The organism is Micromonospora sp. NPDC005686, from assembly GCF_042871665.1.
GTDB lineage: Bacteria > Actinomycetota > Actinomycetes > Mycobacteriales > Micromonosporaceae > Micromonospora.
Genome location: NZ_JBIAIY010000001.1, coordinates 664,390 through 720,217, shown reverse-complemented (window position 1 = coordinate 720,217; position 55,828 = coordinate 664,390). Strand labels below are relative to the sequence as shown.

The window sequence follows — 55,828 nt, the reverse complement described above, 5'->3', positions numbered from 1 at the left end:
CCGCGCTCACCACGTTCGCGCTGGTGCCACGCCGGGAGCGGGTGATCGTCGCCAAACTCGCCGCGGTGGTGCTCGCCGCACTCGCCTCGGTTCTCGTCAGCCTGGCCGTCGCCGCCGTCGGCACGCTCGCCGCCCGCGCCACCGGCGGAGCGGGGGCCTGGACGTTCGACTGGCAGCTGCTGCCCCACGCGGCCGTGTTCCAGGTGGTGAACGTGCTGATGGGCGCCGGTTTCGGCCTGCTGCTGCTGAACACGCCGCTGGCGATCGTCACCTACCTGCTGCTGCCCACCGTGTGGAGCCTGCTGTCCGCGATGATCTCCAGGCTGCGTGAGCCGGCCCGCTGGCTGGACACCTCGCGCACGATGGAGCCGCTGCTCGGCGCCGAGATGACCGGCGGGCAGTGGGGCCGGCTCGGCGTCTCGCTCGCCGTCTGGGTGCTCCTGCCGCTGGCCGTCGGCCTGGCCCGCACGCTACGCCGGGAGGTGTCGTGACAATGGCGGCCCGGGGAATCGGCGAGGACGTCGTGGTCGACGGCGGACGCGGCGAGCTGGTGTTCATGTGGGTGGGATTCCCACTGCTCGGGGCCGGGCTCGGTGCCGGCCTGACGGCGCTGTCCGGCTGGATCGCCGGGCTGCCCTGGTTCCCGTTCCAGGGCTTGTTCGAGCTGTTCGCCGGCTGGCCGGACGAGCGGGCGTACCCGGTCGGGGCCGGGGTGGGCCTGCTCGGCGGCCTGTTCGTGGCGCTGGTGGCGGTCCGCGAGCGGCTGACCGTCACGGTCGGGCACCGGACGGTACGGCTGCACCGCGACGGGCACGGCCGGGACGTGGCCCGCGCCGACGTGGCGGGGGTGTTCGTCGACGGTGAGGCGCTGGTGCTGCTCGACACCGCCGGTGGCGAGCTGGCCCGGGAGAAGTCCGACCTGGACGCCGAGCGGTTGCGCGCGGCGTTCACCCGGCAGGGCTGGCCGTGGACCGGGCAGGACCCGCACCGGGACGCGTACCGGAGGTGGGTCGAGGGGCTGCCCGACCTGCCGCCGGGCGCGGACGCCCTGCTGCGCGCCCGGCAGCGGGCGCTCGACGGCGGCCACGACGCCGAGACCCGGGAGCTGCACGGGGAGCTGGCCCGGCTCGGCGTGGTGGTCCGCGACGAGGGCAAACGGCAGTACTGGCGGCTGGTCCCCGGACCGCCGGCGCGGTGACGGCCTCCCGCCGCGCTGCGATCTTCGAACCGAGGATTTTGCGTTCGGCCATGGCGGGTGCGGCTCGTCGGACGGCGGCGGCCTCAGGCGGCGATCACCACCACGGCAAGCGCGGCGAAGGCGGCGGACAGCGCCGCGCCGGTCCAGCGTTGCCACGGCGGCGCCCCGGCCACCAGCGGCAACCCGCGCCACCGCTGGACGGCGGGCACCACCGCGGCTCCGGCAAGCGCGGCGCCGAGCGGCCAGATCCAGCCCGGCACCACCGACCAGTCGCCGAGCCGGTGGCCGAGGCCCAGGGAGACCACCGCCCAGGTCGCGTCGGAGAGCACCGTCACCCGGTCCTGTCCGCCCCGCGCGGTGCTCCACAGCGACAGCCCGCCGAGGAACGTGAACGCCAGCGCGAGCGCGGCGCCGATCCATCCGTCCAGGCCGGTCGACTCGTCCGCCGCGTCGCCCCGGACGTCGAGCAGCCGCAGGCCGATCGGATCCACGTCGCGCGTGGTGTTGCCGAGCACCACCACGCCCCGGCCGGCGGCCCGGTCGAAGCCCAGATACGCCCGGAAGCCGCCGGTTCCCCCGTTGTGCCAGACGATCTCCCGGTCGCCGTGGCGGCTGGTGAACCAGCCGTACCCGATCCGGCGGTCGTCCCCGGCGTCGAAGCGGGGCGTGGCGGCGTCGGCGCCGGGGGCCGTGCCGGCGAGCATCGCGGCGGTGAGCCGGGCCAGGTCCTCGGCCGTGGACCAGATCCCGACGCCGGCCGGGGCGTAGCCCGCGCCCAGCCACGGGTCGGCGGACCGGCCGGCGGCGGTGGCGCCCTCGGCCCGCCGGGGCGGCAGGTGCCCGGCGTCGGTGGCGGCCAGGGTGCCGGTCATGCCCAGTGGACTCAGCACGTCCCGCCGGACCAGTTCCGGGTAGCCGACGCCGGCCCGGGCCGCCAGCGCCTGGCCGAGCAGCGCCGCGCCGAAGTTCGAGTAGGAGACGGTGCCCCGGTCGCCGCCCGGCTCGGTGCTCCCGGCGGCGGCGACGACCCGGTCCACGTCGTAGCCGGCGTACGCGTTCCCGGCCGTGGACGCCGCCCACCACGTGCGGACCATCGCGCCGGCGGAGCCGAGTGCCAGCCGGGGCAGCCCGGCCCGATGACTGGCCAGTTCGGCGAGGGTTACCTCACCGGCCGGACCGGTCACGCCGGGCAGGACGGCGGCCAACCGGTCGTCGGGACCGACCGCGCCGGCCGCCACCTGCCGGGCCAGAAGCATGCCGGTGAGCGGCTTGGCGATCGAGCCGATCTCGAACGGGGTGCCCGGTTCGACGACCGGCCCGCCGCGAGCCCGCTCGCCGAGGCCCGCCACGCGGATCCGGTCGCCCTCGATCACGGCCACCGCCAGACCGCGCAGCCCTTCGGGATCGTCGACGGCGGCACGGACGGTAGCGGCCAGGTCCGCGTCGCCGGTCTGCTGCGGGCCCAGTTGCGGGGGCTCCGGCTTCAGGACCGCCGCCACGGCCGCCGCGGCGAGGCCGGCGGCGACGGTGAGAACGATCGGGGTACGCATGGTGCTGCCTTCCGTCGGGGTGGGTGGCCGGGTCAGCGGCGGGCGGCGGTGAGGATGGCCAGCAGCGGCACCACCCGCTCGGGCGGTATGTCGTAGCGCCCGCGTGCGCCGCTGCGCAGCCAGCCGGCGGCGGCGAGGTGCCGCAGGTGGTGGTGGAGCTGGCCGGTGGTGCCGATCCCGTCCAGGTCGGCCAGTTCGGCGGTGCCGTGCCGCCCGCCGAGGATCTCCCGCAGCAGGCGCAGCCGCACCGGATGCGCCAGCGCCGTGAGCGTGCCGGCCAGTGTCGTCCAGTCGTCGTCGAGCAGGTCGTCGACGGTGGCGCCGTACTGCCAGTCGTAGTTGCGGTCCCCGGTGCGGACGGTGCCGGTGTAGAGGACCGCGCCCGCGCCGTCGGCGGGAACCCGCTGCTTCAGGCCGCCCAGCGCCCAGAAGACGTCCGCCGGCACGACCTCGCTGTTCGCTTCGCCGGCTTCGGCATCCCGCTCGCCGGCCAGCCGGGCCACCTGGGCCTCCAGGGCCGCCAGCCGTTCCTCCACGCTTGCCACGACCGCTATGGTACGGAAGTACGTACTTACGTGCAAGCAAACAAACGAGCGGAGCCGCTGATGGCGCGACTACTCATGGCGCGTTTCCGGTATCAGAACGAACCGTTCGGGCATGTTCTCCGTACACAGGTGTGGTACGTGACGTCTACCTCGGAGGCATGGTGTCCGCACTTCGAACTGATCCATTCGCGGGGGCGATTCTCCAGGTCGGCGTACTCGCGGCCCTGGCCGGCACGGTCGGCCTGAGCGCGTACGGCTGGCTGGCCGGTCTGCTCTTCGGGGTGGTGATGGTCGCGGCACTCGGCTACGGGCTGCGCCGCTCGGGTGCGGACCGGCTCGGGCCGGCCGACTGGGTGACGCTCACCAGGGCGACGCTCACCGGTGGCGTCGCCGCGTTGGCAGTCGACTCGTTCCGCGGCCCGATCGCGGTCCCGCTCCTGGTCGCGCTGGCAGCCGTGGCACTCTCCCTCGACTGGGTCGACGGGCAGGTGGCCCGGCGTACCGGCACGACCAGCGCGCTGGGCGCCCGGTTCGACATGGAGGTCGACTCCTTCCTCGTCCTCGTCCTCTGCGGGTACGTCGCCGGCCAGGTGGGCGCCGGGGTGCTGGTGATCGGCGCGATGCGGTACGCCTTCGTCGCCGCCGGCTGGGTGCTGCCGTGGATGCGCGGCTCGCTGCCGCCGCGCTACTGGCGCAAGGTGGTCGCCGCCGCGCAGGGCATCGCGCTGGCGGTGGTCGCGGCGGGCGTACTGCCCCGGCCACTGGCGGTGGCGGTGCTTCTCGGCGCGCTCGCGATGCTCGTCGAGTCGTTCGGCCGCGACGTCGCCTGGTTGTGGCGGCACCGCGTACCGTCGCGGCGGCGCCCGGCGGCGCTCCCGGCCGCGCCGGTCTCCCCCGCACCGGCGGGCCACCGGCCCGAGTGGGCGCCGGGCGTGCGGATCGCGCGGCAGCCCGCCGAGGCCGGCGGGCGACGCCGGTGAGCGACCTGTCCTCCCGGGCGGACGACGACGACACCCGGCACGGCACCGCAACCGACCGCATCACGACCGACGACACCGCGGCCCCCGGCCGGCAGCGTGCCGGGCGGCTGGTCGCCGCGACGGTCACCGCGCTGGCCGCCGCGCTCGTCCTGGTGGCGCTCGTCGCGCCGAGCGACGTCAACCGGTTCAGTCCCGGCGCGTTCCTGCGCATCCCGGTGGAAGGGCTGGTCGCCGTCGCCCTGTTGCTGGTTCTGCCGGCACGTCCGCGCCGGGTGGCGGCCACGATTCTCGGTGTGCTGCTCGGCCTGGTCCTCGTCCTCAAGGTCACCGACCTCGGGTTCTCGCTGGTGCTGGACCGCTCCTTCGACCTGATCGCCGACTGGACGTTCCTCGGCGCGGGTGCGGAGTTCCTCTCCGAGTCGTACGGTCGCGCCGCCGAGGTGGGCGCGGTGGCGCTCGCGGTGGTCGCGGTGCTCGCCGTACCGCTGCTGGTGACACTGTCGGTGCGGCGGCTGACCCGGGTCGTGGCCGCGAACCGGATGGTGACCGCGCGCGCGGCCACCGCGTTCGCCGCGGCCTGGGTGGTCTGCGCCGTGCTCGGCGCCCAGATCGTGCCCGGCGTCCCGGTCGCCGCCGACACGGTGGCGGCCGGCCTCTACGACCGGGCCCGGCAGGTACGGGCAGGCCTCAACGACCAGGAGAGGCTCAACACGCAGCTCGCCGGCGACCCGTTCCAGAACGTGCCGGGCGAGCAGTTGCTGACCGCGTTGCGCGGCAAGGACGTGCTGTTCACGTTCGTGGAGAGCTACGGCCGGGTCGCGCTGGAGGACCCGGACCTCGCGCCGGAGGTGGACGCCGTCCTGGACGAGGGGACCCGGCAGTTGCGCGCGGCCGGCTACGGCAGCCGCAGCGCGTTCCTCACCTCGTCCACCACGGGCGGCGGGAGCTGGCTCGCGCACGCCACGCTGATGAGCGGCATCCGGGCGGACAACCAGTTGCGCTACACCAACCTGGTCCGCAGCGACCACCTGACCCTCAACGGCGCGTTCAAGCGCGCCGGCTGGCGCACCACGCTGGTCATGCCGGCGCTCACCCGGGCCTGGCCGGAGGCCGAGTTCTTCTGCCCCGACCAGGTGTACGGCGTGAAGGAGCTCGGCTACCGGGGACCGCTGTTCAGCTTCTCCTCCCCGCCGGACCAGTACACGCTGTCGACGTTCCAGCGCCGGGAACGCGGACCGGGGCACGCACCGGTGATGGCCGAGATCCCGCTGCTGTCCAGCCACATCCCGTGGACGCCGGTACCGCCGCTGGTCGACTGGGACGACGTCGGCGACGGCTCGGTCTACAAGGGGTCGGCGCGCGCCGACCGCTCCGCGGAGGGCACCCGGGAGGCGTACCGGCAGGCGGTGGTCTACACGCTGCGCACGCTCATCTCCTACGTGCAGCGGTACGGCGACGAGAACCTGGTGCTGGTGTTCCTCGGCGACCACCAGCCGGCCCGGGCGGTGACCGGCGAGGGCGCCGGCAAGGACGTGCCGATCACGATCGTGGCGAAGGACCCGGCCGTGCTCGACCGCATCGCCGGGTGGGACTGGCAGGACGGCCTCAACCCCGACCCGCGGGCGCCGGTCTGGCCGATGGAGTCGTTCCGCGACCGGTTCCTGCACGCGTTCGGACCGAAGTCCACCAACCACAGTTAGGGATGTCGTGACGATGCTCGCGCGGGCCTGGGGGATCACCCGTTCCCTGGCCGTCTACCACGGTCAGCCGGCCAAGCACCGGCGTGCCCGGCAGCTCTACGGGCAGTTCCTCTCCCCCGGCGACCTCGCCTTCGACATCGGCGCCCACGTCGGCGGCCGGGTGCGCACCTGGCGGCGGCTGGGCGCGCGCGTGGTGGCGGTCGAGCCGCAGCCGGACTGCGTGCGGGTGCTGCGCCTGGGCTTCGGCCGGGACGCCGACGTGGTCATCGAGCCGACGGCCGTCGGCGCCCGGTCCGGGAGCGCGCGGCTGGAGCTGTCGAGCGCGACGCCGACGGTGTCCACCATGTCGTCGTCCTGGATCGAGTCGGTCACCGCCGATCCGAGCTTCGCCGGGGTCCGCTGGGACCGGTCGATCGAGGTGCCGGTGGTGACGCTGGACGACCTGATCGAACGGCACGGCGTACCGGCCTTCTGCAAGGTCGACGTCGAGGGCTTCGAGGTCGATGTGCTGGCCGGGCTCAGCCGTCCGGTGCGCGGGCTGTCGTTCGAGTACCTGCCGCCCGCGCACGACGCCGCGCTGGCCGCGCTGGAGCTGGTGGAACGGCTGGGCGCGACGGCGGGCGGCTACCGCTACAACTACTCGCCGGTGGAGACCATGCGGTTCGCGAGCGACCGGTGGCTGGACGCGGCCGGGCTGGTGCGCCTGCTGGAGACGTACCGCCCGGCCGGTCGCTCCGGCGACGTCTACGCCCGGCTGGCGGCCTCCTGAGCGACGCCGTCAGAATCGGTACGCGGTGTGGTACTCGGGCACCAGCACGCGGCTGCGCGGCGAGACCCGGCGCACCTCGGCGACGAGGGCGTCGAGGCGTTCCCGGTCGCTGTCTGCGACCGCCGGCGGGTTGGTGAGCGGCGTCTCGAAGTTGTCCCAGTGCACCGGCACCACGACCTTCGGACGGCCCAGCGCGGCCATCAGCCGGGGCACGTAGTCGGCGGTCGCCGTGCTGGCGGCGGAGGCGACCATCGCGACGTCCGGGGCGAGCCCGCTCAGCTTGCGCTCGTCGAAGTCGCTGGCACCCATGAAGAACACCGACGGCCCGCCGTCGATCCGGATCTGGTACGCCAGGGTGTCGCCCTCGGGCAGGTCGGCGATCGTCTCCGGACGGGGCGGCCGGCTGACCCGTACCCCCGGGAAGGCCATCGACCAGGTGGGATTCCGGCTGTGCAGCGAGCCGACCACCTCCACCGTGTACCCGTCGAAGTCGAGCACCTCTCCGCCCTTGACCGGGGCCAGTTGCCCGGCCGGCAGCCCGTACGCCAGCCCGAGGTGGTAGGCGGTGAGCGTGCCGAAGACGCGGGCGCCGGTCCGGGCGGCGATGTGCGGCACGTCGTTGAAGTGGTCCCAGTGGGTGTGGGTGACCAGGATGTTCTCGGCCCGGTCGGCGAGCCGGTCGACCACGTCGGCCGCCACGGTCAGCCGGGTGTCGGGGTTGAACGCCTTCCGGAACAGACCCGTGTCGTACCGGCTCAGGTACGGGTCGACGAGCACCGTCCGGTCCCCGATGTCGATGCGCCAGCCGGAGGTGCCCCACCAGCGGAAACTCACCGCGCCGCCGCGTCGCGTACCGCCGGCGGCGCGGCTCGGCGCGGCGACGGGGCCCGGCCCGGCGGCTCCCGCCGGGGTGCCGGCGACGAGTCCGGCGGCGGCGCCGACGGCGGTGTCGCGTAGAAGTCGTCGGCGGGCGTAGCCGGACGGCCGGTTCTCGGGCATGTGTCGTCCTCCCCGTTCGGGATCGGTGATCGGTAGGCCCAGCCCACCACCCGACCGACGGCGATGTCCAAGATCGACGAGCGCAACGACCGATATCCGGACCGATATCACCGCAGCTCAGCACCGATGCGCCGACCTGGATCAGCGCAACGAGTCGACGGCGGTGCGGGCCGCCTCCCCCATCGCCAGGTCCACGTCGATCCGGCGGGCGGCCAGCCGTTCGCTGCGTACCGCCACCGCGATCGCATACCTACGACCGTCGGGGTACTCCGCGACGCCGGCTTCGAGGTGCAGTCCCGGCAGAGTGCCGGTCTTCCCGGCGACCCGAACCCCGGGTGGGAAGCCGGCGGCTAGCCGGGTCCAGAAGAGTTGCCGTGCCATCAGCTCCCGGACCATGGCGCACGCGGGCACCGGGCCGGCCTCGTCCCGCCACACCAGACGGAGCAGCCGGGTCAGCTCGCGGGCGGTGCTGGAGCTGGTGTGCTCGGGGTCGAAGACCCGCATCGCGCGGATCCGTTCGGGCGACAGCGTGGGGAAGATCCGCGCGAAGTCCGCCTCGGTGCGTGCGCCCACGTCGGAGAGCATCGTCTCGGCGAGTTGCCGGGGGCCGCCGACGATCCGGGTGCGCGGCAGGTCCAGCTCCGCGGCCAGCATCGGCAGCACGTCCGCGCCGACCCGGCGCAGCAGAAGGTCGGCCGCCGTGTTGTCACTCACCGACATGGCCAGATAAGCGAGGTCACGCAGGGAGATCTCGACGTCGTCGGCGCAGCCGGCCACACCCCAGCCGCCGAGCCGGTCGGCGGGACCGACCACCACCCGTTCGGTCGGGTCGAGCTGCCCGGCGGCGGCCTGCCGGGCGAACTCCAGCACCAGCATGATCTTGAAGATGGACGCGATGACGATCTGCTCGTCGGCGCGCAACGCCACTTCACCGCCGGCCGGGTCGTCCACGTCCACGACGTGCAGGCAACCCCGCAACCCGGCCCGTCCGAAGATCTCCGCGACCTGCTCCCCCGCATCCACGCCGACACGGTAACCAGCGACGACGCTAGGGTGCCCGGATGGATCTGCTGCGGCACCTGCGGCATTTCGTGGTGGTCGCCCGGGAACTGCACTTCGGCCGGGCCGCCGAGACGCTGGGCATGGCGCAGCCACCGCTGAGCCAGTCGATCCAGCGGTTGGAACGGGAGCTTGGCGTCACCCTGTTCGACAGGTCGCAGCGCCAGGTCGGCCTCACCACCGCCGGCCAGTTGCTGCTCGGTGAGGCCGACGAACTGCTGGCCGGTGAGCGCCGGCTGCGTCACCTCGCCGAGCGGGTTCGGCGGGGCGCGCTCGGGGTGCTGCGCGCCGGCGTACCCCCGGAGACCCCGGCCGTGACGTTGCGCGCACTGCTCGACGCGCTCGCGGCCCGCGCGCCCGGGCTCGCCCTCGACCTGCACGAACTGACGAGCGCCGAGCAGCACCGGAGGCTTGCGGACGGACGGCTGGACGTCGGCCTGCTGCACCATCCGGTCGACGGGGCCGGGCTGCGCTTCGGCGAGCCGGTGGACGTGCCGGTGGGTGTGCTGCTGCCCCGGGCCTCTCCGCTGGCCCGGCCGCGGGAGATCGCGCTCGCCGATCTGGCCGGCATGGATCTGGTCACCGCGCCGCCGGCCACCGCGCCCGGCTGGCACGAGCATCTGCTGGCCGTGTGCCGGCAGCACGGTTTCACCCCGGCCCGGGTCCGCCCCGCGCGCAACCCGGAGTTCCTGTTCGGTCTGCTCCTGGCCGGCGGCGCGGTGGCCGTCGAGCCCGCCGCGCTGGCCCGCCGGGAACCACGAATCGCCTGGCGACCGATCGCCGGCGCGCCGCTGGTCCGGCGGATCTCCGCGGCCTGGCCGATCCGGGCGGCGCACCCGGCCGCGCCGATGTTCGGCCACCTCGCCACCGAGACGCTCGCCGCCCCCGACGAACAGGGCGAGCCGGCGCTCCTCGCCCCGGCGACCCGGCCCTGGCCGGTGCTGTTCGAGGCCGGCCGGGACGAAAAGTTGGCCCGGTGACCTCCCGCAGTTCACCGCATTCCGGCTAACATCGCTGATCATGAATATGAAGCGCGTCACCCGCTCACGACCCGGGCGGTTGATCGCGGCGGTCGTGCTCGCCGTCGCGGTCGCGATCCCGCTCGGCGTGACCGGCGCCGCGTCGGCCGCGACGACCCTGACCGTGGCGCAGGCGCTCGCCGTCCAGGACGGCCGGACCGCCACCGTCACCGGCTACGTCATCGGCCAGCCCACCGCCACCAACACGGTGCTCACCTCCGGCTTCACCGCGGACACCGCGATCGCGCTCGCCGACCAGGCCGGCGAGACCGGCACCGGCCGGATGCTGTACGTGCAGGTGACGGCCGCCTGGCGGAGCACCTTCGGGCTGCTCACCAACCCGTCGCTGCGCGGGCGGCAGGTGACCGCGACCGGCGCGCTCACCGCGTACTTCAGCCACGGCGGGCTGAAGAACCCGACCGCGATGAGCCTCGGCGGCGGCGCCACGCCGAGCCCGACCCCGAGCCCCACGGCGAGCCAGACGCCGACGCCGAGCCCGACCGGCACGACCGACGCCTACTACGCGGGCGCGGCCGGCCGGACCGGTCCGGCGTTGCGCACCGCGCTGCACGGCATCATCAAGGTGCAGACCAAGCTCAGCTACGACCAGGTGTGGGACGCGCTCAAGGACACCGATCAGGACCCGGCCAACCCGGCCAACGTGATCCTGCTCTACAGCGGACGGTCGCAGAGCAAGAGCACAAACGGCGGCGGCGTGAACGACTGGAACCGGGAGCACGTCTGGGCCAAGTCGCACGGCGACTTCGGCACCGCCACCGGCCCCGGCACCGACGTGCACCACCTGCGCCCGGAGGACGTGTCGGTCAACTCGTTGCGCGGCAACAAGGACTTCGACGCCGGCGGCGGCACGGTGGCCGAGGCGCCCGGCTGCTACACCGACGCCGACTCGTTCGAGCCGCGCGACGCGGTGAAGGGCGACGTGGCCCGCATGATCCTCTACATGGCGGTCCGGTACGAGGGCGACGACGGCTGGCCGGACCTGGAACCGAACGACTCGGTCTCGAACGGCTCCGCGCCCCGGCTCGGACGGCTGTCGAAGCTGCTGGCCTGGAACGACCAGGATCCGCCGGACGCCTTCGAGCAGCGCCGCAACCAGCGCATATACGAACGCTGGCAGGGCAACCGGAACCCGTTCGTCGATCACCCGGAGTGGGCGCGGGCGATCTGGGCCTGACACTCGTCCCCGATGTGAGGAAGCGTGGCGATCGGGTAGATGACTCTCATGGCCCCGAACAACATTCCGGACATCGCACTCAACGACGGAAACACCATCCCGCAGCTCGGCTTCGGCGTGTTCCAGATCGAGCCGAAGGACACCGCCCGGGCCGTCGGCACCGCGCTGGACGTCGGCTACCGGCACATCGACACCGCCCAGATGTACGGCAACGAGGCGGAGGTGGGCCAGGCGCTGCGCGCCTCCGGGCTGGACCGCGGCGAGGTCTTCGTCACCAGCAAGCTGAACAACGGCTTCCACCGCCCGGACGACGCCCGCAAGGCGATCGAGCAGTCGCTGCGGGAGCTGAAGTTCGACTACCTCGACCTGTTCCTGATCCACTGGCCGCTGCCCACCCGCTACGACGGCGACTTCGTCTCCACCTGGAAGGTGCTGGAGGAGCTGCGCGACGCGGGCACGGTCCGCTCGATCGGCGTGTCCAACTTCCAGGTCGCGCACCTGGAGCGGCTGGCCGCCGAGGCGGACGTGGTGCCGGCGGTCAACCAGATCGAGGCGCACCCCTACCTCGGCAACGAGGAGGTGCGGGCGTACGACAAGGCGCACGGCATCCTCACCGAGGCGTGGTCGCCGATCGCGCAGGGCAAGGTGCTCGACGATCCGACAGTCGTCGACGTGGCCGAGCAGGTCGGCCGGACCCCGGCCCAGGTGGTGCTGCGCTGGCACGTGCAGCGCGGCGACATCGTCTTCCCGAAGTCGACCACCCCGAAGCGGATCGAGGAGAACTTCGCGATCTTCGACTTCACGCTCGACGACGCCGCGATGGAGCGGCTCACCTCGCTGGACCGGGGCGAGGCCGGCCGGACGGGCCCGAACCCGGACGAGTTCGACTACATCCCGAACTGAGCAGTCACACACGGCGGAAGGGCCCCGGGAGACCGGGGCCCTTCCCCTTGTTGACTTCGCGCGCACTCGAAGGGGCAGGGTGACCGGCAACGCTCCGACAGGGAGGAAGACATGCGCTACCGCACCATCGGCACCGACCCGGCCACCCGCCGCGAGGTCAGCGTGCTCAGTCTCGGCGCGATGCTGTTCGGCACCGCCACCGACGAGGCCACCTCGTTCGCCATCCTCGACCGGTACGTCGAGGCGGGCGGCACCTTCATCGACACCTCGGACAACTACGCCTTCTGGCACAACGGGGGCCAGGGTGGCGAGAGCGAGGAGCTGCTCGGCCGCTGGCGGCGCAGCCGCGGCATCGGCGGCGAGGTGGTCATCGCCACGAAGCTGGGTGCCCGCCCGCTCGCGCCGGGCACCAGCTACGTCGACAACCCGGAAGGGCTGTCGGCCAAGGTGATCCGCGAGTCCGCCGAACGCAGCCGGGAGCGCCTCGGCGTCGAGCGGATCGACCTGCTCTACGCCCACATCGAGGACCGGACGATCCCGATGCGCGAGACCGTGGAGGGCTTCGCCGAGCTGGTCGCCGAGGGCACGGTCGGGCTGCTGGGCGCCAGCAACCACCGCGCCTGGCGGGTCGAGCGGGCCCGCGCGCTCGCCGCCGCGGCCGGCCTGCCCGGGTACGAGGTGCTCCAGTACCACCGCAGCTACCTCCCCCGGCGGCTGGACGTGCCGAGCGAGCTGGATCCGGACGGCGACGTCGGCTGGGTCGGCCCCGACCTGCTCAGCTACCTGCGTACGGAGCCGCAGCTCACGCTGGTCGCGTACTCGCCGCTGCTGAAGGGCGCGTACGTCCGGCCGGAGCGGCTCGGCGAGGAGTACGTGGTGCCCGCCACCCCGGCCCGGCTGGCGGCGCTTCGGGCGGTCGCCGCCGAGACCGGCGCCACGGTGAACCAGGTGGTGCTGGCCTGGCTGATGGGCGGGGACCAGCCGTCGATCCCGCTGGTCGGTTTCTCCTCGGTGGCGCAGTTGGAGGAGAGCCTGGCCGCCGTCGACCTGGAGCTGACCGCCGAGCAGCGGACCCGGCTGGACTCGGCGCGCTGACCGGCGCCGGGCCGGGTGGCCGCCACGCCACCCGGCCCCTGCCGATCAACCGGCTCGTGTCACTCAGCCGGCTCGCCGCTCAGCCGGCCGGGTACCGGTCGACCTCGACATCAAGCCGCAGCGTTCCGGTGCCCGGCAGTGTCACCTCGGTGGCGTCGGCCGGGCGGGCCGCGCCGTCGTACCAGCCGGTGTAGCTGACGTACGGCGGCGTCCACAGCCACGCCACGGTGACCGGCTGGGGGCCGAGCACGCGCAGCGCGTACTCGCCGTCGCGATCGATCGTGCGGCCGACGACCTCACGGGTACGCGCGTTGCGCACCGTCAGCTCGGCAACCACCGGGCGACCCTCCGGGTCGACGAGCCGGCCGGTGACCAGGACACCTCGCCGCGCGGCGACGTCGTAGACGGTGGTGGCGCCGGCCCGGACCGTGACCGGCACGGCCTTGCCCCGCAGGGCGAACCCGCCGGACCACTGGGTGGCGTTGTCGGCGGTGGTGAACAGCAGCGGCCAGGCGTACGGGCCGAGCCAGTCGATCCGGTAGCGGCCCTGCGCGTCCAGGTCCGTTCCCCACTCCGCGTAGACGCTTGACTCGGGCGCGAGCGTCACGGTGCCGGAGGTCGCCGGGCTGCCGGTGGCCGCACTGGTCACGGTGCCGGTGACGACACCGGCGCGGTCGAGCCGGATCGGGGGCACGGTGACCGTCTGCCCGGCGCGGAGGGTGACCACCCGGGCCTGCTTCGCGTCACCGGTGCCGCCGGTCGCGCCGACCCACTGCGCGCCGTACGCCGATCCGCGGGCGGGGCGGGCGAACAGGTTCCAGGAGCCGGCCTCGACCAGGCCGACGCGGACGTTCCCGGAGGCGTCGGAGCAGTACCGTCCGGGGTTGCCCGGAAGCTCGCCGGCGCCGGCGGGCGCCGGCGTCACACAGGCCCCGGCGACGGGCGCGCCGGTCGCCGCGTCGACCACCCGGGACACCACGTGCGCGGCCGGGGTCAGGTCGACCACCGCGCTGCCGCTGCCGTCGGCCAGCACGGTCACGGTGGTGTCGCGGGGCAGGTGGGAATCGCCGTCGGTGTAGACCCGAACCTCCTGCGGACCGGGGACGAGCGGCGGCACCGTCACCTCACCGTCGCCGCACAGGTTGCGGCGGGTGTCGACGTACACGCAGACGCCGTCGATCAGGGCGCCGGTGACCGCGTCACGCGCCCGCAGGGTCAACGGACTGGGCGTGAGCAGGCGCTCGGAGACGTCCGTCGTGCCCCCCGCGGACACCCGGACCGTTCCGGCCCCCGCCCAGTCCGTCCGGCCCGGCACCCACTGCCGCAGCGAGTCGTCGGGCAGGTCGGGATCGACGTACGCCGGGCTGATGGCGATCTTGTAGTCGCCGGCCGGCACCTCCACGCGCAGCTGCCCGGACTCGTCCAACTGGAGCAGTTGGACGTCGTAGCTGCTGTCCGCGGCCACCACGTCGACACTGCCCTGGCTCGGGGAGCCGTCGGGCGCGATGACGGTCAGGTGGAGGACACCTGCCGGCTCCTCGGCCGCGCCGGCCGCGGCGGGTGAGACGGTGACGGCCAGGGCCGCCACGGTGAGTGCGCCGAGCACTCTTCGGACGATGGACACGGTGGACCCCTCTCGGTTTCAATGCACGAAGAGGCGTCCGCGTAGCCACAACCGGGACACGCCCCCCGTGCGTCGGATGTCGGCGCAGCATATGGCAGACGATCGATCGGGCACTGTCGGCGACCGGTCACCCGGCGGACCGCTGAGGGAACGGTCATAACCCACCTTCCTCCCGTACCGGCCACCGTCGGCCGGGGATCCACCCACCGCCAGAACGGATCTGGCGGGCCGTCTGGCGCCTTGGGGTGAGGCCGGTACAACCACAGCTTCCCGGCCTCGTTGAAACAGGCGATCGGTCTGGCGGTACGCCCATACGCCTGTCGAGGACACCGACGAGGAGAGGTAGCGATTCATGAGCAACCGGAACACCGGCCTGGCCGTCGAGGCCGAGGGCCTGGTCCGGTCCTTCGGTTCGACCCGGGCACTCGACGGGCTGGACCTGCGGGTTCCCGCCGGCACCGTCTACGGCGTGCTGGGTCCGAACGGCGCCGGCAAGACCACCGCCGTACGGGTGCTGGCGACGCTGTTGCGCCCGGACGGCGGCACGGCCCGGGTCTTCGGGCACGACGTGGTGCGCGAGGCCGACGCGGTCCGCTCCCGGATGAGCCTGACCGGCCAGTACGCCTCGCTGGACGAGGACCTGACCGGGGCGGAGAACCTGGTCCTGCTGGGCCGGCTGCTCGGACTGAGCCGGGCGTCGGCCCGGGAGCGGGCCGAACGGCTGCTCGCCGCGTTCGGGCTGACCGAGGCGGCGGGACGGCAGGTGAAGAAGTACTCCGGCGGGATGCGGCGGCGCATCGACATCGCCGCGAGCATCCTGAACACGCCGGACCTGCTGTTCCTCGACGAGCCGACCACCGGCCTGGACCCGCGCAGCCGCAACCAGGTGTGGGCGATCGTGCGGGCGGTGGTGGCGTACGGCACGACGGTGCTGCTCACCACGCAGTACCTGGACGAGGCGGACCAGCTCGCCGGCCGGATCGCTGTGGTCGACCACGGCCGGGTGATCGCGGAGGGCACCCCGGGCGAGTTGAAGTCGTCGGTCGGCGCGGGCAGCGTCCACATCCGGCTGCGCGATCCGGGGCGGCGGGCCGAGGCCGAGCAGGTGCTGCGGACGTCGCTCGGCGTACCGGTGCAGCTCGCCGCCGATCCGGTGGCGCTGACCGCGCGCGTCGGCGAGCACGGCACCGACCTGGAGGCCGGCGCGCAGGCGGCGCGGGCGCTCGGTGAGCTGGCCGCCGTCGGCATCGTGGTGGACGACTTCTCCCTCGGCCAGCCCAGCCTGGACGAGGTCTTCCTGGCCCTGACCGACCACCCGGCCGTCCCGGCAGGCGAGCGGGACGACGAACTGGAGGTGGCGCGATGAGCGACACCGCGATCACCACCGGGCGGGCGCCGTCCGTCTACGTGCCGTCCGCCGAGGCGCTGGCCACGGTGCTCGCCCCGGCCGAACGACCGGCCCGGCCCGGCCCGCTGTCGGCGTCGCTGACGTTCGGCTGGCGCGCGCTGCTGAAGATCAAGCACGTGCCGGAGCAGCTGTTCGACGTCACCGCGTTCCCGATCATCATGGTGCTGATGTTCACGTACCTGTTCGGTGGCGCGCTCGCCGACAGCCCGCGTGCGTACCTGCAGTTCTTCCTGCCCGGCATCATGGTCACAAGCGTCGTGATGATCACCATGTACACCGGGGTCGGGTTGAACAACGACATCGAGAAGGGCGTCTTCGACCGGATCCGTACGCTGCCGGTCTGGCGGCCGGCGGCGCTGGTCGGGATGATCTTCGGCGACGTGCTGCGTTACATCCTCGCCGCCGTGGTCATCCTCACGGTGGGCGTGGTTCTCGGCTTCCGTCCCGACGGCGGCCTGCTCGGGGTGCTCGCCGGGATCGGGCTGCTGGTGGTCTTCTCGTTCGCGTTCTCCTGGGTGTGGACGTTCTTCGGCCTGGTGCTGCGCAGCGAGAAGTCGGTGATGGGGGTCAGCATGATGGTGCTGTTCCCGCTGACGTTCCTGAGCAACGTGTTCGTCGAACCGTCGACCATGCCCGGTTGGTTGCAGGCGTTCGTCAAGGCCAACCCGATCACCCAGTTGGTCACCTCGGTCCGCGCGGTGATGGCCGGTTCGATGGACGGCCCGAGCACCATGTGGATGGTGCTCTGGAGCGCGCTCTTCCTGGTCGTATTCGGCACGCTCACGATGTACCGCTACAACCGCCACTGACGCGACACCGGTGGCGGGGCCCAGGCGGGCCCCGCCACCTCGGCGGTCAGACCCGCGCGTCGGTCACCACGTGCGAGCACGCCGGGCAGGCCGCCGGTCCCTGTTCGGCGAACCAGCGGCAGGTACGCCGGATCGCGCACTTCGGCAGCGCCTCCTCGGCGGGCGGGGCGACCTCGGCGTACGAGGCGGCCAGCCGTGCGCCCAGCCCGCACTGCGAGCCGGTCCAGAAGCCACAGGACGAGGTGACGCACGGTCCGGCCAGCCGGGCCCTCGACTCGATCGGCTTCTCGGAGTCGCCGAGCCCGGCGAGCGCCACCTCGGCCGGTACGGCCGGGGTCACGTAGGCCACCCGGCCCGCCGGAGTGATCATGCCGAGGAACACCGTGGCGTTCGACGCCGGTGTGCTCGGGCACATCCGCTCCGGCGTGCCGGCCGGCGGGGCGGTGTCGGTCACCGCTGGATCCAGAACCCGATGTCGTTGATCTTCTGACCGAGCTCGTCGGCGAACGGACCGTCGATCACCCAGAGGCCCTTCCATTCGCCGCGCAGCTTGAGGTTGCCGTGACCGAGGGTCAGCGGGTTGATCAGCTTGGCGTCGGCGGTACGCAGGGCGGCCAGGCCGGCCTTCTGGATCTCCGCGGCGATCACGTTGTGCTGCTCGGGGGTCAGGTCGACGCCGTCGACCACGAAACGGAACTCGTTGCGGGCCATGTGCTTCCTCCGGTCACTCGTACGATTCGGTGCCCAGCCCGCGACGCAGGCTGGTGCGGGTGAAGGCCGCCCAGCCGACGTGCGAGGCGGCGGGCGTGCGCTGTCCGGTGCGGGCGAGCACCCGGGCGGCGTGCTCCGCCCAGCGGTCGGCGGTCGCCGCCGCGTCGCCCCAGAGTTCGCGGCAGGCGGCGACCGCGAAGGCGACCTGTTCCGGCGATCCGGTGAACCCGGCGGGCCCGTCGGCGACCCGGATCGTGCCGTCCGGGCGGACCCGCACGCTCGGGAAGTGGTGGTGCAGGCTGGCCAGCGTGGCCAGGTGGGTGGCGTCTCGCCGGCCGGCGGCGAAGCCGGCGCGCAGCTCGTCGTCGCGGCGGTGCCGGATCGCGTGCAGGACCAGCGCGTCGCCGGCCGTCTCGATCCGGGCGACCACCTGCACCGGCACGCTCCACGGCGACGGTGAGTTCGCCGACCAGAACGCGAGCCAGGCGGCGAGCCGGGCGTGGAAGTCGGCCTGGACGGCGACCGCGGGCGCGGATCCGTCGGGCGCGCGCAGCGCGGCGGTGGCGATGCGGTCCCGGGAGACGAGCGGCGCCGCGGCGCGGCCCGGGGCGGCCACGGCGGCGGTGGTGGAGGCGACGGTCAGGCCGGTCAGTGTGACCGCCGAGGCCGCCGCGGCGCCGGCGAGCAGTCGCCGACGGTCGAGTGGTTGTCCGTTGTCGTTCATCGTCGGCCCTTCGTCGACGGCAGTGGCCCCGACGCTATCGACCGGAAGGGATCAGTTAAACACCCTGCGTGACGGGAGGTTGACAGGAATCCCACGGATTCCCGGCGGCGTGAAGGACGGTTTCTGTGCCGCGTTCACGTGGCGGTGGACGGGAACCGTTGGTGTCCGAGTACGGCGAGCAGCCGCAGCTTCTCCTCGTCCTCGCTGCGCGGCGCGGCGGTGAGCACCAGCAGCGCCTGCGACTGGTCCTCGGTGAACAGCACCTGGCAGTCCAGCTCGATCGGCCCGAGTTCCGGGTGGATCAGTGTCTTGTGGTCGGCGAAGCGTTGCGCCACCTCGTGCCGCTCCCACAGCTCGGCGAACTCCCGGCTGGCCGCACAGAGCGCCCGCACCAGCTCGCCCGCGCGGGACCGGGGGCCCATCGACCCGTACGCGGCGCGCAGGTTGGCGACCTGGGCCCGGCTCTGCCGGTCGCGGTCCGCCACCGGGTATTTCTCCCGCTCGGCGAGGTCGGTGAACCAGCGGTACACCTCGCTGCGGGCGAGCCCGGTGTGGCCGGAGCGGTCCCCGAGCAGCGCGGCCGCCAACCGGTTCTGCGCCAGCGTCTCGCCGAGGTCGGACAGGATGAGCGCCGGGGTGTCGGACAGCCGGTCCAGCACCCGCAGCAGCGCCGGCGCGACGTGGCCGGTGGTGGCGACGGTCTCGGGCGGGCTGTGCCCGGCGACCCGGAACAGGTAGGCGCGTTCGTGCGCGGTGAGCCGCAGCGCCCGGGCCAGCTCGCCGAGCATGTACGGGCTCGGCTGTGGCCCGCGCCGCTGCTCCAGCCGGGTGTAGTAGTCGGTGGACATGGCAGCGAGCGACGCGACCTCCTCCCGTCGCAGGCCAGGGGCCCGGCGTCGGGCGCCGTCGGGCAGCCCGACGTCGCCTGGGCGCAGCGTCTCCCGGCGACGGCGCAGGAATTCGGCCAGGGCTGTGCGGTCCATGATCCGAGTATCCGCCGTACGCCGCCGGGAACCAGGGATCCGCGATCCCCCGATCCGGGATCTCTTCACCCGCCCCGCCGCGCACCGCAGGCTTGCGGCATGGACATCTCCGGAAACACCATCTTCATTCCTGGCGCCACCAGCGGAATCGGTCTGGCCCTGGCGCTCGCCCTGCGGGACCGGGGCAACACGGTGATCGTCGGCGGCCGGCGTACCGGGTTGCTCGACGAGATCGCCGCCGCCCACCCCGGCCTGGACACCGTCACGATCGACACCGCCGACCCGGCGAGCATCGCCGCCGCCGCGGACCGTGTGCTGGCCAGGCACCCGGACCTCAACGTCCTGGTGACGATGGCCGGCGTGATGCGGATCGAGGACTGGCGCTCGCCGGACACGTTCCTCGCCGCGGCCGAGGAGGTGGTGACCACGAACGTGCTCGGACCCATCCGGCTGATCGCCGCCTTCGTCGAGCACCTGCGGCAGCGCGGCGACGCCACGATCCTCACCGTCTCGTCCGGTCTGGCGTTCGTGCCGCTGCGGGTCACGCCGACCTACAACGCCTCCAAGGCGGCGGTGCACATGCTCAGCGAGTCGATCCGGCTGAACCTGGCCGGCACCGGCGTACGGGTGCTGGAGCTGGTGCCACCCGCGGTGCGCACCGAACTCCTGCCCGGTCACGACACCAACGAGACGGCAATGCCGCTGGACGAGTTCGTGTCCGAGGTGACGGCGCTGCTGGAGGCGCAGCCGGACGCGACGGAGATCCAGGTCGAGCGGGTGAAGCTCCTCCGCCACGCCGAGGCGCGTGGGGACTACGACAAGGTCGTCGCCGCGATCAACGCGGCCGATCCGCACGCGTCCACCCCTTGATATTGATAGATGGCTATCTATAGGCTGGCGGCGTTCCGCTCACCCCCATCCCAAGGAGTGTGAACCATGCGTCAGCCCAAGCTGTCCCGGATCCTCGCCACCCTCGCGGCCGCGGCACTGGCATCGCTCGGCGCGGTAGCCGTCAACCCGGCTCCGGCCTCCGCCGCCGTCCGCAACGTCTGCTACAACATCAGCCAGGCCGGCCCGTTCGCCAACACGGCGGTGCAGGCGGCGGCGATCTGGAACAACTACACGAACAACATCAACATGGCGCAGTGCGGGTCCAACCTGCGGATCACCTACACCTACGGCGGCGGCTCGTACGCCCAGCGCACCAGCCTCGGCAACGGCCGCGTGGTGATCGACTACAACCAGGCCCAGCAGTACTCGCCGCTGCGCATCATGACGCACGAGATCGGCCACATCCTCGGCCTGCCGGACAACTACAACGGCAACTGCGCCATCCTGATGTCCGGCGGCAGCGCCGGCACGAGCTGCACCAACCCGTACCCCAGCTCCGCCGAGGCCTCCCGGGTCGACTCGCTGTTCGGCTTCGCGGCCCGCAGCGCGACGCCCGCCCAGGTCTTCACCGGCAGCTGGCCGGCCGTCTCGACGGTGGGCGCCCAGCGCTGACGACGCAGTGACGACGGGGTCGGCGGGTCACCGCCGGCCCCGTCCGCCCGCCCGGCCCGCCCGCCGACCGGTCGCGGCATCGTCCGCGAGACCTGCCGCGCGGCGGCTCAGCTCCTCGACCCGCTCCCGGAGCCGGCGCGGGGCCCCGGCGTCCCCGTCCAACTCGGACACCTCGTCGAGCAGGCCGACGTAGTCGGCGGCCAGCCTCCGGTAGGCCGGGGCGACCGGCCCCGCGTGCCCGTCCAGGTCGATGATCTGCTGGGCGAGGACCGCTGTGGCGGCGCCGAGCGCCGCTCGCTCGTCGGCGCGCGCGTCCCGCCCGGCCCGCCGCGCGTCGGCTAGCCGCCCCGCCCGCCGGCCGCCGAACCAGAGCACCGCCGCACCGGCGACGACCCCGGCCATCGCGCCGCCGGCCAGCAGATACCGGGGCAGCGACGGGCTGATGGTACGAGCGCCGTCCGGCACCAGACCGGCCCGGACCAGCCGGTCGTAGTTGAGCACGATCACCTTCAGCGCCTCGACCGGCCGGTCCACGAACGCGTCCACGCCCCGGCCGATGGTGGTCTCGGTGACCACGGCCCGGCCGAGGTCGCGCGAGCCGTCACCGCCGAGGCGGGAACAGCCGTAGGTGTCCCAGTCCTCGCCGTCGCGGCTCATCGCCAGCACCAGCGTGCCCCCGGCGGCGCGTTTGGTGTCGGCGCACGCCTCGCGCAGGTCGGCGCCCGGTTCCATGATCAGCACCACCAGCCGCCGGTTGCCGATGACCCGTTCGGCGGCGGCCCGGTCCAGGTCCACACCGGGCGCCGCGTAGACCGACGAGCCGCGCACCTGCCGGGCGACCGGCCCGTCCAGGATGCCCCCGGTCCACAGCGCCCAGCCGGCCAGCGCCAGGCAGGCGAGCGTCGCCCGGCCGAACGCGGTGCCGAACAGGCGCCCGAGCAGCCGGCGCGGACCGGCCGCCGCCGCGCCACGAGGGGCCGCCGCCCGCCCGGGCCGGTTCGCGACGCGGCTCACGACAGCCTCGCCCGCAGGTAGACGTCCGGCCGGTAGCCGGGCATCCGCACGTCCCGGGCCACGTCGTCCAGCTCGGCCGCCGCGTCGGCGAGCAGTCCGCGTACGTGCCGGTCGGGCAACCCCTCGTCGAGCGCGTCCCGGGCCGACCGCAACCGGCCCACGCCCCGGACCAACGCCGGATCGCTGCGCGCGCCGGTGAGCAGCGACAACTCCACCGCCAGCGCGGAGAGCCCGGCCAGCCGGGCCGTCGTGCCGGCGGGACCCACATCGGCCGGACGGCGGCCGGACCCCCGTACGGTACGGATGGACAGCACCACGAAACCCGCGACGCAGGCGGCGAAGAGCCAGGGCAGCGCCGGCAGCGCCACCCGCAGCGGGTCGAACGGCCGGTACGGCAGCGGACGGTCGAACAGCCCCGCGTACCGCACGTCGGTGACCTGGGCCAGATAGGTGCCCAGCACGCTCTGCTGGGGGTAGGCGTAACGGCCGATCCGCGCGCCGAACTGGGCGTAGAAGCTCGCGGCGGCCACCTCGGCGAATTCCGCCGCGCCCGGACCGTGGTACTCGATCCAGTCGCCGTACATCACCACCAGCGGTTGGTCCGGGGCGAGCCGGTGCAGCGCCGGCCCGTACGCGGGCAGCGGCTCCCCGTACGGCTGGGCGGGCAGCACCACGAACCAGGCCCCGTCCGGGAACGCGGCGCTCGCCGCCTTCTCCGGCAGCCGGGGCAGCGTCGCGCCGGCGCCCACGTACCGGCCGGTGGCGCGCAGCGCGGTGACCACCGGGGCCAGCTCCGGGCCGGCCGGTTCGCGCCAGCGCAGGTCGTCGCGGTCCGGCGGGAGGGGCTGGTCGTGCAGCGTGGCCAGCAGCGTGAGCAGCGCGCCGGTCACGTCGCGGGTGGCGAACCGGGCCCGCCAGCCGGGCAGGTCGTCCGGCGAGGCCACGTAGAGGCCGCCGCTGACCTCGGTGCCGACGATCCGGATCTCGGCGTTCTCCACGTCCTTGACCCGCCGGCGTTCGGCCTCGTCCAGACCGGGCGGGGCGACCAGGATGCGGGTTCCCCGGTCACCGACGGCGGCCCGGACCCGCTGCTCGTCCCAACGCGCGACAGCGCCCGGCAGCCGGACCACCGGGTCGGCGGCGACGAGAGCCGTCATCTCCTCGACCGAGGGCACGCTCGCGTCGCTCAGTTCCCCGGCCGAGCCCTCGGGCAGCGCGGCGGTCGACGGGGAACGCCCGTAGCTGACCTCCACGCTCTGCCGCTGCGCCACCAGGAACACCACGAGCACCGCCGCCGCGGCGGCCAGCAGCGACCAGCGCAGCAGCTCCCGTCGTACCCTCGTCACCGGCCGGCCCGCCACAGCTCGTCGGCGCGGCGGGCGTGCTCGGCCGCCGCGCGGGCCGCGTCGGCGCCGCCGCGTCCGGCGGCGAGCAGCTCAGCGCGGGCCAGCAGCCGCTCGGCCGCCGGCACGGCCGCCGGGGCGGCGTCCCGGCTGACCGTGGCGTCGTGGATCGCCGCCCGCGCCGACGACCAGGCAACCCGCCGGCCCTCGGCCCGGGCGCGGCGCCGGGGCAGCAACGCGGCGAGGAAACCGGCGACCACCGCCACCAGGCCCCCGCCCAGCCAGGGCAGCACGCTCGCGGTCATGATCCATGTCTAACGCACCGCCGCCAGCGCCGCGAACCGGGCGGGGTGCCGGCCCGCCGCCTACGACGACGAATAGCCCTCGTTGAAGCCCTGCATGAACCCTTCCGCGAACCCGGAGATGACACACCCGGCACAGCACAGGATCACCAGCAGCGCCGGCACCGCCACCCACAGGACGATCGCCCACCTGCTCATCCCCTCGCTCGGCTGCTCCACGTACGCCGGCGGATAGTACGGCTGCTGCTGATACGGCTGCTGGTACGGATCCTGATGGTAGGGATCGTGAGGATGCATCCGGCCATCGTGCCCACCGGCCGGGACCGCCGGAAGATCCGAACGGTCCGCCGATCCTGCCGCGACGGCCCCCGTCACGCCCGGTGCGCATCGAGGTGGGTCAGCACCGTCTGGTTGGCCTCCCAGCCGTCCGGGAACTTCACCGGCACGTCCAGGTGCACCCGCTCGGTCGACGGGTACGCGTCGAGCAGCTCACCGATCCCGGCCCGCGCCACCACCACACAGGCGTGCCGGTGCCGCGACGCGAGCACGCACAGCCGCCCCGACTCCAGGTGGAAGGCGGTCGCGTCACGCCGGCCGGAGAGCGGGTGCAGCACGATCGTCACGTCGTACTCCCGGCCCTGGAGCCGGTTGGCGGTGTCCACGGTGATGCCCGCCCCGGCCGCGCCCAGCCGGGACCGGATGGCCGCGACCTGGTCGCGGTGCGCGGCCCCGACGGCGATCCGGTCCGCGGTGACCGGCGCGCCGCCGGGCGCGGCCTCGCTGACCGCGACCGCGCCGCGCCGCAGCACCCGCAACGCCAGCTCCGCGCAGGCCGCAGCGGCTTCCCCGTCGGTACGCACGGTGTGCCGCGCCGGCAGCTCGTGCAACGCCCAGCCGGTGGCGGCGGCCACCTCCACCGAGGCGTCGTAGGCGTCACCCGCGCCGGGCTCGGTGAACGCCAGCGCCCGGTCTGCCGGCCCGGTCCCGGCACGGAACCCGGTGAACGGATAGAACGCGGCGGACACCACAGGGGCGGCCGAGTCGGGCAGCCGCCACGACACCGGGAGCCGGTGCACCGGAAGATCCGGGTTGTGCCGCAGCAACGTGGCCACCGCCGACTGCATCGGATCCCAGGTCAGACCGGTCCAGCGGAACGTCTCCACGGTGCTGAACGGATCGAGCTGCCCCGGGTCGCCGACGAACAGGGCCCGCTCGAACCGTCCCGCCACGCGCAGCAGCGCGTCCGCGCGCATCTGGTACGCCTCGTCCACGATCGCCCACGGCCAGCTGCCCTCGGTGACGGTGGCCCACTTGGCCGCCGTACCGATGGTCACCGCCGGGCCGCCCAGGTCGGGGACCTTCGCCGCGACCCGGACCGCAGGGTGGGCGGTGACCCGCTCGGTGGGCCGGTAGTCGGTCGCCGAGAGCCGCCCGACGCGCAGCTCCGGAGCCTTACGGCCGAGCCGGTCGATGAGGTCGTCCACCTGCTCGTTGGTCTGCGCCACGACCATCAGCGGGTCGCCGGTGGCGGCCGTCTCGATCGCGGCGCGGACCACGAGGGTGGACTTCCCGGCGCCGGGTGGCGAGTCCACGACGACGCCGCGGTGCGTGCCGTCGCGCAGATCCCGCAGCACACGCTGGATCACCTGCTCGGCTTCGTGCACGGCGGGCCCTTCCTGGGTTCGAAGAAGGCGGGGCCCTTTCTTAGCACGCGCCGGGTAAGGCTGCGGACATGAGGGACCTCAACGAACAGCGAAACGGCACGGAAGCCGAGAGCGGCAGCGCCAGGAAGGATCGCTACCGGTCCTGGCCTTCGTTGTAGCGTCAGCGGCACCCGATCGGTTCGTCAACGCAGGGAGACCCGGTGATCAGGACTCGCGGCTTCGAACTCGCGGGCTGGCAGGCAGATGCCGTTGAAGCTTGGGTCGGTGACGTCGGCGGCAGTTGCCGAGGAACGCTCGAGATCGTCACGGGTGGCGGCAAGACCCTGATCGCGCTCGCCTGCGCCGCGCGCGCAGCCGAACGCGATCCTCACCTGCGGCTGGTTGTGGTCGTCCCCACCGAGGCATTGGCCCGGCAGTGGCGGACCATGCTTGAGCGGTTCACGAATCTCGAGCAATCCGAGATCGGTCTGCTCGGTGCCGGGCACTCCGCTGAGCTCTCCCGCTGCAGGGCGCTGGTGGCAGTACTGAACACCGCTGCCAAGCAACTGCCGGTCGCGGCCCATACCGCGCAACCACTGATGCTGGTCATCGATGAGTGCCACCGCGCGGGAGCGCCGACCTTCTCCCGGGTACTGCAGACCGAGGCCGCATATCGGCTCGGGCTTTCCGCCACTCCCGACCGCGAGGAACTGGACGAGGCAGGTCAACCACTGCGCTACGACGAACAACTCGTCGGTCAGCGCCTCGGACCCGTCGTATACCGCTACACCCTGCGTAACGCACGCGTCGACGGGTGGCTGCCGGACTACGGAATTCATCACCACGGCATCCAGCTCACCGATGAGGAACGGCGCGAGTACGAAAAAGTCAGCCGCCAGGTGGACGACCTCGCAGACGAACTACGCTCGCTCGGCTTCGAGCCCGCACGGGCACAGCAGTTGCAGCGACGCGGTGGTGAGGTTGCATCGGTTGCCCGCAACTACGTGGCTGTGACGTCCCGCCGGAAGGACCTGCTGTACCGCGCCGCTGAGCGTAGCCGGGTAGCGCACCGGATCATCGAGGACGCCCTCGGAGCAAGTACGACGACCCGGCGGGTACTGCTGTTTCACGAGCGAGTCGACGACGCGAAGCAACTGTATGAGCGCCTGCAGCGAGAGCTGGGGAATTCGACTATCGCATTGGAGCACTCCCGATTGGGAACACGGACTCGGACGGCAGCGCTGGACGCCTTCCGGGACGGTCGCGCCCAGATCCTGGTGTCCGTGAAGTCACTGGTAGAAGGCATCGACGTACCGGAGGCAGACCTCGGAGTCTCGGTGGCGGCCACCTCCAGCGTTCGCCAGCGGATCCAGGCACTCGGGAGAGTGTTGCGGCGCCGCTTCGACAGCCCTGCCGAGTCCAAGCACGCCGAAATGCACATCATCTATGTGGCGGGCACGGTGGACGAGCAGATCTACGCCAAGGAGGACTGGGCCGACCTCACCGGCGAAGGCTCGAATCACTACTGGCGCTGGCCGCGCGAGCCCAGCCAGGCAAAGGAGCGAATGCCCGGACCGCCGGCTACCCCTCGCCCGACCGAACAGCAGGAATGGGAGCGGCTGGGCCGGCGTGCACCGGACACGCCGGTCGAGTGGCAGGGCATGTTCAGCGGCCAGGAGTACTCAGTCGACACCCTCGGTACCGTCACGAACCTCTCGGGTGCGCTGATCCGTAATCCCCAGCACGTCGCATCGCTGGTCGAACTGGTCCGAGGGCGCCCCGGTGGGCGCTTCCGAATCACCCCCACCCACCGCCTTGTTCTCGTCTGGGGGGACGGGCCGGCCGGAGCCCTCCCCTACGTCGCTGGGCAGCTCACCGACGACTTCGAGGCCGAACCTCGGCATGCGCCCCCGGCGGCGGCTGCCGCGGACCCGAGCAAGCTGGCCCCGGGGACGACGCTTCACGGGCCCCTGGACAAGGGCGGCGGTGTTTTCCGCCTTCGTCAGAAGAGAGGCGGCGTTATCGAACGACGCCTGCCGGGCGGAGTGACGGAGTTCGCACGCACCGACGACGCGGCACCCGCCGAACTCGTGGAGAACGCGCAGCGAGCGCTCGACGGGTGGCGTCAGCTATTTGACAGAGGAATTAGCTTCTTCGTCAGTAGCGAGGGTCATGCGTGGTACCTCGCCGGCGGCAGCCGGCACTTCCTGGCTTACGTACCGGGTGGGTTTTCATGGCCGTCTTGATGACGTCCGATCCACCCTACGGTCACACGTGTCAGAAAGACCGCCAATAGCGAGAGGATTTCAGATCCGATGTGGACGGCTGCTGCTCGTGGGCCATAGGCTCGCCCAGCGCTCGGCGCCACGGGTCGATCCGTGGATGCCGCGCTGATCTGACCCGCTATCTCAGGAGCGAAGGTGTTCCAGCTTTACCCCGTCCTGTCGCCGCCGAACAGCAACAAGGACGCCAAGTATTCGATCGTTCGCGGAAACGACGGCGACTGGGAGGTTCGGCTGATCTACCGTGACAGCAACGGTGAGCATCTGCGGACCAACAAACGGCACAAGAAGCTCATCGCCAAGGTCAACGAGATCAAGGAACAGCAGAGTCAAAGACTCGGTGGCATCTTTTACCTCAACGAGTTCCGCCACGTCCTTGTGCCCCAGACGGGTGGGGGCTACATCTACGCCGGAACGCATCGGAAGTTGCTCGACTTCGACTTCGACGGCCGCACGCTGAGCCCCGTCGCACCGTCGGGCCTGGCTCCGGGAGACCAATGGCCGGGGCCGCACGTCGGGATCCGGCACGTACTCGCCTCCGGCGGAGACGACATCTATCGCGTCGTCGGAACCAGCAGGCACGGCTCCCGCCAGGAGCTTCTCTCAGCCGCGGTGGGGGCGAAGGCGGCCCGGAGACTCGCTCACCGGTTGAGGAAAGTCAAGGGAATCCAGGGCGGCAGGTTCTACATCAACGAGGCCAGGGAGTTCTTCACGCCGGTTGGCGAGAACGCTCGAGGTGTCTCCTACGTCTATCTCGGTGCACTCGGCGATGAGCCGTGGTTCGCCGCCCCGCTGATGGGTGATCGTCGGTAGCACGAACGCCCATCAGCGACGCGACTCCGCGAGCCTACGGCTTGCGGGCGAGCAACCCGACGAACGTGTGATAGGTGTCGGTCTGCTGCGGGGCGGGCGCGTCCGGGTCCGGACGCCACTCCGCCAACGGCACCAGACCCGGCTCCAGCGGCGTCAGCCCGTCGGCGAAGGCGAGGATCTCCTCGTCGGTACGCCAGCGGCCGGTACCGAGCGACTCGTTGAACACCCGCTCGACCTCGCGGGCCTTGCGGGAGCCCTCCGGATCCCGCTCACCCGGGTCGCGGAAGTGCGAGATCGCGACGTAACTGCCGGACGGCAGCGCGTCGATCAGCGCCGCCGCCACCGATCGCGGATCCTCGTCGTCGCCGATGTGGTGCAGGATCGCGAACAGCAGCAGCCCGATCGGGCGGTCGAAGTCGAGGAACCGGCGGACGTCCGGATCGTTGAGAATCTCCTCCGGCTCCCGGATGTCGGCCTGGATCACCGTCGCGGTGCCCTCCGCGGCGAGCAGCGCCCGCCCGTGCGCCAGGACGATCGGGTCGTTGTCCACGTACACGACCCGGGCGGCCGGGTTGTGCTCGATGGCGACCTCGTGCACGTTGCCCTGGGTGGGCAGGCCCGACCCGATGTCGAGGAACTGGTCGATGCCCTCCTCGGTCACGAGGTAGCGGATCACCCGGCGCAGGAAGGCCCGGTTCGCCTGACCGGCGGCCGGCCCGTCCGGCGTGATCCGCAGGGCGTGCTCGGCGACCTTCCGGTCGACCTCGAAGTTGTCCTTGCCGCCCAGGAAGTAGTCGTAGACCCGGGCCACGCTGGGAATGGTGACGTCGATTCCGGGCGGTGCGGCCTTGTCGCGGGTCACAGGCGTCTCCAGGCTCCGTGGGCGGTTCCGGGTGTTTTCGGGGAGTGTAGCGACCGTACAGGGTGGATGGTCGCCCCGTTTGGGACCGCTCCCAGCGGACCAGCCGCCACCAGGACGTTCATCGATCGACACGCCGAGGTCACCGCAGCTCTGTCGCCCCGCATGTCCCGCCGTGACCATCCCGGTATCCGCAGCGCCCGCCGCCGGGCAACCGCATGTCGCACCAGACCCGGTAACGCACGTGCTGCGCGTCCTCCTCGCTGAGCGTCGTCTCGCCGAAGTCAACGGCATCGAGGTGCCCGAGCGACCGGGCGAGCGCGGCGGCCAGCTCGGCGGCGACGTCCCGGCATGTCAGCGTGGTCGGCAGGTGGATGATCCAGCGCGGCTCAGTCATCGTGGCCGCGTCGACGGCAGCCGTTGTGGCGGGACTGCCACTGCCGCAGCGCCTGACGGACCCGCTCCGACTCGGTGCGCGCCGTGGTCAGCTCCCGATGCAGCCGGTCCATCTCGTCGGCGACCCGGCACAGGTAGTCGTGGACCTGCGCCGGGTCCAGCCCACGCCAGCGGGTGTCGAACACGGCGCTGCGCACCTGGTACGCCTGCACCCGCTCCCCGGTCACGTAGATCATGACGCCACCGTCGCGGCCGTCACGGCCTCGTCGGGCAGCCCGGCCGCGGCGAGCGTCGCCCTCCCCCACCGGGCCAACCGGCAGGGGTACGGGACGCGCTCGCTGCGGCACAGCGGCCCCTGCGGCCAGTGCTCGGGCACGTGTACGCGCACCGCCAGCGCGGCGACGAGCAGATCCTCGTCGGTGACGGGGATGAGGACGGGGAAGTCGGCGAGTGCGGTGGACATCGGCAGGCACCTCCGGATTCGGTCTCGTGGAGTGGCGCCGGGGCGGGCGGGGACGGCGGAAGCCGCGATCGGGGGACGCGGTGCCGCCGGAGCCCAGCACCCGCCCCGGGCCATGAGCCGACCTTCAGTCCTTCTCAGCAGGCCGCGCATGCCCTGTTGATCGTGGCCGCCATGCACAAAGCACATACGGTCAGTGACCGAGACGAAACAGTCGATGATATGCACGGTGCGTATACCGGGCCGCTCCGGAACGGGTTGAATGGCTAGGCTCGACTCCGGACACAGGTTCTCCGCGAACGGCGAGGTTGCCGGTGACACCTGCGAACTGCCCCCGCTGCGGCGGCCGCCTGGCGCGCGACAACGGCACGGGACGCTGCGCGCCCTGTCAGGCCGCCGAACGTGACCGCCTCAGCACGCCGCCCGCCGTACCCGATTCGTTCTGGGACCATGAGCCGGTACGGACGGCGCTGGCCGGGCGGCACCTCGGGCGGGTGATCCGTGCGTACCGGCACCACCCGTACCACGGGCGGAGCGCTCTGCCGCAGAGCGTCGTCGCCGGGTGGCTGGGAATCACCCAGGCGCAGTTGAGCCGGATCGAGAACGGGCCTGCCCAGGTGCATCTCGACCGGCTGACGCATTGGGCGACAGTGCTCCACATCCCGCCGACATCGCTCTGGTTCGCAGTCGGTCCGGGCTCCCCGACGAGCGCCCGGACCGACGCAGCACCGGACCTGGGACGGCGAACACTCTTGGCCGGCATCGCGGCGGTGTCGGCGGGAGCCGGACTGGTCGGCGTCGGTGAGGAACCCCGGCCCCGCCGCATCGGCAGTGCGGACGTGTCTCGGCTGAACGCGGTGCTGGAGCTCTATCGGTCAGTCGACTACGAATGCGGCGGTGGCCTGCTCTATCGGGAGGTGGCCCGGTTCGCGGAGTCGGTGTATCGCATGCTCGACTGGTCGCACTCGGCCGGATTGACACCACGCCTGGTCGCGGCGGTAGCGGCGGCTCGTCAACTGGCGGGCTGGACCGCGCTCGACGCCGGCCGGCACGCCGACGCCCAACGGCATTTCGTTGCCGGCGAGCGGGCGGCGACGACCGCTGACGACGCTCCGCTAGCGGCCCTGATTCGCTACTCACAGGCCAAGCAGCTACAACACCTTCGGCACAACCAGGACGCCCTGGCCGCTCTGCGTCTGGCCCACTCGGAGCTGGGATCGCGGGCAACCCCGGCGGTGAGGGCGCTGCTCTGGGGCGCGGAGGCCGCCTCGACAGCCGCGCTCGGCGACCACCGCAATGCGCTCACCCTTCTCGGTCGGGCGAGTGATCAGTTCGAGCGTGTGGATCCCGAGCGCGAGCCGGCATGGATGGTCTTCTACGACCGCGGTGAACTGCTCGCCCAATACGGTCGGGTGTACCGCGACGTGGCCCGGCAGACCGGAACACAGGCGACGCAAGCCGTACGGAGCGTCGAGGAAGCGATCGTCGCCTTCGGTCCGGCGAACGTCCGCAGCACGGTCCTGAACGAGGTCGGGTTGTGCAGCGCGCTCTTCCTCGCCGATGAGCCCGAACGGGCGGTCACTGTCGGCATACGCGTGGTGGAACAGTCACGTGCGTTGAGTTCCAGTCGAGTGGTCGACCGAGTGGTGAATCTGCGCCGCGACGTAGGACGGCACCGCCACCTTCCGATCGTCGCCGAATTCGAACGGACGCTCACCGCACGAGCTGCGGCCACGGCATGAGCGGCCGGTTCTCGGAAGAGGCGATGGCTCGGGCCATGCGGGAGATCGCCGGCAAGCTTGACGTGCCGGCCGAGAATGCCCGACTCCTGCGGCTGACAAACAACGCCGTGTTCGCGCTGCCGGAATCCGGGCTTGTCATCCGGATCGCACGAACGCACCGACTCAGAGACCGGGTGCAGAAGGTCGTTCAACTGGCGCGATGGTTCGCCGAGCTGGACGCGCCGACGATCCGGCTTGCGCCGGGCGTGACACAGCCGGTCGAAGTCGGCGACTTGGTGGCCACGGTGTGGACCTACGTGCCAGCCACCGCACCTGTTCCAACTGTGGATGACCTCGGCTCGGCGCTGCGGGGATTTCATACGCTTGGACCTCCGCCTTTCCCGTTGCCAGCCTGGGATCCGATCGGGGACGCACGTCGACGCCTGGCGGATGCCGACGGGCTGAGCACCGAGCACCACGACTATCTGGTGGGGTGGTGCGACCGCTTGGAGCCGCAGGTCGCCGACCTCAGCCATCGGGCGTCGCACTCGCTCATCCACGGGGACGCGCACGTCGGCAACCTGCTCCGGGATGCATCGGGTCGCATCCTGCTCTGCGACTTCGACGCCACCTGCCTCGGGCCGTGGCAGGTGGACCTGGCCGCGGTCGCTGTGGGCGAGGCCCGCTTCGGCAAGACCGGGGCGCATCGGGCTCTCGCCGAAGCGTACGGATATGACGTGACATCCGATCGCGACTGGCCACTACTGCGGGAAGCCCGCGAGCTCAAGATGATCGCTGCTGCCACGCCGCTCCTCGCGAGTTCGTCGAGCGTTGCGGCCGAATTCGCCACCCGGCTACGTTCCGTATCGGAAGGCAATCGCAGTGCGAGTTGGACCCCGTTTGCTGATCTTGTTGACCCTGCAGCGAGTTAACCGGCCCGGGATAGATCCGAGTGCAGTGGCGCCATGATCGATAACTCGATGTGGGAAGACGCAGCGGGGAAAGTGACCGCCGGCCGATGAGATCCTGTCCTCGTGCGGGAGCATCTGCGACTACGCCACCAGACCGCGGCAGAGGCCGAGGGCCTGGTGGGCCAGCTAGTGGACGTGTACCTCGACGCGCACGCCGCCGACGGTCCCCGCTACACAGCTGAGCGGTACGAACGGCAGCTCGCGGCGCACATGCCCCGGCAGGGCTGGGAGCTGGTGTCGGCCCGCGTCGAAGACGAGTTGGTCGGCTACGTCTACGGCTTCCCGCTCGCAGCCGATACACCCTGGTGGGACGGCATCAACGAGCCGGTGCCGGAGGGCTTCACAGACGAGAATGGGCACCGGACTTTCGCAGTCTGCGAATTGCTGGTGCGGCGATCGTGGCAACGCCGGGGTATCGCGCGGGCGCTCCACGACCGGCTCCTGGGCACGCGGCGGGAAGAAAGGGCCACGCTGCTCGTACGCCCCGACAACACTGCCGCCCAGCATGCGTATGACTCCTGGGGTTGGCAACCGGCCGGGTGGCTCCAGCCGACGCGGGCAGGCGCACCGCTGTTCGAGGTCCGCATCAAAGCCATCGCGTCGAGCCGGTGATGGGCGACGCGTCGACCTTCACCTCCAGGTGTCGATGATCTGACAGGCGGAGGGACAAAGCTCCTGACACCTACCGCACCAGCTTCCGCCTGGCGTTCATCGCGGCTAGCTTGCCCTCGTGGGGGATCTTGAGAAGGGCATCTACGAGCACCTGATCACGGAAAAGCTGGCGACGCAGCTCAGGCACATCGATGACGCCCTCGTCCGGGACGCGAAGCTGGATGCCGCCGACGCGCATGACGTCCTGGCCCGGCACATCGCTGGCCTCGCGCGGCGGGCTCTCCTCGGCATCGGCGGCGGCGAGAACAAACTGGCCCGGCAGGTCGACCTGGCGAACCGCATCGCCGCGCACATCGCTCAGGCCGAGCCCCGCGCCGTCACCGCCGATGACCAGGTAGCGGACGCCCAACGTCTGTTGCACGCCATTGCCGCACCGCCCACCCCGCCGGCCGCACCCGTCTTCCCGATCCGCCCCTCGACGCCGCTTTCCACCGGCGCGCTCCTGGTCAACGGCCGGCACCAGCCGCGCATCGGCCACGAGGTCAGCCACGAGATGGCGTCGGCGGACGAGGTGGACCTGCTCTGCGCCTTCATCAAGTGGCACGGTCTGCGCATCATCGAACCCGCGATCACCGAGTTGATCGCCCGAGGTGGCCGGGTCCGCGTCATCACGACCACATACATGGGCGCCACCGACCAGCGGGCGCTCGATCGGCTCGCCGAGCTGGGCGCCGAGGTCAAGGTCTCCTACGAGACCCGGACCACGCGCCTGCACGCGAAGGCATGGCTGTTCCGGCGCAACAACGGCACCACGACCGCGTACGTCGGCTCGTCGAACCTCTCGAAGGCCGCGCTTGTCGACGGCGTCGAGTGGAACGTGCGGATCTCGAACTTAGAGCAGCCGCACGTCATCGACACGTTCGAGGCCACATTCGCCGACTACTGGAACGACTCGGCGTTCGAGAACTACGACCCGGCCACCGATGCCGAGCGCCTGCGCGTGGCGTTGCGTGGGGAACGCACCGACGAGGCACCGACCGAGATCGCGAACCTGGACGTGCGGCCCTTCCCGTACCAGCAGGAGGTTCTTGACGACCTCGACGCCGAGCGTCTGGTGCACGGCCGCTGGCGCAACCTGGTGGTGATGGCGACCGGCACCGGCAAGACCGTGGTGGCGGCGCTCGACTACCGCCGGCTCCGGCGCGCAGACCATGTCGACTCGCTGCTCTTCGTGGCGCACCAGGAGCAGATCCTGCGGCAGAGCCGGTCGGTGTTCCGTCAGGTCATGGGCGACGGAGCCTTCGGCGAGACGCTCGTCGGCGGCGATCGGCCGCAGGGGTGGAAGCACGTCTTCGCGTCGATCCAGTCGCTGCGCCGGGAGACGATCGACCCCGAGGCGTTCGACATGGTGATCGTCGACGAGTTCCACCACGCCGAGGCGGCCACGTACACGGCGTTGCTGGAACGGCTTCGACCCCGCGTACTCCTGGGCCTGACCGCGACCCCCGACCGGAGCGATGGTGGCGACGTGCGCCGGTGGTTCGAGGGCCGCGCGTCGGTGGAGTTGCACCTGTGGGAAGCGCTCGAACGGCAGTTGCTGGCGCCGTTCCAGTACTTCGGGGTGCATGACGACGTGGACCTGGCACGGGTGCGGTGGAAGCGCGGACAGGGGTACGACAAAGGCGAGTTGGACGGCGTCTACACCGGCAACGACGCTCGGGCGCGGCTCATCCTGCACGCGGTCAGGCGGATCGCTGATGCCGGACGGATGCGCGCGCTCGGATTCTGCGTGAGCATCGGGCACGCCGAGTTCATGGCCGACTGGTTCACCCGGCACGGTGTGCCGGCGGCGGCCGTGACGTCGACTGTCGGCCGCGCGGACCGACACGCCTTGATCGACCGCTTCCGCAAGCGCGAGCTGAAGGTGCTCTTCACTGTCGACCTGTTCAACGAGGGCATCGACCTGCCGATGGTCGACACGATTCTGATGCTGCGCCCCACCGAGAGCGCCACGATCTTCCTGCAACAGCTCGGCCGGGGCCTGCGGCTGGACGACGACAAGCCGTGCCTGACGGTGCTCGACTTCATCGGCGGCCAGCACGCGAACTTCCGGTTCGATCTGCGGTGGCGGGCGCTCGCCGGGGTCAGCCGTAGGGCGGTGCAGACCACCGTCGAGGAGGGTTTTCCCTCGCTACCAAGCGGCTGCCATATCCATCTGGATCCGGTGGCTCAGAAGGCAGTCCTCGCCAACCTCAAGTCGGCGCTGCCGACGTCGAAGAACGCCCTGGTAGCCGAGCTGCGGCAGCTCGGTGACGTCAGCCTGTCCGACTTCCTGCACGAGACCGGCCTGGAGATTGAGGACGTTTACCGGTCGGCGAACATCGGTGGCTGGGCCGGGCTGCGGCGTCTCGCCGGACTCGACCCGGCCGGAGGCGGCCCCGATGACCGCGACCTGGGCCGGGCCATCGGCCGGATGCTCCACACCGACGATGCCGATCGGCTGGAACTGATCGCCCGGGTCGCCGCCGGCCAGCGTCCCGCCGCGGGGAGGCTGCTCGACATGCTGCACTTCAGCCTGTGGGGGCCGTCGGTGCCGCTGGCCGAGCGCGACGCCCGGCTCCGGCGGCTGTGGGCGGAGCCGGCGCGCTGCGCTGAGCTGCGACAGGTCACCGACGTACTGCGCGACCGCATCCACCGGGTCACCGAGCGGCCGGCCTCCGACCAGGTACCGCTGCGGGTGCACGCCCGCTACAGCCGCAACGAGGCGTGCGCGGCGTTCGGCATGACCAACCCGGGCTCGCTGCGCGAGGGCGTGAAGTGGCTGCCGGACGAGCGCGCGGACCTGTCCTTCGTCACGCTCGTGAAGTCCGAGGAGCACTACTCCCCCACCACCATGTACGCCGACCGTGCCATCACGGAACGGCTGTTCCAGTGGGAGTCGCAGAGCACCACGTCGTCGGGATCGGCCACGGGACGGCGGTACGTCAACCACGTCGCGCAGGGCTCCACGGTGCACCTGTTCGTCCGCGAGACCAAGATCGCCGATCGTGATCTAGGCGCACCGCCGTACCTGTACGCGGGACCGATGACGTACCGGGAGCACAGCGGCGACCGGCCCATGCGGATCCTCTGGGAGTTGCGGACTCCGCTGCCAGCTGACATGTACGCCGCCGCCCGCGCGATCGCCGCCTGATATCACAGGCGACTCAGCTCGACAGGCGCGGGAAAGCACTACTCAAGGTGAACGGAGATCGGTCGCTCAGGCCGGCCATCGTGGAGGGCCTCCGCGGCCGGTGCGGAAGCCGATGCCGAGGCCGGCGCGGTCGAGCGCACGAACCTCAGCAGCGCGACGAACGCCAGTACGGCCGTCACCGCGCCTCCGGCGAAGCGCACCCAGTGACCGGCGACGAACTCGGCGGCGACCTGACGCAGGTACTCGGCGGAGTGCGTACCGGGCGGGTCCACGAACATGATCTCGTTGCGCGGCCAGAAGAAGACAGCCGAGAACAGGAACTCGCAGACGACGAAGACGGCTGTGGCGCCGGCGACCCACCAGCGCAGCCGCCGGTCGCGCCAGGTGAGCAGCGTCGCCGCGACGCTGCTCAGGATCACCGACGCGCCCAGCGGCGGGAAGTAGTCGTGCGGGCCGCCGTGGACGAGGAACTCGCGTGCCCGGTCGAGGGAGGCGGGCGCGTCGTTGAAGACGTTCGGGTAGAGCATGACCGTCTCGGCGGCGACCCCGCCGAACGACATCATCGCCGCCCAGACCATGGCAATCAGGGCGATCCAGGTCAGTCTTGTGCGTACCACGAGGGTTCTCCTCACGAATGGGGGACGCCATCGACGCTAGGTCGGCAGCCGGCGGCCGTCGTCCGCGCAGCCGCGCGAGCGGTTGTCGCTTCTCGGCGTACGCCTAGGGGGTGCCCCTGACGCCTGCTGACGACAGCGGTGCGGGTCCGCGCGGGCCTACGCTCGAAGGCGTGCCCGACACCTCGCCCACCCGTGCCGACGTGGTGCTCGCGGCGGCCACGCTCGGCCTGGTCGCGGTGGCCGTGGCCGCCGACCGGCCGGCGCCCGGCGGCGCGGCGCTCGCGGTCGGGTTCGGGGTGGCGCTCGGCGGGCTGGTGCTGTGCGCCAGGCGGTGGCCGCTGCCGGCGCTGCTGGCCACGGCGGTCGCCATTCTCGGGTACTACGCGCTGGACCTGCCGCCGGTCGGGGTTGCCGCCCCGGCCGCCGCCGTCCTCTACCGGGTGTCCGAGCGCGGCCGGCTCGTCCCGGCCGCCGTGGTCGCCGGGAGCCTGCTGGCCGTGTCGGTGGCCGCCCGGCTGGCCGAGGGAGACGACGTCGCGGTGGTCGTCGGTACGGAACTCGGCTCCGAGGCGGCGTTGCTGCTCGCCGTCATCGCCCTCGGCGACGCGGTACGCAACCGCAGGTCGCTGCGGGCGGCGTTGGTCCGGCAGGCGGTCGCGGCCGACGAGGAGCGGCACCGGGAGGCAGCCCGTCAGGTCGAGGCGGAACGGCTGCGCATCGCCCGGGAGGTGCACGACACGCTCGGGCACACCATGTCGGTGATCACGCTGCAGTCGGCAGTCGCCCGGGAGGCGCTCGCCGACAGCGATCCGGCGCAGGCGGAGGGCGCGCTGGCCGCGATCCGGTCGGTGAGCGGCAGCGCGATGGCGGAGTTGCGGGCGACGCTCGGCACGCTGCGCCGCGAGCCCGGGCCACGGGAACCGGTCCCCGGCTTCGACCGGCTCCCGGCGCTCGTGGACGGGGTGCGCCGGGGTGGCCTGGTCGTCGATCTGCGGATCGAGGGTCTGGTGGGCGCGCTGCCGGCGGTGGTGGGCAGCACCGTCTACCGGGTCGTGCAGGAGGCGTTGACGAACGTCCTGCGCCACGCCGAGGCCACCCGGGTCGTCGTGGCGGTCCGCGCCACGGCCGGGCGGCTCAGCGTGGAGGTGGTGGACGACGGCCGGGGCCGCCCACCGGGGGACGGGACGGGTCAGGGCCTGCGCGGCATGGCCGAGCGGGTCGCGTTGCTGGGCGGGACGGTCGAGACCGGCATGAACGGCAGCGGCGGCTTTCGGGTGTGGGTCCATCTGCCCCTCGCCGGGGTGGCCGCGTGAGCGCGATCCGCGTCGTCCTCGTCGACGACCAGCACCTGGTCCGTACCGGCCTGCGCGCGCTGCTCGACCGCGCGCCGGACATCGAGGTGGTGGGCGAGGCCGGCGACGGCGGCAGCGGCCTCGCTGTGGTACGGCAGCAGCGGCCCGACATCGTGCTGATGGACGTGCGGATGCCCGGCGGGGACGGGCTGGCGGCGACCCGCCGCATCCTGACCGACCCGACGTTGGACGGCGTGCAGGTGGTCATGCTGACCACGTTCGACGACGACGAGTACCTGTTCGAGGCGATCCGCGCCGGGGCGGCCGGTTTCCTGCTCAAGGACACCCCGCCCGACGCGCTGCGGGACGCGGTCCGGACCGTCGCCGGTGGCGACGCGCTGCTGTCCCCCGCCGTCACCCGGCGGGTGCTCGCCGCGGCGGCCCGCGCACCGGTGGCCGACCCGGCGCGGCTGGCCGGACTGACCGCGCGGGAACGGGACGTGCTCGCGCAGGTGGGCACCGGACGGTCGAACGCGGAGATCGGGCAGGCGCTGTTCCTGAGCCCGGACACCGCCCGCACCTATGTGAGCCGGCTGCTCCAGAAACTGCACGCCCGTGACCGGGCCCAGCTCGTCGTGATCGCGTTCGAGAGCGGGCTGGTCCGCCCCGGCGAGGGCTGAGCCGCGCCGGGGCGGACGTGCCGGTCAGACCGGGGCGGCGTCCGCCGGCTCGGGTGCCGCGTGCCGGCCGCCGCCGTTGCGCCGCTCGTCGCCGTGCCCCGGCCACCACGCCTTGTGACCGATCAGCCCGGTCAGCGCCGGTACGAAGAACATCGACATGACGAACGCGGCGAGCACGATCCCGATCGCCACCGCGAAGCCCATCTGCTGGAGGAACGAGATCGGCGCGAGCATCAGCACGCCGAACGTGCCGGCCAGGATCAGCCCGGCCGCGGCGACTGTCGGGCCGGCGTGCTCCACCCCGATCGCGGCGGCCCGGTGCGGTTCGTGGCCCTCGCGCGCCTCCTCGCGTAGTCGGGCGATCATCAGGATGTTGTAGTCGGTGCCGATCGCCACCACGAACAGGTAGAGGATGATCGGCAACTGGAACGTCACACCGGGGTTGCCCTGGAGCCCCTGGAACACGTAGACGGTCGCGCCGAGCGTGGCGGCGAAGTTGAGCAGCACCGCAATCACCAGGTAGACCGGCGCGACGAGGCTGCGCAGCAGCAGCGCCAAGATGATCGCGATCAGGAGGGCGGCGACCGGGAGGATCACCGACAGGTCCCTGTTGTTCGCCGAGTTGATGTCCGCGAAGATCGCCGTGGCGCCGCCGACCAGCGCCCTGGTGCCCGGCGGAGCCGCCTCGTGCACCGCGTCCCGCAGGTCGTCGCGCACGAGCGTGATCGCCTCGTTGGACATCGGGTTCTCGTCCAGCAGCAGGTTGATCCGGACGACGCTGGGGTCGGTGGCGCTGCGCTCCGGCGGCTGCGCCTGCCCCACGCCGGGCGCGCGTGCCGCCGCGGCGGCGAAGTCGTCCACCTGCTGCTCGCTGAGCGGGGTGCCGTTGCCGGTGGTCAGGTAGACCTCGGTGGGCGCGAGCGCACCGGCGGCGAACCCGCGCTGGAGGTCCTGGGCGGCCCGCGCCGACTCGGTGTCCTGCGGGAAGCCGGCGCTGAAGTCGTAGTCGGCCTTGTAGCCGAGCACCCCGGCGGCGAGCGCCACGAGCAGCGCGCCCGAAGCCGCGGCCACCACGGCCGGGCGGCGGCCGACGACGGCGCCGAGCCGCCGGGACAGCGTCGCCTTGGGCGGGCGCTGCCACGCCTTCGACGGCCAGAACACCCACCGGCCGAGCAGCGACACGAGCGCCGGGATCAGCGTCAGCGAGGTGATGAGCATGACGCCGACGGCGATGGCGAGCGCCGGGCCGAGCGAGCCGAAGAAGCCGAGCGAGGCGAGCAGCAGCACCAGGAACGCCACGATCACCGCACCGGCGGCGGACGTGATGACCTCGCCGACCCGCTGCACCGTGACGACCATCGCGGTGCGCTTGTCGTCACCGGCGCGTAGCCGCTCCCGGTAGCGGAACAGCAGGAACAGGATGTAGTCGGTGCCGATGCCGAACAGCACGATCAGCAGGATGGTCTGCAGGTCCTGGCTGACGTTGAGGTCGAACGCCTTGCCGGCGGCGGCGACCAGCCCGGTAGTGACGGTCATGACGACGCTGATGACCACCACGGGTAGCAGCGCGGCGATCGGGCTGCGGAAGATGATCAGGATCAGCCCGATGATGAGGACGATGGTGGCGACACCGACGACCGCGAACGCGTCGTTGAACGTGTCCTCGTTGTCGACGAAGCTCGCCACGTCGCCTGCCACCCCCGCGGTCAGGCCGCTGCCGGCCAGGTCCGGCCCGAGAGCGGCGCGCAGATCGCGTACGGCGTCGAGCAGGCCCGGGTCGTCGGGGCTGTCGGCGTCGAGACCGACGGTGACCACCTGCACCGACTTGTCCGGCGCGACGGCCTGCGGGCCGGTGAGGTAGCCGGAGGTCTGCGGGATGTCCCGGGCCTTGAGCGCGGCGGCGAGCTGCCCCACGCGCGCCTCGTCTGCCGGGGTCAGCGGCTTGCCGTCGCTGCGCTTGACCACGACCGTGGCGGTTGCGGTGGCCGCCTGCGGGAACGACTTCGCGGCCAGCTCGGTGGCCTGCACCGACTCGTAGGAGCGCGGTAGGAAGCTCTCCTGGTCCGCGGAGGTGATGTCGCTCAGCGAAGGACTGGCGGCGATGATCGCGATCGCGGCGACGACCCAGCCGCCGATCACCCACCAGGCCTTGCCCACGACGAATCTGCCCAGGCGCTCGAACATCGTTTCCCCCGTGTGTTCGACTGTGTCGCACGCGATCCTACGCTGCGTGACCAATCCTTTTCGGACGGCTCGCGGACTTCCGCCGATGATCCGGATGGTCGAGGATCGGCTGATGAGCCTGCGGCTGCCCGGTCCCGGAGTCCTCACCGCCTGGCTGGCCGCGACAGTGCCGGCGCCGCTGGTCGTCTACGAGTGGACGCCGTGGGCGGGCGCCTGCCCCGCCGGGCCCGCCCGGCGTCGCGTCGCGGCTATCTGATCGGCGGGCTCACCATGGTGTTCGGCGCGCTGCTGGCGCAGTCCGCGGTACGGCTCGGCGCCGAGGACAGCACGATCCAAGAACTCTCTCGGGAGTACGGCGGAGTCGGTTCCTACGCGACGCCGACGGGACGGTTCACGGCACCGGCCGCCGGGGCGTACGCGATCTACGCAGTGGGTTTCGCCCCGGCGGATCCGGACTGCCGCCTCACCGGTGGCGGCTCGGAGGTCCGGGCGGCCGAGCCGGTCTCCGTCCCGCCGGGCGACTACGGCGGCGACGCCGCCAGCTTTGCCTGGGTGGCCACCGTGCGGGTGCCGACGCCGGGATCGTGGACGCTCGACTGCCGCACGAGCGACCCGGACGCGTCCTACGTGGTGGGTGACGTGCCGGAGATCCGGGGCGCGGTGGGCGAGTTGATCCACTGGCCGGTGGGCGTGATCTGGCTGCTCGGCGCGTTGCCGGGCCTGCTGATCGTCGCGGACACCGCCCGGCGACGACGCGCGTCCCGCACGGCGGTCCTTACGACGCCGGAAATACATAGAGGCAGAACGATATGCCTCGGAGTCATGATTATGACTCTGAGGCATCGCTCTCGACGGCATGCGTCCTCAACGAGGCTGGACCACGAGCCCGGGGCGCTCGACGACGGCTGGCGTCACCGACGGCTGCCCGGCGGCGGCGGCGGCGGCGGCGGGCGCGAACGCGGACCGGGCGGCGGAAGTGTCGTAGACGGCTCGTAGCCTGGCGCGGTCATCGACGACCCCGGGAGGCGACGTGCTCGATCACCTGTCCATAGCGGTACGCGACCTGGCGGCCAGCGGCGCCTTCTACGACGCCGTGCTCGCCCCGCTGGGTGCGCGGCGGCTCATGGAGCCCGGCCCGATCGGCTACGGTGTCGACGCGCCCGACTTCTGGGTCGAGCCCGCGCCGTCAGGTGCCATGCCGGTGCCTGTGCACATCGCGTTCACCGCCGCCGACCGTGCCACCGTGCGGGCGTTCCACGACGCGGCTGTCGCGGCCGGCGCGGAGGTGCTGCACGCGCCGAAGGAGTGGCCGGAATACCACGCCACCTACTACGGCGCGTTCGTCCGCGACCCGGACGGCAACAACGTCGAGGCGGTTTGCCACCGCCCGGAGTGAGTCGCTTGCGTCCGGGAGGCAGGATGAGCCGGTGGAGATCGAACCGGTCGAACACGCTCCGGTACGCGCCATCCGCCGGGCCTGGTTGGCCCAGCGCTGGCACGACCTCACCTTCCTGCACTGGGCGGTCCCGCCGGAACGGGTGGCGCCGCTGCTGCCCGCCGGCACCCGGCCCGACACGTTCGACGGGCTCACCTACGTCGGGCTGATCGGGTTCCAGATGGTCGGGGTGGGTCTCGGCCGCGGCCCGGGTGTGCCCTACTTCGGCACGTTCTGGGAGACGAACGTGCGGCTCTACTCGGTCGACGGCTCGGGGCGGCGGGCTGTCGTGTTCCGCTCGCTCGACGCGTCCCGGCTGGTGCCGGTGCTGGTGGCCCAGTTGAGCCTGCGCCTGCCGTACAAGTGGTCGGCGATGCGGCTGGACCGCTCCGGTGACACGCTCACCTACCGTTGCCGTCGCCGCTGGCCCGGCCCGGCGGGCGCGACCAGCCGGATGGCGGTACGCGTTGGTGCGCCGATCCCCGAACCGACGCCGCTGGAGCACTTCCTCACCGCCCGCTGGGGTCTGCACACCCGCGCGTACGGCCGCACCCGCCACGTGCCGAACTGGCACCCGCAGTGGCCGCTGCACCGCGCCGAGCTGCTGCACCTGGACGACGAACTGATCACCGCCGCCGGCCTGCCCGCGCCGGACGGGCCGCCGATGAGCGTGCTCTACTCCCCCGGCGTCCCGGTCGTCTTCGGCGGCCCCACCTCGGCCGGCTGACCGGCCGGCGCGCGAGGCGGACCGGCGAGGACGGGCGGCGTCAGCGCACCGGATCGTGGGTGCCGTGCGGTACGTCGTGGCGGCACCGGCGGACCCGGTCGGCGGCCATCTGACCGCCCACCGCCAGCCCGTACCGCTCCACGGCGGCGAGCCCGTACGCGCTGCACGTGGGCGTGTAGCGACAGGTTCCCGGCCAGCGGTGCGACAGCCAGCGCCGGTAACCGAGGATGGCGGCCCGGCCGGCCCGGTCCACGGCGGGCCGCCGGACGACGCCCGCCGTCACCGAGCCGAGGGTGAGCAGGGTCGAGAAGATGCCCAGGTCGCAGCAGGTCAGCGCTTCACAGTCGAACGCGTCGCAGTCACAGCCGCGGTTCTTCTTCTTGTGGTGTCGCCTCCGGAAGATCACCACGTCATGATGCGACACCCTCGCCAGTGTCGATGAGGCGACCGGACCGGGTCCGGTCTGATCGGGTCGGCGGGCGGCCGGGAACCTAGCGTCGACGGCGTCACCAGGAGGGAAGAACGGGTGCTGGATCGGCTCAACGCCGCGCTGGAACACCTCGAACAGCGGCTCGACCAGCCGCTCGACGTGGCCGCGCTGGCCCGGATCGCGGGCGTGTCGGAGCACCACTTCGGCCGGCTGTTCTCGGCACTGGCCGGGTTGCCGCTGTCGGAGTACGTGCGCCGTCGCCGGTTGACCCTTGCGGGCGCGGACGTGCTCGCCGGCCGGGAGTCGCTGCTCGACGTGGCGGTCCGCTGGGGGTACGGCTCGAACGAGGCGTTCGCCCGCGCGTTCCGGGCCGTGCACGGCGTCGGGCCGACGCAGGCCCGGCAGGCCGGGGCGGTGCTACGGTCCCAGCCCCGGCTGTCCTTCCGGCTCGTCGTCGAAGGGAACACCAGCATGGACTACCGGATCGTGACCAAGGACGCCTTCCGGCTCGCCGGATTGACGGCGCGGGTGCCGCTCGTGCACGAGGGGATGAACCCGCACATCGTGGCGTTCGTCAGGGGCATCGACCCGGCCACCGTCCGCCGCATCGAGGCGCTGTCCGACCAGGAGCCGCGCGGAATCGTCAACGTCAGCACCGAGCTGACCGGTGCCCGAGACGAGGGCGCCGAGTTGGACTACTGGTACGCGGCGGTCACCGGCGCGGACGTGCCGGACGACCTGCGCAGCCTGCCGGTCGAGGCCGGTGACTGGGCCGTGTTCTCCAGTTCCGGGGCGTTCCCGGTGGCGGTGCAGCATCTGTGGCGGGCCGTGTTCACGTCTTGGTTCCCGGCCAACCCGTACGAGGTCCGTCCGGGTCCGGAGATCTCGCGGGTGCGGGTCGCCGAGGACGGCGGTACCGCCGACGCGGAGCTGTGGATTCCGGTCCGCCGCGTCTAGGATCCCGCCGCCACTCGCGCCAGCGCGGCCGGCACGTCGTGTACGTGGTACGGGTACTCGCTCGGCTCGATGGCGGCGAGGAACATCGCGTACACGGCGGCCAGTCGCAGCGGCGCGACCGGCCGCAGCAGGTCGACGGCCCGGTGCGGGTCGCTGCCGGGCACGTCGGTCCGCCACCGCCGCGCCCACGCGTCGATCAGCCGGGCGGCGGCGTCCGCGTCGACGTCCTCGGTGAGGCGCAGGATGTCGAAGGCGGGGTGGCCGACGAACGAGTCCGCCCAGTCGATCACCACCCGACGCTGACCGTCGCCGCGCACGTTGCCGGGGTGCAGGTCGCCGTGCACGAGCGTGTCCGGCAGGCCGCAGTCGCCTACCCGCCGCAACCGCCGGTCGAGCCCGTCGAGCAGGCCGCGTGCGGCCGACACGTCGTGCCCGGCGAGCCGTTCCCGGATCCAGCCCGCCAACCGCGTCCCGCGCAGGTCGGGCACACCTGCCGCGACCAACTCGCCGACGACCCCGCACGCCCGCAGTTGCACCAGGTGATGCCCGTCCGCGATGGCTGCCCGCTCCCCCTCCCCGGCCCCGTACCGGTCCTCCCCCGGCACGTCCGCCAGCAGCATCCGCCCCTCCCCGTCGGCGGCGAGCACCGTCGGCCCGTTGATCAAGGAGTTCGGGTCACCAGGGAAATCGGCGCCGGCACCAACTCCTTGATCACCGGGGAAGGCCAGGACCGTGGGCTCGTGGCGGGCGAAAGGAGGGAGCTGCTTCAGCCACGCAGGGCCCTGGGGGGTGTCCAGGCGCCAGATGGCGGAGAGGTTCCAGGTGCGCTGCTGCGCCACCGCCGTCACCCGGCGGTCGAGCCGGCTCAGCTCGCCGGTCGCCCACGCGACGCTGTGGGCCGGTCCGCCGGCCTCCGCCCACTGCTGACGCAGCGGATGCGGCGCGAGGTCCACTGCCACCGGTTCCAGGGGTACGACGGGCGCATCGGCGGTCTGCGCCAGGTAGCGGACGTGGCCGCCCGGCGGCGCAGCGCGGTCGGAGTCGAGCAGCCGCAGCACCGCGACCTCCAGACCGTGGCGCTGCCGAACGGCGGCGACGATCGAGTCGACCTCCTGCCACCACGGCTCCGGTACGCCGAACGGCGGCAGCGCGCCGAGCGGGCGGCCGGCGGTGTCGAGCAGGACCAGCGTGACGGTGCGGGACACGGCCGGACGGTATCCGGGCACCCCTACGGGAGGCGAGCGGATTGATCCGGGCGGGGTGCGGGACGACTCCCCGATGTCCCGCGCACGGACGCCCGGAACGCTGAGTCGATGAGCCTTCTCGATTCCCGCACCCGTCCGTACCAGTGGTTACGCCCGGTCGCCGTGGCGTCGGCGGTGCTGCTGCTCGGCTACGGTCTGCTGCGCCTGCTCGACCGGCTGGACGGACACAGCGACAAGGGCGCTTGGGCCTGGAACACCGGGCACACCCTGTTCCTGCTCGGCGTGCTCGGTCTCGCCGCGCTGATCGTCGGGCTGCGCGGCCTGCTGCGTACCCGCTCGTCGCGGTTGCGGACGCTCGACGACGTGGCCGCGCCGGCCGGCCTGGTCGGCGCCGCCGCCTTCGTCTGGGTGATCCTCGGCGACCTGTTCCCGAGCTTCGCCGACGCGGTACGCACCCCCGGCCTGGTGTTGTTCGGCGGGCCGCTGCTGTTCGAGGTGGGCCTGCTGGTGCTGCTGTACCGGGCGGCGGCGGCCCGGCTGCTGCCGGTGTGGGCGCCGGTGCTGGTGCTGGCCGGGTTCCTGGCGATCGCGGTGAACCTGAACCTGCTGCCTGTGGGCGCCGCGCTGGTGCTGGCCGGGGTGCTGCCGCTGCGCGTCACACCCCGCCCGGTGGCCTGACCCCGGTCACCGCCGGACGGTACGGCGGAAACCCTGGTGGCCGGCGCACACGTCGCGCTGGCCACCGGTGCGGCTGATCGAGCCGTCGCGGCACTGCACCAGCCAGCCACGATCCGACCAGAACCCGGGCACGCACTCGAACCAGTCGCACACCCCGGCCGCCGGCCGGCGGATCCGCTGGCCGCCGCAGAAGTCGTACCCGAAGGGGTTCGCCGGGGCGCCGCAGCGGCGCTCGACCGGCGGCTGCGGCGTGCCGCGCGGCGGCGCGGGACGGGCGCGCGACGGCTCAGGGCTGGGCGTGGGGCGGACCTGGACGGCGGGCGCGACGTGGGGCGGCGGTGTCGTGCCGGTGGCCGCCGGGGTCGCGGCGACGGCCCGCTCGGAGCCGGCCCGGGTCGGCGGGTTGGACTCGACGAGCATCGCCGGCACGATCAGCGCGAGCGCCGCGCCGACCGCCACCGTGCGCCGGCCCCCGGGCACCAGCGCGGTGATCCGGGCCTGGGCGGGAGTGAGCACGCCGGGACGTTCGGGCCGCGCCGCGGTGTGCTCCGCGATCAGCTCGTCCAGCTCGGCCACGACGGCGCCGCGCTGCTCGATCGCGTCGGCGAACGCCAGCGTGAGCGTGAACCGGAAGTCGGCCACCGCGCCGGTGGGCAGCAGCAACCCGGAGGTACGCCGCCGGTCCAGCACCTGGATCAGGGTGACCGGTGCGCCGGGGTCGTGGGACAGGCCGGTCATCCGGCCGTACGCCCAGTCCCGCCGGCCGCGTCCGCCGAGCAGCACCAGCCGCCGGTTGGTGAGCACGGCGAGCCCGGCGTCGACCACCTTGACGCCCTCGGGGCGGCGCGGGCGGAGCACCGGCGGGTCGGGGTCGACTGTCAGTTCGGGGGCGGGCAGCACGGCGGTGTGCCGTACCTCGACCAGTTGCGCGGCCGGCAGTGTCCAGAAGACCACCTCGCCGGGGGCCAGCTCCATCGGCAGGCCGACGCCCGCCTGGGCCGAGCCGTGGAAGGACACCGCGAGCGTACGCAGGCGGCGCAGCTCGTCGTCGCGGCGTCGCCACGCCTCGTCGGCCGCGCGGAAGGCCCGCTGCCGCCGCTCGTTCTGCCGGTGCGCCCACCGGTACCGCCATGTGGAACCCGTCGAATCAGTCTTCGCCACGCCGACTCCTCCGCCGCGCGAGCCCACCAACCGGGGTGTCATTCATGTCAACGATTCGGCAGGGGTACGAAGACACGCGAAAGTCGCTAATTAGACCGATCGGCTGATTGACCTCCACAATCGGCGGAATCTCCCACGTCTTCTCACGTTCCGTGCCGCCGCCTCCCAGCGCTCCCGTTCCGACATGCGGGGGCGTGGACGCGTCCGTAACATCAGCCGCGACAACGGGGAACATCAGCCGCGACAACGGGGCAGAACGCGCGGCCCCGGGCGGTGAGGAGGTGCACCGGTGGGCGACCCGGCCGTCGTGGTGGGCGTGGACATCGGCACCACCAGCTCCAAGGCGGTCGCGTTCGACGCCTCCGGCCGGCAACTGGCCAGCCACTCGATCGGCTACCCGCTGGAGGAGCCGAACCCCGGCTGGGCCGAACAGGACCCGGAACTCATCCACCAGGCCGTGCTGGGCGTGATCCGCGCGGTCGTCGACGAACTGGCCGTCCCGGTGGCCGGGCTGTCGTTCAGCACCGCCATGCACAGCCTGATCGGGCTGGACGCCGCCGGCAACCCGCTCACCCCGTCGATCACCTGGGCCGACTCCCGGGCCAGCGCGCAGGCCGAGCGGCTGCGCGCCGCGCCGTCCGGGCTCGCCCTGCACCGGCGTACCGGCACCCCGGTGCATCCGATGGCGCCGCTGCCCAAGCTGGTCTGGTTCGCCGAGCAGGACCCGAAGCTGCACGAGCGGGTCGCGCACTGGGTCGGCATCAAGGATCTCGTGCTGCGGCGGCTCACCGGCGCGCTCGTCACCGACCACTCGGTCGCCTCGGCCACCGGGCTGATGGACATCCACCGGCTGGCCTGGGACGCCGAGGCGCTACGCCTCGCCGGCATCACCGAGGAGCGGCTCCCCCGGCTCGTACCCACCACGCACGTGCTGCCCGGGCTCACCCCGGAGGCGGCGCGGGCCACCGGGCTGCCCGCGCACACCCCGCTGGTGGTGGGCGCCGGAGACGGGCCGCTGGCGAACCTCGGGCTCGGCGCGGTACGGCCCGGCGTGGTGGCCTGCTCGATCGGCACCAGCGGCGCGATGCGGGTGATGGTGGAACGCCCGAGCGTGGACCCGCTCGGCGGTGTGTTCTGCTACGCGCTCACCGAGGACCGCTGGGTGGTCGGCGGCGCCATAAACAACGGCGGGATCGTCCTCCAGTGGGCGAACGACGCGCTCGCCCCGGAACTGGGTGAGCACGCGGAGGAGGAACTGCTCGACCTGGCCGCCCAGGCGCCGGTCGGCTCCGGCGGGCTGATCATGCTGCCGTACCTGCTGAGCGAGCGGGCGCCGCACTGGAACGCGCTGCCCCGCGGCGCGTACGTCGGGCTGACCCACGGCCACGGCCGGCCGCACCTGGTCCGGGCCGCGCTGGAAGGCGTCTGCCAGCAGCTCGCCCTGGTCCTCGCCTCGGTGCGGGCGGCCGGCAACGAGGTACGCGAGATCCGCGCCAGCGGCGGCTTCGCCCGAAGTCCACTGTGGCGGCAGATCCTCGCCGACGCGCTCGGCATGCCGGTACGGTTCCCCGCCGGGCACGAGGGTTCCGGCTTCGGGGCCGCGCTGCTGGGCATGCAGGCCCTCGGGCTGATCTCCTCGATCGAGGTCGCCGCCGATCTGGTCCGGATCGAGGAGACGGTCCACCCGGAACCGGCCTCCGCCGCCACGTACGCCGCACTGCTCCCGCTCTTCTCCGAGTTGTACGACGCGCTCGTGCCCACGTTCACGTCCCTGCGGCGGATGGCGCCCAGCCTGCCGCCGGAACCGCCACCCACCGCACCTCCCCGCTGACCGACCGAAGGGCGTGATAGCCGTGGTCACACTGCTCGCCGCCCCCGCGGAACCGCTCACGAACGCCGGTGACACCCAACTCGTCCTCGCCGCCCTGCTCGGCATCGCGGCGGTGGTGCTGCTGATCGCCTGGGGCAAGGTGCATCCGTTCCTGGCGCTGATCCTCGGCGCGGCGGTGCTCGGCGTGGTCGCCGCCGTACCGGTCGACAAGATCGTGACGTCGTTCAGTGGCGGCGTGGGGTCCACTGTGGGGGTGTGGGCCTGCTCATCGCGCTCGGCGCGATGATCGGCGGTCTGCTGGCCGAGTCCGGCGGCGCGGACGGCATCGTGGAACGGGTGGTCGGCCGGGTCTCCGACACCGCGCTGCCCTGGGCGATGGCCGGAGTGGCAGCGCTCATCGGCCTGCCACTGTTCTTCGAGGTCGGCGTGGTGCTGCTGGTGCCGATCGTGCTGCTCGTGTCGTTGCGGGTGAACGTGCCGCTGATGAAGATCGGCATTCCCGCGCTCGCCGGCCTGTCGGTGCTGCACGGCCTGGTGCCGCCGCACCCCGGCCCGCTGGTGGCGATCGACGCGCTCGGCGCCAACCTCGGTCAGACGCTCGCCCTGGGCCTGCTGGTGGCGATTCCCACCGTGATCATCGCCGGGCCGGTCTTCGGCAACCTCATCGCCCGGTACGTGCCGGCCACCGCCCCGGCCGAGCTGCTGCCGACCCGGCGTGACGCCGCCGACGACCGCAGCCCGACCCGGCCCGGCGACGGACGGCTCGACGCCGACGGCGACCTGGTCACCGACGACGACCTGGCCAACCCGGGCGCCGGACGGCCCGGCGGCGCGATCGACGAGCCGGCCGGGAAGCGGTCGCGCCGCTCCCCGGCGCTCTGGGCTGCGGTGGTGACGGTGCTGCTGCCGGTGGCGCTGATGCTGCTGCGGGCGATCGGCGAGCTGACCCTCGACGAGGGCACCACCGGCCGCAAGGCGCTGGACATCGTCGGCACACCGATCATCGCCCTGCTGGCCGGCGTCATCTTCGCCATGGTCTTCCTGGGCTACCGGTCCGGCTTCAGCCGTACTCAGGTCTCCGGTTTCCTCGGCGGCTCGCTGCCGCCGATCGCCGGCATCCTGCTGATCGTCGCCGCCGGTGGCGGTTTCAAGCAGGTGCTGGTCGACGCCGGCGTGGGCGACCTGGTCGCGAACGCCGCCGACGGCGCGAACCTCTCGCCGCTGCTGCTCGGCTGGCTGGTAGCGGTCGGCATCCGGGTCGCCACCGGCTCGGCCACCGTCGCCACCATCACCGCCGCCGGCATCGTCGCGCCGCTGGCCGACACGCTCGCCGACCCCGAGGTGGCGCTGCTGGCGCTGGCCGTCGGCTGCGGGTCGCTGTTCTTCTCCCACGTCAACGACGCCGGCTTCTGGCTGGTGAAGGAGTACTTCGGGTTGACCGTCGGGCAGACCATCAAGAGCTGGTCGGTGATGGAGACCATCATCTCGGTGGTCGGCTTCCTCGGCGTCCTGCTGCTCGACGTCTTCGTCTAGCGATGCCTCACGAAGCCTCGACGCCGGAGATGCGGAACTTGTGCACCTCGGCGCCGAGGACCTCCGTCACCTGATCGTCCTCCGGGCCGGAGCCCCGGAACGCCAGCAACTGCTCGTCGGACTCCCACCGTTCGTAGACGTTGATCCGGCCCGGCTCGACGAGGTCGGCGCTGACCGCGAAGTCGACGCAGCCGGGCGCGGCACGGGCCGCGCGGACGGCGGCCTCGCAGGACGCCAGGTAGGCGTCCCGCCGGGCCGGATCGACGTAGAGGGTGCCGGCGACGATGAACATGCCGGCCATCCTGCCACGGCTCCCGGTCAGGACCGGGTGATCGCGTTCGCGTGGATGGCCTCGTTCAGGTACGCGGCCATCCCGGGCCGCAGCGTCTCGAAGTACTCGGTGAACCGCGGGTCCGCCGCGTACATGTCGGCCAGGCCGGTGTGGATCTCGTACGAGCAGTCGTACCACCACTTGGTGATGAGCTGCCGGTGCTCCTCGGCCAGCGCCATCGCCTCCGGGCCGTCAGCGGGCGCGCGCGAGTCCATGAGCGCGACGAACCGCCGCCCCCAGTCCTCGTTCTCCGCCTTGTTGCGCAGCCAGTCCTCCTTCGAGTAGCGGCCCGCGCGCTCCTGCGACTGCCGGTACGCCTCGGTGTCGCCCCAGCGCTGCTCCGCCTCCTCGGCGTGCTCGTCCGGGTCGAAGTCACCGAACACCTCGAACCGCTCCTCCGGCGTCAACTGGATCCCCAACGTTCTCGCCTCCATCGCGTGTTCGATCGCCGCGACCATCTCCTGGAGCTTCCCGATCCGCCCGGACAGCAGCTCGTGCTGCCGGCGCAGGTGCGCCACCGGGTCGGCGTCCGGATCGTCCAGGATCTCGGCGATCTCCTCCAGTGGGAACCCCAGCTCGCGGTAGTACCGGACGAGCTGCAACCGGTCCAGGTCGGCCTCGTCGTAGCGGCGGTAGCCCGCCGGCGTGCGCCCGCTGGGCCGTAGCAGCCCGATCTCGTCGTAGTGGTGCAGCGTCCGGACCGTCACCCGGGCCGCCCGCGCCACCTGACCCACCGTGTACGCCATGGTTCCCTCCCTTCCACGACCAAGACTCCCGCCTCCCGCGACGTGAGGGTCAAGCCGGACAGCACGACGCCCCCGACCAGGATCGGCCGGGGGCGTCGTCGGTGCGGGTCAGCTGGTGACCTTCTCCTTCTCCGGGGCGGCGAAGGTCGCGTTCTTCGGGGTGCGGAAGGCGTGCACCAGACCGGCGGCCGAGAGCAGCAGGAGCAGGCCGGCGCCGAGGTACATGGCCAGGGCGCCCTGCTCGGCCTTGCGGCCGAACTCGCTGAAACCGTACGAGGTGAGCAGCAGGCCACGCAGCGTCTCGCCCTTGAACACGGTCTCCCGCTGTGCGCTCACCTCGGCGAGCTGCTTCTGCAGGTCGGCCAGGTTGGCGGCGTTGCTCTGCTCGGCCTGGGCCACCTGCTCACGCAGCGCGGTCTGCGGCTCGCCCAGGTCGGCGTAGGTCTTGCCACCGGCCATGTTCTGCAGGTGCAGGCCGATGTACTCGTTGGCGTAGCACTCGGCCTGCTTGCCGGTGGTCATCTTCTGGCCGGCGTACTCGCGCAGGCAGTCCGACTTCTTCTCCTCGTCGGACAGCTTGTCGGCCGGGGTGAAGCTGATGTGCTGCGCGCCGAGCTGGTCGCGTACGTAGTCGTTGGCGAAGTTGGCGTTCGTCGTCAGGACGACGCCGACGACGAGCAGCAGGACCGCCAAGCCGATTCCACCGATGCTGAACAGCAGGTCGAGCGTCCGTCGCTTCATATCAAACTCCCGTGTGGAGACGTCTTCGTCTGGCTAACGAGAAATATCATGACCTTGCGGCACCGCAGGTGGGCAGGGTCGAATCCCCTGTCCTGTCCGGGACCTTCGGCCCCTGTCGACCCGGGCCGGTCAGCGCCCGGCGCCGGCTCCGGACAACGCGGGAAGCAGGTCCGGCAGCGCGGCCGGACGGCCGTACCGCCAGCCCTGGCCCTGCCGGCAGCCGATCGCGGTGACGGCCGCGTGCTGCGCGACCGTCTCCACGCCCTCGGCCACCACGGCCAGGTCGAACGCGCCGGCCAGCCGGTTCACCATCTCCACGGTGGCGTACGCGCGGGCGTCCCCGGCGTCCAGCCGGGACACGAACGACCTGTCGATCTTCAGCTCGGTGGCCGGGATGCGGTGCAGATAACTCAGCGAGGAGTATCCGGTGCCGAAGTCGTCGATGGCGATGCGGATGCCCAGGTCGCGCAGCTGGGACAGCCGGTCCAGCACCGACTCGCTGCCCTCGATCAGGGCGGACTCGGTCAGTTCCAGGGTGAGGGCGCGCGGCGGCAGGCCGGCGGCGCCGACCGCACCGGTGACGGTGGCGATCAGGTCGGGCCGGCACAGGTGGGCGGCGGCGATGTTCACCGCGACCGTCACGTCCGGCGCGTGCTCGCGCCAGGTGGCCGCGGCCCGGCACGCCTCGTGGATGACCCACCTGTCGATGGCCACGATCAGCCCGGTCTCCTCGGCCAGCGGCAGGAACCGCGCCGGGGGCAGCACACCCAGCCGGGGGTGCCGCCAGCGCACCAGCGCCTCGGCGCTGCGTATCGTGCCGGTGTCCAGGTCGACGATGGGCTGGAACTCCATCAGCAACTGGCCCTCGTCGACCGCGCGACGCAGGTCGGCGATCAGTTCGGCCCGGCTGACCGCCGACTCGCGCAACTCCGGCGTGCACGTGCGGTACGCAGCCTTGCCCGCCGCCTTCGCCGCGTACATGGCGATGTCGGCGTCGCGGAGCAGGTCGGTGTGCGAGGTGTGCTGCGGCCCGTACTCGGCGATGCCGATGCTCGCCGACGGGTGGGCGCCGAGATCCTCCTCGCCGGGCAGCGGTTCCAGGGCGACCAGAAGCCGGACCGCGAGCCGCTCGGGTGACACCTGGCGTTCCCCGGCCACCAGCACGGCGAACTCGTCGCCGCCGAGCCGGGCGATCATGCCGTCCGCGCCGACCGCGCCCCGCATGCGCTCCGCGGTGGCGGTCAGCAGCCGGTCCCCGGCGGCGTGCCCGAACCTGTCGTTCACCTGCTTGAAGCCGTCCAGGTCGAGCAGCACCACGGCGACCGGACCGCCCGCGCGCAACGCCCGCCGCAGCCGCCGGACGAACGTCAGCCGGTTGGGCAGGCCGGTGAGCTGGTCGGAGTACGCGAGCCGGCGCAGCCGGCCGACCAGCCGCAGGTTCTCGTTCGCGGCCAGCCCCTGGCGCAGCGCCAGCACGCCGAGCAGGGCCATCATGCCGAGGAAGACCACCTGCGGGGTCTGCCCGCTGGGCTGCCGAGACAGCAGGACCGCGACGATCGCGCCGCCCACCGGCAGGTACGGCAGCGCGACCCGCCACCACGGCGGCAGCGGCGAGTCGACCAGGTCGTCCTCGCCGTCCTCGTCGTATGGAGGCGGATAGCGGGTGGCCAGGCCGACCAGCAGGTAGCTCAGCGGCCAGCACACGTCGACCGGGTGACCCGGCGTGTAGTCGCCGCGCGCGACGAGCGAGACGTAGACGGCGTCCGCGCCGGACCGGATCGCCAGGCCCGCCCCGATCACGGTGAGCGCCCGCCACATCGGCCGGCCCGGACCGGCGACCGCCACCAGGATGGTGAGCTGCATCAGGTCGAACATCGGGTAGAGCAGCCCGAACGTCCGCATCGGGTCGGCCAGCGCGGCGTCGGTGATCTGGTGGAACACCACCACCCAGCCGATCGGGATGAGGGCCAGCCCGACGATCACCCCGTCGAGCAGGGTGCGGGCCCGGCCGATCAGGCTGCGCGGGCCGGTGCGGGAGCAGAGCAGCGCGCCGGTGCCGGTGACGATGCCGGCGGCGAACAGGCCCGCCACCAGGGGCGTGTGGGGCAGGCCGAGCCCGCCGAGCCGTTCCACGGTCCACACCGCACGGCCGAGCGCGGCGAGGGCCATGGTGGCGGCGAGCAGTTCCCAGAACCGGCGCAACACGGCCGGCTGTCGTCGCGCCGCGCCGGCGCAGAGCACCGCCGCCCAGCTTGACACCGCCATCGCGCCGAGGTCGCTCACCAGTGCCGCGCCGGGCAGCCGGGCGGCCAGCCAGGCCATCTCGCCGAGTACGACGACAGCGGCCGCGACGAGTCCGACACGGCCGACGAGCGGATGACGGGCCGGCGCCGCGGCGGCGAGGCTCACGTCGTGCTGGGATACAACGATGCGCTCCGGCTCTCTTCCAGACGTGCACCCTCGGGCGACGAGGACCGGACGACGGACGGCGCAAGCCTAGCCAGCGCCGGGGACGGCCGCCAGAGTCGACGACTGTCGGTCAGCGGACCGCGGGCGGGTGCCGGTAGAGGGAGACCAGGACGCCGTAGCGTGCCTGTCCCGGTGGTGCCTCCTCCGTCTCACCCACCAGTCCGTCCAGGGTGGACCGCAGGCGCGCGGCCTGGGCCGGGGTGAGCCGCAGGTGCCGCAGGTGCACGAGCGGGTCGGGGTCACCGGCGAGTTCCTCGGCGTACGCGCCCAGCAGTGCCGCCGTGGCGCCCGCGTCGGTGTCGGTACCGACGAGCCGGCGGAACGTGCGTTCGTGGTAGCGCTCGGTGCCGCCCCGGACCTGGCGGCTGTGCGCCGGGCGGACCATGCCCGCCTCGGTCAGCACCGCGAGGTGGTGGGCCACCGTGCCC

At 72.5% G+C, this 55,828-nt stretch carries 56 protein-coding genes and 1 pseudogene (2 of these 57 running past the window's edge); 29 read left to right on the top strand and 28 right to left on the bottom strand.

Annotated elements, in window-relative coordinates; genetic code table 11:
• Both ACFYON_RS03355 and ACFYON_RS03350 read left to right on the top strand, forming a co-directional pair.
• Positions 1-491 carry the 3' portion of an ABC transporter permease gene (locus tag ACFYON_RS03355; RefSeq protein WP_355014921.1) on the top strand. The gene continues 295 nt to the left of window position 1, outside the view, so 491 of the gene's 786 nt are visible here — the last part of the coding sequence; its start codon lies beyond the left edge, outside the window; it ends in the stop codon at positions 489-491.
• 2 nt (positions 492-493) lie between these two features.
• On the top strand, positions 494-1,198 hold the full coding sequence (locus ACFYON_RS03350; protein ID WP_354873381.1) for a hypothetical protein: 705 nt from the start codon (positions 494-496) through the stop codon (positions 1,196-1,198).
• Positions 1,199-1,281: 83 nt separating this feature from the next.
• On the opposite strand, the gene ACFYON_RS03345 is transcribed toward ACFYON_RS03350, so the two are convergent.
• Positions 1,282-2,748: a serine hydrolase domain-containing protein gene (locus tag ACFYON_RS03345; RefSeq protein ID WP_355014920.1), complete on the bottom strand. Its 1,467-nt coding sequence runs from the start codon at positions 2,746-2,748 to the stop codon at positions 1,282-1,284.
• Between the two features lie 32 nt (positions 2,749-2,780).
• A complete protein-coding gene (locus ACFYON_RS03340; protein ID WP_354873377.1) occupies positions 2,781-3,293 on the bottom strand; it encodes an ArsR family transcriptional regulator in 513 nt (170 codons plus the stop codon).
• 158 nt (positions 3,294-3,451) lie between these two features.
• Here ACFYON_RS03340 and ACFYON_RS03335 point away from each other — a divergent pair, with 158 nt between their 5' ends.
• From ACFYON_RS03335 to ACFYON_RS03325, 3 genes are read left to right on the top strand one after another with little or no spacing between them, the layout of a single operon-like run.
• Positions 3,452-4,273, top strand: coding sequence for a CDP-alcohol phosphatidyltransferase family protein (locus ACFYON_RS03335; RefSeq protein ID WP_354873375.1), 822 nt, complete (start codon positions 3,452-3,454; stop codon positions 4,271-4,273).
• Positions 4,270-5,973 carry a sulfatase gene (locus ACFYON_RS03330; RefSeq protein ID WP_354873373.1) on the top strand — a complete coding sequence of 568 codons (1,704 nt, stop codon included), beginning with the start codon at positions 4,270-4,272 and terminating at the stop codon, positions 5,971-5,973. The genes ACFYON_RS03335 and ACFYON_RS03330 overlap by 4 nt, the downstream gene beginning before the upstream one ends.
• A gap of 13 nt (positions 5,974-5,986) precedes the next feature.
• Positions 5,987-6,742: an FkbM family methyltransferase gene (locus ACFYON_RS03325; RefSeq protein WP_354873545.1), complete on the top strand. Its 756-nt coding sequence runs from the start codon at positions 5,987-5,989 to the stop codon at positions 6,740-6,742.
• 9 nt (positions 6,743-6,751) lie between these two features.
• Here the strand turns inward: ACFYON_RS03325 and ACFYON_RS03320 are convergent, their stop codons facing one another.
• Positions 6,752-7,741: an MBL fold metallo-hydrolase gene (locus ACFYON_RS03320; RefSeq protein ID WP_387188976.1), complete on the bottom strand. Its 990-nt coding sequence runs from the start codon at positions 7,739-7,741 to the stop codon at positions 6,752-6,754.
• 141 nt (positions 7,742-7,882) lie between these two features.
• Positions 7,883-8,764 carry a serine hydrolase gene (locus ACFYON_RS03315; RefSeq protein ID WP_354873370.1) on the bottom strand — a complete coding sequence of 294 codons (882 nt, stop codon included), beginning with the start codon at positions 8,762-8,764 and terminating at the stop codon, positions 7,883-7,885.
• Between the two features lie 38 nt (positions 8,765-8,802).
• Between ACFYON_RS03315 and ACFYON_RS03310 the strand changes: the two genes are divergently transcribed.
• From ACFYON_RS03310 to ACFYON_RS03295, 4 genes are all read left to right on the top strand, one after another.
• Positions 8,803-9,780 carry a LysR substrate-binding domain-containing protein gene (locus ACFYON_RS03310; RefSeq protein WP_354873368.1) on the top strand — a complete coding sequence of 326 codons (978 nt, stop codon included), beginning with the start codon at positions 8,803-8,805 and terminating at the stop codon, positions 9,778-9,780.
• Between the two features lie 40 nt (positions 9,781-9,820).
• Positions 9,821-11,014, top strand: a complete 1,194-nt coding sequence (locus tag ACFYON_RS03305) for an endonuclease (RefSeq protein WP_354873366.1) — start codon at positions 9,821-9,823, stop codon at positions 11,012-11,014.
• Positions 11,015-11,062: 48 nt separating this feature from the next.
• Positions 11,063-11,917, top strand: a complete 855-nt coding sequence (locus tag ACFYON_RS03300) for an aldo/keto reductase (RefSeq protein WP_354873543.1) — start codon at positions 11,063-11,065, stop codon at positions 11,915-11,917.
• 111 nt (positions 11,918-12,028) lie between these two features.
• Entirely contained in the window at positions 12,029-13,012 is a 984-nt protein-coding gene (locus ACFYON_RS03295; RefSeq protein ID WP_120571446.1) for an aldo/keto reductase, read from the top strand.
• 79 nt (positions 13,013-13,091) lie between these two features.
• On the opposite strand, the gene ACFYON_RS03290 is transcribed toward ACFYON_RS03295, so the two are convergent.
• Positions 13,092-14,636, bottom strand: coding sequence for a carboxypeptidase-like regulatory domain-containing protein (locus ACFYON_RS03290; RefSeq protein WP_355047147.1), 1,545 nt, complete (start codon positions 14,634-14,636; stop codon positions 13,092-13,094).
• A 352-nt stretch (positions 14,637-14,988) separates the two neighbouring features.
• Between ACFYON_RS03290 and ACFYON_RS03285 the strand changes: the two genes are divergently transcribed.
• Positions 14,989-16,002, top strand: a complete 1,014-nt coding sequence (locus tag ACFYON_RS03285; RefSeq protein WP_354873362.1) for an ATP-binding cassette domain-containing protein — start codon at positions 14,989-14,991, stop codon at positions 16,000-16,002.
• The gene (locus ACFYON_RS03280) at positions 15,999-16,853 is read left to right on the top strand and encodes an ABC transporter permease (protein ID WP_354873360.1); all 855 of its coding nucleotides are present in this window, start codon (positions 15,999-16,001) and stop codon (positions 16,851-16,853) included. The genes ACFYON_RS03285 and ACFYON_RS03280 overlap by 4 nt, the downstream gene beginning before the upstream one ends.
• A 46-nt stretch (positions 16,854-16,899) precedes the next feature.
• Here the strand turns inward: ACFYON_RS03280 and ACFYON_RS03275 are convergent, their stop codons facing one another.
• The 4 genes from ACFYON_RS03275 to ACFYON_RS03260 form a co-directional block, all read right to left on the bottom strand.
• A complete protein-coding gene (locus ACFYON_RS03275) occupies positions 16,900-17,307 on the bottom strand; it encodes a hypothetical protein (protein WP_354873358.1) in 408 nt (135 codons plus the stop codon).
• Positions 17,304-17,564 (bottom strand): hypothetical protein, encoded by a 261-nt coding sequence (locus ACFYON_RS03270; protein WP_354873356.1) that lies wholly within the window; start codon positions 17,562-17,564, stop codon positions 17,304-17,306. Before ACFYON_RS03270 ends, ACFYON_RS03275 begins: the two co-directional genes overlap by 4 nt.
• Positions 17,565-17,577: 13 nt before the next feature.
• Positions 17,578-18,288, bottom strand: a complete 711-nt coding sequence (locus ACFYON_RS03265) for a hypothetical protein (protein WP_354873354.1) — start codon at positions 18,286-18,288, stop codon at positions 17,578-17,580.
• A gap of 134 nt (positions 18,289-18,422) precedes the next feature.
• Positions 18,423-19,271 carry a helix-turn-helix transcriptional regulator gene (locus ACFYON_RS03260; RefSeq protein ID WP_354873352.1) on the bottom strand — a complete coding sequence of 283 codons (849 nt, stop codon included), beginning with the start codon at positions 19,269-19,271 and terminating at the stop codon, positions 18,423-18,425.
• Positions 19,272-19,370: 99 nt separating this feature from the next.
• Between ACFYON_RS03260 and ACFYON_RS03255 the strand changes: the two genes are divergently transcribed.
• On the top strand, positions 19,371-20,141 hold the full coding sequence (locus ACFYON_RS03255) for an SDR family NAD(P)-dependent oxidoreductase (protein WP_354873350.1): 771 nt from the start codon (positions 19,371-19,373) through the stop codon (positions 20,139-20,141).
• Between the two features lie 66 nt (positions 20,142-20,207).
• Entirely contained in the window at positions 20,208-20,774 is a 567-nt protein-coding gene (locus ACFYON_RS03250) for a snapalysin family zinc-dependent metalloprotease (protein ID WP_354873348.1), read from the top strand.
• Between the two features lie 27 nt (positions 20,775-20,801).
• Here the strand turns inward: ACFYON_RS03250 and ACFYON_RS03245 are convergent, their stop codons facing one another.
• The 5 genes from ACFYON_RS03245 to ACFYON_RS03225 form a co-directional block, all read right to left on the bottom strand.
• Positions 20,802-21,788, bottom strand: coding sequence for a hypothetical protein (locus tag ACFYON_RS03245; protein WP_354873346.1), 987 nt, complete (start codon positions 21,786-21,788; stop codon positions 20,802-20,804).
• The gene (locus ACFYON_RS03240) at positions 21,785-23,134 is read right to left on the bottom strand and encodes a hypothetical protein (protein ID WP_354873344.1); all 1,350 of its coding nucleotides are present in this window, start codon (positions 23,132-23,134) and stop codon (positions 21,785-21,787) included. The genes ACFYON_RS03245 and ACFYON_RS03240 overlap by 4 nt, the downstream gene beginning before the upstream one ends.
• Positions 23,131-23,436 carry a DUF6403 family protein gene (locus tag ACFYON_RS03235; RefSeq protein ID WP_354873342.1) on the bottom strand — a complete coding sequence of 102 codons (306 nt, stop codon included), beginning with the start codon at positions 23,434-23,436 and terminating at the stop codon, positions 23,131-23,133. The genes ACFYON_RS03240 and ACFYON_RS03235 overlap by 4 nt, the downstream gene beginning before the upstream one ends.
• 60 nt (positions 23,437-23,496) lie before the next feature.
• Positions 23,497-23,730 carry a hypothetical protein gene (locus tag ACFYON_RS03230; protein WP_354873340.1) on the bottom strand — a complete coding sequence of 78 codons (234 nt, stop codon included), beginning with the start codon at positions 23,728-23,730 and terminating at the stop codon, positions 23,497-23,499.
• 74 nt (positions 23,731-23,804) lie between these two features.
• Complete coding sequence (locus tag ACFYON_RS03225) at positions 23,805-25,097, bottom strand: AAA family ATPase (RefSeq protein ID WP_354873338.1); 1,293 nt, start codon at positions 25,095-25,097, stop codon at positions 23,805-23,807.
• Positions 25,098-25,297: 200 nt separating this feature from the next.
• On the opposite strand from ACFYON_RS03225, the gene ACFYON_RS03220 reads away from it, so the two are divergent.
• Entirely contained in the window at positions 25,298-27,322 is a 2,025-nt protein-coding gene (locus ACFYON_RS03220) for a DEAD/DEAH box helicase (protein WP_354873336.1), read from the top strand.
• Between the two features lie 174 nt (positions 27,323-27,496).
• Entirely contained in the window at positions 27,497-28,171 is a 675-nt protein-coding gene (locus tag ACFYON_RS03215; protein ID WP_354873334.1) for a hypothetical protein, read from the top strand.
• A 34-nt stretch (positions 28,172-28,205) separates the two neighbouring features.
• Here the strand turns inward: ACFYON_RS03215 and ACFYON_RS03210 are convergent, their stop codons facing one another.
• The 4 genes from ACFYON_RS03210 to ACFYON_RS03195 all read right to left on the bottom strand — a co-directional run bounded on the left by ACFYON_RS03210 (position 28,206) and on the right by ACFYON_RS03195 (position 29,889).
• The gene (locus tag ACFYON_RS03210; RefSeq protein WP_354873332.1) at positions 28,206-29,033 is read right to left on the bottom strand and encodes an SAM-dependent methyltransferase; all 828 of its coding nucleotides are present in this window, start codon (positions 29,031-29,033) and stop codon (positions 28,206-28,208) included.
• Between the two features lie 139 nt (positions 29,034-29,172).
• A complete protein-coding gene (locus tag ACFYON_RS03205) occupies positions 29,173-29,427 on the bottom strand; it encodes a hypothetical protein (RefSeq protein WP_354873330.1) in 255 nt (84 codons plus the stop codon).
• Positions 29,420-29,662 carry a DivIVA domain-containing protein gene (locus ACFYON_RS03200; protein WP_064446890.1) on the bottom strand — a complete coding sequence of 81 codons (243 nt, stop codon included), beginning with the start codon at positions 29,660-29,662 and terminating at the stop codon, positions 29,420-29,422. The genes ACFYON_RS03205 and ACFYON_RS03200 overlap by 8 nt, the downstream gene beginning before the upstream one ends.
• Positions 29,659-29,889, bottom strand: coding sequence for a hypothetical protein (locus ACFYON_RS03195; RefSeq protein ID WP_354873328.1), 231 nt, complete (start codon positions 29,887-29,889; stop codon positions 29,659-29,661). Before ACFYON_RS03195 ends, ACFYON_RS03200 begins: the two co-directional genes overlap by 4 nt.
• 311 nt (positions 29,890-30,200) lie before the next feature.
• Here ACFYON_RS03195 and ACFYON_RS03190 point away from each other — a divergent pair, with 311 nt between their 5' ends.
• The 4 genes from ACFYON_RS03190 to ACFYON_RS03175 all read left to right on the top strand — a co-directional run bounded on the left by ACFYON_RS03190 (position 30,201) and on the right by ACFYON_RS03175 (position 36,383).
• Positions 30,201-31,628, top strand: a complete 1,428-nt coding sequence (locus ACFYON_RS03190; RefSeq protein ID WP_354873326.1) for a helix-turn-helix transcriptional regulator — start codon at positions 30,201-30,203, stop codon at positions 31,626-31,628.
• The gene (locus tag ACFYON_RS03185) at positions 31,625-32,539 is read left to right on the top strand and encodes an aminoglycoside phosphotransferase family protein (protein WP_354873325.1); all 915 of its coding nucleotides are present in this window, start codon (positions 31,625-31,627) and stop codon (positions 32,537-32,539) included. The genes ACFYON_RS03190 and ACFYON_RS03185 overlap by 4 nt, the downstream gene beginning before the upstream one ends.
• A 102-nt stretch (positions 32,540-32,641) precedes the next feature.
• The gene (locus ACFYON_RS03180; RefSeq protein ID WP_355014915.1) at positions 32,642-33,190 is read left to right on the top strand and encodes a GNAT family N-acetyltransferase; all 549 of its coding nucleotides are present in this window, start codon (positions 32,642-32,644) and stop codon (positions 33,188-33,190) included.
• A 118-nt stretch (positions 33,191-33,308) separates the two neighbouring features.
• The gene (locus tag ACFYON_RS03175) at positions 33,309-36,383 is read left to right on the top strand and encodes a DUF3427 domain-containing protein (protein ID WP_354865244.1); all 3,075 of its coding nucleotides are present in this window, start codon (positions 33,309-33,311) and stop codon (positions 36,381-36,383) included.
• 38 nt (positions 36,384-36,421) lie between these two features.
• On the opposite strand, the gene ACFYON_RS03170 is transcribed toward ACFYON_RS03175, so the two are convergent.
• A complete protein-coding gene (locus tag ACFYON_RS03170; protein WP_354865242.1) occupies positions 36,422-37,000 on the bottom strand; it encodes a DUF1772 domain-containing protein in 579 nt (192 codons plus the stop codon).
• Between the two features lie 170 nt (positions 37,001-37,170).
• On the opposite strand from ACFYON_RS03170, the gene ACFYON_RS03165 reads away from it, so the two are divergent.
• A complete protein-coding gene (locus ACFYON_RS03165; protein WP_354865240.1) occupies positions 37,171-38,313 on the top strand; it encodes a sensor histidine kinase in 1,143 nt (380 codons plus the stop codon).
• Complete coding sequence (locus ACFYON_RS03160) at positions 38,310-38,972, top strand: response regulator transcription factor (RefSeq protein ID WP_354865238.1); 663 nt, start codon at positions 38,310-38,312, stop codon at positions 38,970-38,972. Before ACFYON_RS03165 ends, ACFYON_RS03160 begins: the two co-directional genes overlap by 4 nt.
• Positions 38,973-38,996: 24 nt before the next feature.
• Here the strand turns inward: ACFYON_RS03160 and ACFYON_RS03155 are convergent, their stop codons facing one another.
• Positions 38,997-41,156, bottom strand: a complete 2,160-nt coding sequence (locus ACFYON_RS03155) for an MMPL family transporter (protein ID WP_354865236.1) — start codon at positions 41,154-41,156, stop codon at positions 38,997-38,999.
• Between the two features lie 46 nt (positions 41,157-41,202).
• On the opposite strand from ACFYON_RS03155, the gene ACFYON_RS03150 reads away from it, so the two are divergent.
• From ACFYON_RS03150 to ACFYON_RS03135, 4 genes are read left to right on the top strand one after another with little or no spacing between them, the layout of a single operon-like run.
• A complete protein-coding gene (locus tag ACFYON_RS03150) occupies positions 41,203-41,412 on the top strand; it encodes a hypothetical protein (protein ID WP_355047146.1) in 210 nt (69 codons plus the stop codon).
• Positions 41,358-42,152, top strand: coding sequence for a hypothetical protein (locus ACFYON_RS03145; RefSeq protein WP_387320518.1), 795 nt, complete (start codon positions 41,358-41,360; stop codon positions 42,150-42,152). The genes ACFYON_RS03150 and ACFYON_RS03145 overlap by 55 nt, the downstream gene beginning before the upstream one ends.
• Before the next feature lie 34 nt (positions 42,153-42,186).
• Entirely contained in the window at positions 42,187-42,552 is a 366-nt protein-coding gene (locus tag ACFYON_RS03140; protein ID WP_354865230.1) for a VOC family protein, read from the top strand.
• 31 nt (positions 42,553-42,583) lie between these two features.
• A complete protein-coding gene (locus ACFYON_RS03135) occupies positions 42,584-43,318 on the top strand; it encodes a DUF2071 domain-containing protein (RefSeq protein ID WP_354865228.1) in 735 nt (244 codons plus the stop codon).
• 40 nt (positions 43,319-43,358) lie between these two features.
• Here the strand turns inward: ACFYON_RS03135 and yidD are convergent, their stop codons facing one another.
• Entirely contained in the window at positions 43,359-43,742 is a 384-nt protein-coding gene (yidD, locus tag ACFYON_RS03130; RefSeq protein WP_354865226.1) for a membrane protein insertion efficiency factor YidD, read from the bottom strand.
• Positions 43,743-43,844: 102 nt separating this feature from the next.
• Here yidD and ACFYON_RS03125 point away from each other — a divergent pair, with 102 nt between their 5' ends.
• Entirely contained in the window at positions 43,845-44,705 is an 861-nt protein-coding gene (locus tag ACFYON_RS03125) for an AraC family transcriptional regulator (protein ID WP_354865224.1), read from the top strand.
• Here the strand turns inward: ACFYON_RS03125 and ACFYON_RS03120 are convergent.
• Positions 44,702-45,910: an aminoglycoside phosphotransferase family protein gene (locus ACFYON_RS03120; RefSeq protein WP_354865222.1), complete on the bottom strand. Its 1,209-nt coding sequence runs from the start codon at positions 45,908-45,910 to the stop codon at positions 44,702-44,704. The genes ACFYON_RS03125 and ACFYON_RS03120 overlap by 4 nt on opposite strands.
• A gap of 108 nt (positions 45,911-46,018) precedes the next feature.
• Here ACFYON_RS03120 and ACFYON_RS03115 point away from each other — a divergent pair, with 108 nt between their 5' ends.
• The gene (locus ACFYON_RS03115; protein ID WP_354865220.1) at positions 46,019-46,588 is read left to right on the top strand and encodes a hypothetical protein; all 570 of its coding nucleotides are present in this window, start codon (positions 46,019-46,021) and stop codon (positions 46,586-46,588) included.
• Positions 46,589-46,594: 6 nt separating this feature from the next.
• Here ACFYON_RS03115 and ACFYON_RS03110 read toward each other — a convergent pair whose 3' ends face one another.
• Complete coding sequence (locus tag ACFYON_RS03110; protein WP_354865218.1) at positions 46,595-47,749, bottom strand: hypothetical protein; 1,155 nt, start codon at positions 47,747-47,749, stop codon at positions 46,595-46,597.
• A 289-nt stretch (positions 47,750-48,038) separates the two neighbouring features.
• Between ACFYON_RS03110 and ACFYON_RS03105 the strand changes: the two genes are divergently transcribed.
• Positions 48,039-49,580, top strand: coding sequence for a gluconokinase (locus tag ACFYON_RS03105; RefSeq protein WP_354865216.1), 1,542 nt, complete (start codon positions 48,039-48,041; stop codon positions 49,578-49,580).
• Positions 49,581-49,602: 22 nt separating this feature from the next.
• Positions 49,603-51,113: pseudogene (locus tag ACFYON_RS03100) on the top strand (SLC13 family permease).
• A gap of 7 nt (positions 51,114-51,120) precedes the next feature.
• Here the strand turns inward: ACFYON_RS03100 and ACFYON_RS03095 are convergent.
• The 5 genes from ACFYON_RS03095 to ACFYON_RS03075 all read right to left on the bottom strand — a co-directional run.
• Positions 51,121-51,405, bottom strand: a complete 285-nt coding sequence (locus ACFYON_RS03095) for an antibiotic biosynthesis monooxygenase family protein (RefSeq protein ID WP_354865214.1) — start codon at positions 51,403-51,405, stop codon at positions 51,121-51,123.
• A 26-nt stretch (positions 51,406-51,431) separates the two neighbouring features.
• Positions 51,432-52,190: a MerR family transcriptional regulator gene (locus tag ACFYON_RS03090; RefSeq protein ID WP_354865212.1), complete on the bottom strand. Its 759-nt coding sequence runs from the start codon at positions 52,188-52,190 to the stop codon at positions 51,432-51,434.
• Positions 52,191-52,298: 108 nt separating this feature from the next.
• Positions 52,299-52,931 (bottom strand): hypothetical protein, encoded by a 633-nt coding sequence (locus ACFYON_RS03085; RefSeq protein ID WP_354865210.1) that lies wholly within the window; start codon positions 52,929-52,931, stop codon positions 52,299-52,301.
• Between the two features lie 129 nt (positions 52,932-53,060).
• Positions 53,061-55,340 (bottom strand): putative bifunctional diguanylate cyclase/phosphodiesterase, encoded by a 2,280-nt coding sequence (locus ACFYON_RS03080; RefSeq protein ID WP_387320515.1) that lies wholly within the window; start codon positions 55,338-55,340, stop codon positions 53,061-53,063.
• A gap of 130 nt (positions 55,341-55,470) precedes the next feature.
• Positions 55,471-55,828 carry the 3' portion of a helix-turn-helix domain-containing protein gene (locus tag ACFYON_RS03075; protein WP_354865208.1) on the bottom strand. Its footprint extends 140 nt past the window's final position, so 358 of the gene's 498 nt are visible here — the last part of the coding sequence; its start codon lies off the right edge, out of view — the gene reads right to left on this strand; the stop codon is at positions 55,471-55,473.

Excerpts from the sequence above, each read along its gene's own strand:
- ACFYON_RS03310 (WP_354873368.1), top strand. The coding sequence starts at position 8,803 with ATGGATCTGCTGCGGCACCTGCGGCATTTCGTGGTGGTCGCCCGGGAA.
- ACFYON_RS03285 (WP_354873362.1), top strand. The coding sequence starts at position 14,989 with ATGAGCAACCGGAACACCGGCCTGGCCGTCGAGGCCGAGGGCCTGGTC.
- ACFYON_RS03255 (WP_354873350.1), top strand. The coding sequence starts at position 19,371 with ATGGACATCTCCGGAAACACCATCTTCATTCCTGGCGCCACCAGCGGA.
- ACFYON_RS03095 (WP_354865214.1), bottom strand. The coding sequence starts at position 51,405 with ATGTTCATCGTCGCCGGCACCCTCTACGTCGATCCGGCCCGGCGGGAC.
- ACFYON_RS03305 (WP_354873366.1), top strand. The coding sequence starts at position 9,821 with ATGAATATGAAGCGCGTCACCCGCTCACGACCCGGGCGGTTGATCGCG.
- ACFYON_RS03185 (WP_354873325.1), top strand. The coding sequence starts at position 31,625 with ATGAGCGGCCGGTTCTCGGAAGAGGCGATGGCTCGGGCCATGCGGGAG.
- ACFYON_RS03230 (WP_354873340.1), bottom strand. The coding sequence starts at position 23,730 with ATGCATCCTCACGATCCCTACCATCAGGATCCGTACCAGCAGCCGTAT.
- ACFYON_RS03200 (WP_064446890.1), bottom strand. The coding sequence starts at position 29,662 with ATGATCTACGTGACCGGGGAGCGGGTGCAGGCGTACCAGGTGCGCAGC.
- ACFYON_RS03325 (WP_354873545.1), top strand. The coding sequence starts at position 5,987 with ATGCTCGCGCGGGCCTGGGGGATCACCCGTTCCCTGGCCGTCTACCAC.
- ACFYON_RS03085 (WP_354865210.1), bottom strand. The coding sequence starts at position 52,931 with ATGAAGCGACGGACGCTCGACCTGCTGTTCAGCATCGGTGGAATCGGC.
- ACFYON_RS03090 (WP_354865212.1), bottom strand. The coding sequence starts at position 52,190 with ATGGCGTACACGGTGGGTCAGGTGGCGCGGGCGGCCCGGGTGACGGTC.
- ACFYON_RS03195 (WP_354873328.1), bottom strand. The coding sequence starts at position 29,889 with ATGTCCACCGCACTCGCCGACTTCCCCGTCCTCATCCCCGTCACCGAC.
- ACFYON_RS03345 (WP_355014920.1), bottom strand. The coding sequence starts at position 2,748 with ATGCGTACCCCGATCGTTCTCACCGTCGCCGCCGGCCTCGCCGCGGCG.
- ACFYON_RS03260 (WP_354873352.1), bottom strand. The coding sequence starts at position 19,271 with ATGGACCGCACAGCCCTGGCCGAATTCCTGCGCCGTCGCCGGGAGACG.
- ACFYON_RS03300 (WP_354873543.1), top strand. The coding sequence starts at position 11,063 with ATGGCCCCGAACAACATTCCGGACATCGCACTCAACGACGGAAACACC.
- ACFYON_RS03205 (WP_354873330.1), bottom strand. The coding sequence starts at position 29,427 with ATGACTGAGCCGCGCTGGATCATCCACCTGCCGACCACGCTGACATGC.
- ACFYON_RS03155 (WP_354865236.1), bottom strand. The coding sequence starts at position 41,156 with ATGTTCGAGCGCCTGGGCAGATTCGTCGTGGGCAAGGCCTGGTGGGTG.
- ACFYON_RS03270 (WP_354873356.1), bottom strand. The coding sequence starts at position 17,564 with ATGGCCCGCAACGAGTTCCGTTTCGTGGTCGACGGCGTCGACCTGACC.
- ACFYON_RS03115 (WP_354865220.1), top strand. The coding sequence starts at position 46,019 with ATGAGCCTTCTCGATTCCCGCACCCGTCCGTACCAGTGGTTACGCCCG.
- ACFYON_RS03350 (WP_354873381.1), top strand. The coding sequence starts at position 494 with ATGGCGGCCCGGGGAATCGGCGAGGACGTCGTGGTCGACGGCGGACGC.
- ACFYON_RS03250 (WP_354873348.1), top strand. The coding sequence starts at position 20,208 with ATGCGTCAGCCCAAGCTGTCCCGGATCCTCGCCACCCTCGCGGCCGCG.
- ACFYON_RS03280 (WP_354873360.1), top strand. The coding sequence starts at position 15,999 with ATGAGCGACACCGCGATCACCACCGGGCGGGCGCCGTCCGTCTACGTG.
- ACFYON_RS03265 (WP_354873354.1), bottom strand. The coding sequence starts at position 18,288 with ATGAACGACAACGGACAACCACTCGACCGTCGGCGACTGCTCGCCGGC.
- ACFYON_RS03235 (WP_354873342.1), bottom strand. The coding sequence starts at position 23,436 with ATGACCGCGAGCGTGCTGCCCTGGCTGGGCGGGGGCCTGGTGGCGGTG.
- ACFYON_RS03295 (WP_120571446.1), top strand. The coding sequence starts at position 12,029 with ATGCGCTACCGCACCATCGGCACCGACCCGGCCACCCGCCGCGAGGTC.
- ACFYON_RS03335 (WP_354873375.1), top strand. The coding sequence starts at position 3,452 with ATGGTGTCCGCACTTCGAACTGATCCATTCGCGGGGGCGATTCTCCAG.
- ACFYON_RS03320 (WP_387188976.1), bottom strand. The coding sequence starts at position 7,741 with ATGCCCGAGAACCGGCCGTCCGGCTACGCCCGCCGACGACTTCTACGC.